Source organism: Rhizobium sp. P1_E6, assembly GCF_056405875.1.
The window spans coordinates 1-48,395 of the sequence record NZ_JBFUBG010000045.1; the positions used below are offsets into that span (position 1 = coordinate 1).

At 60.8% G+C, this 48,395-nt stretch carries 45 protein-coding genes and 4 pseudogenes; 30 read left to right on the forward strand and 19 right to left on the reverse strand.

Annotated elements, in window-relative coordinates; translation table 11 throughout:
• The 4 genes from pbpC to cueR form a co-directional block, all read left to right on the forward strand.
• A partial coding sequence (pbpC, locus tag AC1D35_RS20495) for a penicillin-binding protein 1C (RefSeq protein WP_477939794.1) occupies positions 1–1,931 on the forward strand: 1,931 nt, incomplete at its 5' end.
• Between the two features lie 59 nt (positions 1,932–1,990).
• Positions 1,991–4,603, forward strand: a complete 2,613-nt coding sequence (treY, locus tag AC1D35_RS20500; protein ID WP_477939796.1) for a malto-oligosyltrehalose synthase — start codon at positions 1,991–1,993, stop codon at positions 4,601–4,603.
• A 109-nt stretch (positions 4,604–4,712) separates the two neighbouring features.
• The gene (locus tag AC1D35_RS20505; protein WP_477939798.1) at positions 4,713–7,280 is read left to right on the forward strand and encodes a heavy metal translocating P-type ATPase; all 2,568 of its coding nucleotides are present in this window, start codon (positions 4,713–4,715) and stop codon (positions 7,278–7,280) included.
• Positions 7,277–7,669: a Cu(I)-responsive transcriptional regulator gene (gene cueR, locus AC1D35_RS20510; RefSeq protein WP_477939800.1), complete on the forward strand. Its 393-nt coding sequence runs from the start codon at positions 7,277–7,279 to the stop codon at positions 7,667–7,669. The genes AC1D35_RS20505 and cueR overlap by 4 nt, the downstream gene beginning before the upstream one ends.
• 64 nt (positions 7,670–7,733) lie before the next feature.
• Here cueR and AC1D35_RS20515 read toward each other — a convergent pair whose 3' ends face one another.
• Positions 7,734–8,042, reverse strand: coding sequence for a hypothetical protein (locus tag AC1D35_RS20515; RefSeq protein WP_477939801.1), 309 nt, complete (start codon positions 8,040–8,042; stop codon positions 7,734–7,736).
• A 201-nt stretch (positions 8,043–8,243) separates the two neighbouring features.
• Positions 8,244–8,714, reverse strand: coding sequence for a DUF992 domain-containing protein (locus AC1D35_RS20520; RefSeq protein ID WP_477939804.1), 471 nt, complete (start codon positions 8,712–8,714; stop codon positions 8,244–8,246).
• Between the two features lie 529 nt (positions 8,715–9,243).
• Between AC1D35_RS20520 and AC1D35_RS20525 the strand changes: the two genes are divergently transcribed.
• Genes AC1D35_RS20525 through AC1D35_RS20535 form a run of 3 tightly spaced genes read left to right on the forward strand, consistent with a single transcriptional unit; the run spans position 9,244 to position 12,850 of the window.
• On the forward strand, positions 9,244–10,077 hold the full coding sequence (locus tag AC1D35_RS20525) for a formate/nitrite transporter family protein (protein ID WP_477939806.1): 834 nt from the start codon (positions 9,244–9,246) through the stop codon (positions 10,075–10,077).
• An 8-nt stretch (positions 10,078–10,085) separates the two neighbouring features.
• Positions 10,086–11,237 (forward strand): HlyD family secretion protein, encoded by a 1,152-nt coding sequence (locus tag AC1D35_RS20530; RefSeq protein ID WP_477939807.1) that lies wholly within the window; start codon positions 10,086–10,088, stop codon positions 11,235–11,237.
• Positions 11,234–12,850 carry an MFS transporter gene (locus tag AC1D35_RS20535; protein WP_477939809.1) on the forward strand — a complete coding sequence of 539 codons (1,617 nt, stop codon included), beginning with the start codon at positions 11,234–11,236 and terminating at the stop codon, positions 12,848–12,850. Before AC1D35_RS20530 ends, AC1D35_RS20535 begins: the two co-directional genes overlap by 4 nt.
• A 181-nt stretch (positions 12,851–13,031) precedes the next feature.
• Here AC1D35_RS20535 and AC1D35_RS20540 read toward each other — a convergent pair whose 3' ends face one another.
• The 3 genes from AC1D35_RS20540 to AC1D35_RS20550 form a co-directional block, all read right to left on the reverse strand.
• On the reverse strand, positions 13,032–13,379 hold the full coding sequence (locus AC1D35_RS20540) for a DUF4160 domain-containing protein (RefSeq protein ID WP_477939811.1): 348 nt from the start codon (positions 13,377–13,379) through the stop codon (positions 13,032–13,034).
• 48 nt (positions 13,380–13,427) lie between these two features.
• The gene (locus tag AC1D35_RS20545) at positions 13,428–13,796 is read right to left on the reverse strand and encodes a hypothetical protein (RefSeq protein ID WP_477939813.1); all 369 of its coding nucleotides are present in this window, start codon (positions 13,794–13,796) and stop codon (positions 13,428–13,430) included.
• Positions 13,797–13,863: 67 nt separating this feature from the next.
• Positions 13,864–14,352 carry a hypothetical protein gene (locus tag AC1D35_RS20550; RefSeq protein WP_477939815.1) on the reverse strand — a complete coding sequence of 163 codons (489 nt, stop codon included), beginning with the start codon at positions 14,350–14,352 and terminating at the stop codon, positions 13,864–13,866.
• Positions 14,353–14,536: 184 nt separating this feature from the next.
• Between AC1D35_RS20550 and AC1D35_RS20555 the strand changes: the two genes are divergently transcribed.
• A complete protein-coding gene (locus tag AC1D35_RS20555) occupies positions 14,537–15,391 on the forward strand; it encodes a type IV toxin-antitoxin system AbiEi family antitoxin domain-containing protein (protein WP_477939817.1) in 855 nt (284 codons plus the stop codon).
• 161 nt (positions 15,392–15,552) lie between these two features.
• The gene (locus AC1D35_RS20560; protein WP_477939819.1) at positions 15,553–16,293 is read left to right on the forward strand and encodes a nucleotidyl transferase AbiEii/AbiGii toxin family protein; all 741 of its coding nucleotides are present in this window, start codon (positions 15,553–15,555) and stop codon (positions 16,291–16,293) included.
• A 309-nt stretch (positions 16,294–16,602) separates the two neighbouring features.
• Here the strand turns inward: AC1D35_RS20560 and AC1D35_RS20565 are convergent, their stop codons facing one another.
• Genes AC1D35_RS20565 through AC1D35_RS20575 form a run of 3 tightly spaced genes read right to left on the reverse strand, consistent with a single transcriptional unit; the run spans position 16,603 to position 17,268 of the window.
• Positions 16,603–16,803, reverse strand: a complete 201-nt coding sequence (locus AC1D35_RS20565; protein WP_477939821.1) for a hypothetical protein — start codon at positions 16,801–16,803, stop codon at positions 16,603–16,605.
• Position 16,804: 1 nt separating this feature from the next.
• A complete protein-coding gene (locus AC1D35_RS20570) occupies positions 16,805–17,059 on the reverse strand; it encodes a phospholipase D-like domain-containing protein (protein ID WP_477939823.1) in 255 nt (84 codons plus the stop codon).
• Entirely contained in the window at positions 17,056–17,268 is a 213-nt protein-coding gene (locus AC1D35_RS20575; RefSeq protein WP_477939825.1) for a phospholipase D-like domain-containing protein, read from the reverse strand. Before AC1D35_RS20575 ends, AC1D35_RS20570 begins: the two co-directional genes overlap by 4 nt.
• Before the next feature lie 155 nt (positions 17,269–17,423).
• Here AC1D35_RS20575 and AC1D35_RS20580 point away from each other — a divergent pair, with 155 nt between their 5' ends.
• Positions 17,424–17,789 carry a hypothetical protein gene (locus AC1D35_RS20580; protein ID WP_477939827.1) on the forward strand — a complete coding sequence of 122 codons (366 nt, stop codon included), beginning with the start codon at positions 17,424–17,426 and terminating at the stop codon, positions 17,787–17,789.
• A 494-nt stretch (positions 17,790–18,283) separates the two neighbouring features.
• Here the strand turns inward: AC1D35_RS20580 and AC1D35_RS20585 are convergent, their stop codons facing one another.
• Together AC1D35_RS20585 and AC1D35_RS20590 are read right to left on the reverse strand one after the other, a co-directional pair.
• Complete coding sequence (locus tag AC1D35_RS20585; RefSeq protein WP_477939828.1) at positions 18,284–18,919, reverse strand: HAD hydrolase-like protein; 636 nt, start codon at positions 18,917–18,919, stop codon at positions 18,284–18,286.
• Between the two features lie 140 nt (positions 18,920–19,059).
• A pseudogene (locus AC1D35_RS20590) lies at positions 19,060–19,259 on the reverse strand (ATP dependent DNA ligase); the annotation flags it as partial.
• A gap of 316 nt (positions 19,260–19,575) precedes the next feature.
• Between AC1D35_RS20590 and AC1D35_RS20595 the strand changes: the two are divergent.
• From AC1D35_RS20595 to AC1D35_RS20620, 6 genes are all read left to right on the forward strand, one after another.
• On the forward strand, positions 19,576–20,763 hold the full coding sequence (locus AC1D35_RS20595) for an efflux RND transporter periplasmic adaptor subunit (protein WP_477939830.1): 1,188 nt from the start codon (positions 19,576–19,578) through the stop codon (positions 20,761–20,763).
• A 3-nt stretch (positions 20,764–20,766) separates the two neighbouring features.
• Complete coding sequence (locus AC1D35_RS20600) at positions 20,767–23,883, forward strand: efflux RND transporter permease subunit (RefSeq protein ID WP_477939833.1); 3,117 nt, start codon at positions 20,767–20,769, stop codon at positions 23,881–23,883.
• 31 nt (positions 23,884–23,914) lie between these two features.
• Entirely contained in the window at positions 23,915–25,165 is a 1,251-nt protein-coding gene (locus AC1D35_RS20605; RefSeq protein WP_477939835.1) for an oxalate decarboxylase family bicupin, read from the forward strand.
• 179 nt (positions 25,166–25,344) lie between these two features.
• The gene (locus tag AC1D35_RS20610) at positions 25,345–25,884 is read left to right on the forward strand and encodes a sigma-70 family RNA polymerase sigma factor (RefSeq protein WP_477939836.1); all 540 of its coding nucleotides are present in this window, start codon (positions 25,345–25,347) and stop codon (positions 25,882–25,884) included.
• Entirely contained in the window at positions 25,871–26,638 is a 768-nt protein-coding gene (locus AC1D35_RS20615; protein WP_477939838.1) for an anti-sigma factor family protein, read from the forward strand. The genes AC1D35_RS20610 and AC1D35_RS20615 overlap by 14 nt, the downstream gene beginning before the upstream one ends.
• Positions 26,639–26,658: 20 nt before the next feature.
• Positions 26,659–27,375: a Bax inhibitor-1/YccA family protein gene (locus tag AC1D35_RS20620; RefSeq protein WP_113300593.1), complete on the forward strand. Its 717-nt coding sequence runs from the start codon at positions 26,659–26,661 to the stop codon at positions 27,373–27,375.
• Between the two features lie 339 nt (positions 27,376–27,714).
• Here the strand turns inward: AC1D35_RS20620 and AC1D35_RS20625 are convergent.
• Positions 27,715–27,891: pseudogene (locus AC1D35_RS20625) on the reverse strand (IS6 family transposase); the annotation flags it as partial.
• On the opposite strand from AC1D35_RS20625, the pseudogene AC1D35_RS20630 reads away from it, so the two are divergent.
• The 4 genes and pseudogenes from AC1D35_RS20630 to AC1D35_RS20645 all read left to right on the forward strand — a co-directional run bounded on the left by AC1D35_RS20630 (position 27,872) and on the right by AC1D35_RS20645 (position 30,118).
• Positions 27,872–28,371, forward strand: a pseudogene (locus AC1D35_RS20630) (GNAT family N-acetyltransferase). The pseudogenes AC1D35_RS20625 and AC1D35_RS20630 sit on opposite strands and share 20 nt — an antisense overlap.
• A 322-nt stretch (positions 28,372–28,693) precedes the next feature.
• Positions 28,694–29,002 carry a type II toxin-antitoxin system TacA family antitoxin gene (locus tag AC1D35_RS20635; RefSeq protein ID WP_477939841.1) on the forward strand — a complete coding sequence of 103 codons (309 nt, stop codon included), beginning with the start codon at positions 28,694–28,696 and terminating at the stop codon, positions 29,000–29,002.
• Complete coding sequence (locus AC1D35_RS20640; RefSeq protein ID WP_477939843.1) at positions 29,002–29,544, forward strand: GNAT family N-acetyltransferase; 543 nt, start codon at positions 29,002–29,004, stop codon at positions 29,542–29,544. Before AC1D35_RS20635 ends, AC1D35_RS20640 begins: the two co-directional genes overlap by 1 nt.
• A gap of 430 nt (positions 29,545–29,974) precedes the next feature.
• Positions 29,975–30,118, forward strand: coding sequence for a hypothetical protein (locus AC1D35_RS20645; protein ID WP_477939877.1), 144 nt, complete (start codon positions 29,975–29,977; stop codon positions 30,116–30,118).
• Between the two features lie 360 nt (positions 30,119–30,478).
• On the opposite strand, the gene AC1D35_RS20650 is transcribed toward AC1D35_RS20645, so the two are convergent.
• From AC1D35_RS20650 to repA, 5 genes and pseudogenes are all read right to left on the reverse strand, one after another.
• Positions 30,479–31,513: a DUF7146 domain-containing protein gene (locus tag AC1D35_RS20650; RefSeq protein ID WP_477939845.1), complete on the reverse strand. Its 1,035-nt coding sequence runs from the start codon at positions 31,511–31,513 to the stop codon at positions 30,479–30,481.
• Between the two features lie 474 nt (positions 31,514–31,987).
• Positions 31,988–32,449: pseudogene (locus tag AC1D35_RS20655) on the reverse strand (ParB/RepB/Spo0J family partition protein); the annotation flags it as partial.
• A 591-nt stretch (positions 32,450–33,040) separates the two neighbouring features.
• Entirely contained in the window at positions 33,041–34,171 is a 1,131-nt protein-coding gene (locus AC1D35_RS20660) for an RHE_PE00001 family protein (RefSeq protein WP_477939847.1), read from the reverse strand.
• 260 nt (positions 34,172–34,431) lie between these two features.
• Complete coding sequence (gene repB, locus AC1D35_RS20665; protein ID WP_477939849.1) at positions 34,432–35,430, reverse strand: plasmid partitioning protein RepB; 999 nt, start codon at positions 35,428–35,430, stop codon at positions 34,432–34,434.
• Positions 35,427–36,623, reverse strand: coding sequence for a plasmid partitioning protein RepA (gene repA, locus AC1D35_RS20670; protein ID WP_477855042.1), 1,197 nt, complete (start codon positions 36,621–36,623; stop codon positions 35,427–35,429). Before repA ends, repB begins: the two co-directional genes overlap by 4 nt.
• Positions 36,624–36,824: 201 nt before the next feature.
• Between repA and cobF the strand changes: the two genes are divergently transcribed.
• From cobF to AC1D35_RS20695, 5 genes are all read left to right on the forward strand, one after another.
• A complete protein-coding gene (gene cobF / locus AC1D35_RS20675; RefSeq protein ID WP_477939851.1) occupies positions 36,825–37,589 on the forward strand; it encodes a precorrin-6A synthase (deacetylating) in 765 nt (254 codons plus the stop codon).
• Positions 37,590–37,668: 79 nt separating this feature from the next.
• A complete protein-coding gene (cobG, locus tag AC1D35_RS20680; protein WP_477939852.1) occupies positions 37,669–39,030 on the forward strand; it encodes a precorrin-3B synthase in 1,362 nt (453 codons plus the stop codon).
• A gap of 2 nt (positions 39,031–39,032) precedes the next feature.
• Positions 39,033–39,665, forward strand: a complete 633-nt coding sequence (locus tag AC1D35_RS20685; RefSeq protein ID WP_477939854.1) for a precorrin-8X methylmutase — start codon at positions 39,033–39,035, stop codon at positions 39,663–39,665.
• The gene (locus tag AC1D35_RS20690) at positions 39,662–40,387 is read left to right on the forward strand and encodes a precorrin-2 C(20)-methyltransferase (protein WP_477939856.1); all 726 of its coding nucleotides are present in this window, start codon (positions 39,662–39,664) and stop codon (positions 40,385–40,387) included. The genes AC1D35_RS20685 and AC1D35_RS20690 overlap by 4 nt, the downstream gene beginning before the upstream one ends.
• Complete coding sequence (locus AC1D35_RS20695; protein ID WP_477939858.1) at positions 40,384–41,148, forward strand: precorrin-3B C(17)-methyltransferase; 765 nt, start codon at positions 40,384–40,386, stop codon at positions 41,146–41,148. The genes AC1D35_RS20690 and AC1D35_RS20695 overlap by 4 nt, the downstream gene beginning before the upstream one ends.
• On the opposite strand, the gene AC1D35_RS20700 is transcribed toward AC1D35_RS20695, so the two are convergent.
• Positions 41,112–41,882, reverse strand: coding sequence for a cobalt-precorrin-6A reductase (locus AC1D35_RS20700; protein ID WP_477939860.1), 771 nt, complete (start codon positions 41,880–41,882; stop codon positions 41,112–41,114). The two genes, AC1D35_RS20695 and AC1D35_RS20700, sit on opposite strands and share 37 nt — an antisense overlap.
• Here AC1D35_RS20700 and cbiE point away from each other — a divergent pair.
• Together cbiE and cobM are read left to right on the forward strand one after the other, a co-directional pair.
• Positions 41,881–43,110, forward strand: a complete 1,230-nt coding sequence (gene cbiE / locus AC1D35_RS20705) for a precorrin-6y C5,15-methyltransferase (decarboxylating) subunit CbiE (protein ID WP_477939862.1) — start codon at positions 41,881–41,883, stop codon at positions 43,108–43,110. The two genes, AC1D35_RS20700 and cbiE, sit on opposite strands and share 2 nt — an antisense overlap.
• Positions 43,111–43,114: 4 nt before the next feature.
• Complete coding sequence (cobM, locus tag AC1D35_RS20710; protein WP_477939865.1) at positions 43,115–43,873, forward strand: precorrin-4 C(11)-methyltransferase; 759 nt, start codon at positions 43,115–43,117, stop codon at positions 43,871–43,873.
• A gap of 5 nt (positions 43,874–43,878) precedes the next feature.
• On the opposite strand, the gene AC1D35_RS20715 is transcribed toward cobM, so the two are convergent.
• Together AC1D35_RS20715 and AC1D35_RS20720 are read right to left on the reverse strand one after the other, a co-directional pair.
• Positions 43,879–44,691: a TIM barrel protein gene (locus tag AC1D35_RS20715; RefSeq protein WP_477939867.1), complete on the reverse strand. Its 813-nt coding sequence runs from the start codon at positions 44,689–44,691 to the stop codon at positions 43,879–43,881.
• 214 nt (positions 44,692–44,905) lie between these two features.
• On the reverse strand, positions 44,906–45,934 hold the full coding sequence (locus AC1D35_RS20720) for a LacI family DNA-binding transcriptional regulator (RefSeq protein ID WP_477939869.1): 1,029 nt from the start codon (positions 45,932–45,934) through the stop codon (positions 44,906–44,908).
• 134 nt (positions 45,935–46,068) lie between these two features.
• Here AC1D35_RS20720 and AC1D35_RS20725 point away from each other — a divergent pair, with 134 nt between their 5' ends.
• From AC1D35_RS20725 to AC1D35_RS20735, 3 genes are all read left to right on the forward strand, one after another.
• The gene (locus tag AC1D35_RS20725; protein ID WP_477939871.1) at positions 46,069–47,157 is read left to right on the forward strand and encodes a fatty acid desaturase family protein; all 1,089 of its coding nucleotides are present in this window, start codon (positions 46,069–46,071) and stop codon (positions 47,155–47,157) included.
• 22 nt (positions 47,158–47,179) lie between these two features.
• Complete coding sequence (locus tag AC1D35_RS20730) at positions 47,180–47,494, forward strand: MocE family 2Fe-2S type ferredoxin (protein ID WP_477939873.1); 315 nt, start codon at positions 47,180–47,182, stop codon at positions 47,492–47,494.
• An 8-nt stretch (positions 47,495–47,502) separates the two neighbouring features.
• A partial coding sequence (locus AC1D35_RS20735) for an NAD(P)/FAD-dependent oxidoreductase (RefSeq protein ID WP_477939875.1) occupies positions 47,503–48,395 on the forward strand: 893 nt, incomplete at its 3' end.

Consider the following 48,395-nt stretch of genomic DNA (forward strand, 5'->3'; position numbering starts at 1 on the left):
GGCAAGTGTTGCGTGCCTTTGCAACGCCAGAGGTGAGCTGGCGGCTGAATACCGACGTCGCCGACGTCGATCCGCAATTCATCCGCATGCTGGTCGCCTATGAAGATCAGCGTTTCTACGAGCATTCGGGAATCGATGTCTGGGCGCTCGGGCGCGCCGCCCTGCAATTCGTCAGCAACGGCCGCATCGTGTCCGGCGCCTCGACGCTCTCCATGCAGGTGGCAAGGCTGATCGAGCCGCGTGAAAGCCGGTCGTTTTCGGCAAAACTCCTGCAGATCATGCGCGCGGTGCAGATCGAGCGGCGGCTATCGAAGGGTGAGATCCTCGATCTCTATCTCACCCATGCGCCCTATGGCGGCAACCTGGAAGGCGTGCGCGCCGCAAGCCTTGCCTATTTCGGCAAGGAGCCGAAAAGGCTGACTGTGGCTGAAGCCGCCCTACTGGTCGCCCTGCCGCAACTGCCCGAAAAGCGCCGGCCGGACCGGAACCCGAAGGCGGCGGAAGCGGCGCGCAAACGTGTACTCGACCGTATCGCCGTGGCCGAGGTTGTCGGCGACGGCGAGGCCGAGCGCGCCGAGGGTGTCGCCATTCCCGCCCGCAGGCTGCAGCTTCCAGCCCTTGCCGCCCATGTCGCGGAAGCTGCATTGCGTAAGGATCCGAAAGCGATCCAGCACCAGACGACGCTGAACAAGCAGGTCCAGACGGGTCTCGAATCCGTCGCACGTGCCGAGACGATGAAGCTCGGACCAAAGCTGTCGCTCGCCTTGGTGATGGCGGACGCTCAGACCGGCGACATCGTCGGCGAGGTGGGATCAGCCGATTATTTCGATGCCAGCCGCTCCGGCTGGATCGATATGACGCGTATCAACCGATCACCCGGCTCGACACTCAAACCCTTCATCTATGGCCTTGCGTTCGAGCAGGGACTGGTCAGCCAGGAGACCATCATCGAGGACCGGCCGGCCGATTTCTTCGGGTACCGGCCGCGCAATTTCGACATGAGCTACCAGGGCGACGTGACCGTGCGCGAGGCCCTGCAGCTCTCCCTCAACGTGCCGGCCGTCAAGCTGCTCGATGCGGTCGGCCCGTCTCGCCTTTTGGTGCGCTTTCGCCGCGCCGAAGTGCGCCCGACCTTGCCGGTGAACGAGAGGCCGGGGCTGGCAATCGGCCTTGGTGGCGTCGGCATCACGCTGAAGGATCTCGTGCAGCTCTATACAGCGCTTGCCAATCGCGGCCAGCCGGTCAGGATCGGCGACGGTGTGACGGGCGCGCCCGGCAAGATCGACGGCGAGCCCTTGCTGGAGCCGGTCGCGGTCTGGAATATCGCCGATATTCTCTCGGGCGTCGTTCCGCCGGCCGGTGCGCCGCAGCGCGGCATCGCCTACAAGACCGGCACGAGCTACGGCTATCGCGATGCCTGGTCGGTCGGCTATGACGGACGTTACGTGCTTGGTGTGTGGGTCGGACGGCCTGACAATAGCGCCGTACCCGGTTTGACGGGGTATGGCACGGCCGCACCCATCCTTTTCGAGGCCTTGGCAAAATCCGGCATCGCCACGACACCGCTGCCGCGTGCGCCTTCCGGGGCGGTGCGCATCGCCCAGACCGACCTGCCGATCAGCCAGCGGCGTTTTGCGGTTAATGCAAACGGGCTGCTTGCCACTTCCGGCCGCGAGGCAGCACCCCAGATCGTCTATCCGCCGGAGGGTGCACATGTCGATCTCGGCGCCAGGCAGGGCGATCTCTCGCCGCTGATGCTCAAGCTGCAGGGCGGCAGGGCGCCCTTTCGCTGGCTTGCCAACGGCAAGCCACTGCCCGATCTCTCCCGCCGGCGCACGCAAAGCTGGATGCCTGACGGCGGCGGTTATTCCAAGCTGACGGTAATCGATTCCATGGGCCGGGCGGCCAGCGTCGGCGTCTTCGTCGACTGACGGGAACAAAAGCGTGTCGCAACCGTTTGAAGGTTTCCCTCCACACGGCAAAAGACCCGATGACATTACCCTCCGCGACCTACCGGGTCCAGTTCCGCAACGGCATGACGTTCGATCGCGCCCGCGGGCTCGTGCCCTACCTGCAATTGCTCGGCATCAGCCACCTCTATGCCTCACCGATCTTCACGGCCACCAGGGGATCGACGCATGGTTACGACGTGACCGACGCCAACGAGATCGACCCGGAACTTGGCGGAAGGGCGGGCTTCGATCTCCTGACGGATGCACTGTCAGAAGCAGGCATGGGCCTGATCCTCGACATCGTCCCGAACCACATGGCCGCTTCACTGGRGAATGGCTGGTGGCGAAGCGTCCTGGAATTCGGCAAGCACAGCCCTTTTAAAGACTATTTCGATATCGACTGGAGCGAGCGGCTGACCTTGCCGCAGCTCGGCAAAAGCTTCGATGAGAGCCTTGCTGCCGGCGAATTGACGATTGCCATCGACGAGGCGCATGGCAATTTCGCGCTCGGCTATTACGACACTCTCTTCCCGCTCAGCACGGAGAGCTATCGCMTGATCTCGGCGGAACTGGACGATCCGCTTCTCGCCGGGATGGCCGAACTGGCAGGCTCCGTCGGTGGTGATGACCTGCATCGCAGCTTGCGCGACATGATCTTTGAGGCCGGCGACCTCAAAAGCCTGAGCGGAAAGCTTGCAGAGCTTTCAAAAGACCATGCCCTTATGAGGCGGCTGCATGCGGCGCAGCACTGGCAGCTTCACCGCTGGCAGGAGGCTTCAAAACATCTGAGCTATCGGCGGTTTTTCGAAGTGACCGGGCTGGTCGGCCTGCGGGTCGAGGATATCAGGGTCTTCGAGGAGAGCCACCGTCTGGTTCTCGATCTCGTGCGCCAAGGCCAGGTTCAGGGCCTGCGCATCGACCATATCGATGGGCTGGCCGAACCGGGGGCCTATCTCGATCGCCTGCGCGCAGCGGTCGGCGCAGATACCTATATCGTCATTGAGAAAATCCTTGGACCCGGCGAGGGCCTGCCGGCCGATTGGCCGGTGCAGGGAACGACCGGCTACGAGTTCATTGCCGCCTTGAGCGGGCTTTTCGTGGAGGACAACGGTTTACAGACGCTCGATGAAGCCTATCGCCGACTGGCAGATGGCAATAGCGATTTCGAAGCAGGGCGGCGAACAGCCAAGCGGCTTATGGTCGAGCAGAATTTCGCCGGCGAGACGGCCCGCCTTGCACGCATTGCAGCCGGCCTCTTCCCCGAACTGTCTAGGGAGGAAATTACCGATGCGATCCGTGAGCTTCTGATCGCCTTTTGCGTCTACCGCACCTATGGCGCCGATGGCCCGCTCGATTCGCGGGACACGGGTCTGCTGAAAAAAGCCGAGATGGCGGCGGCCGGACATCTGGACTATGTGCAGGCGCTGCAAAGCATCGCGGCCATCCTTGAGGTCAGGAACGACAACGAGGCCGCCCGCGAATTCCGTATCCGTTTCCAGCAGCTCTCCGGCCCTGTCATGGCGAAAGCGATGGAAGATACGCTCTTCTACCGCTACAATCGGCTGTTGGCGGTCAACGAGGTCGGCGGCGAGCCGGATCATATGCCCGGCGGCATCGAAGCGTTTCACCTGATCATGCAGGACCGTGCGCGATCCCAGCCAGCAGGTCTTTCGGCGACATCGACGCATGATACCAAACGCGGCGAGGATACACGCAGCCGGCTTTATGCTGTGAGTGAAGGCGCCGGCGTCTTTGCCAACGCCATCGAACATTGGCGCAGAATGAACGAAAGCCACCGCACCGAGCTTTCGGATGGCATAGCACCCGAGCCCAATCTGGAATGGATGCTCTATCAGGCGCTTGCCGGCGCCTGGCCTGAAGAATTCGACCGCCGCCACGGGGATGCGCTACAACAGCGTTTCACCGCGTACGTGGAAAAGGCCATTCGGGAAGCGAAACTGCGCACTGACTGGACGGCGCCGAACACTGGTTATGAAGAGGCAGTGCTCACCTATGCGGCAGCGCTCCTCTCGCCCGACAACGACGCCTTCAGCGAGGATTTCGCCCGCGTTCTGCAGCCCTTCATCGAGGCCGGCTACGTCAACAGCCTGTCGCAGACGCTGATCAAGCTGACGGCGCCGGGCATTCCCGACATCTATCAGGGGTCGGAAGGCTTCGACTTCAGTTTTGTCGATCCCGATAACAGACGCCTGCCGGATTTCGAAATACTGAGCGGCTGGCTTGCCGAAGGCGGTGCGCTCGCACGGCTGCAGGCGGCGGCGTTAAAGCAGCGCATCATCCAGATCGGCCTCGGGCTCAGGCTGGAGCACCGCGGACTTTTCGCCAACGGCGACTATCTGCCGCTTTCGGTCACCGGTAGCAGGCGTGACCACGTCGTTGCCTTTGCCCGTCTGCATGATGATGGAAATTTCGCCATCACCGTCGTCCCAAGGCTGATGTTCGGCTGGCTCGACCCCGGCGTGCTTTTTGCCGGACCGGAATTCTGGGAGGATACAGCAATATCAGCGCCATCGCCGCTGCACGGTCTCAAGGCCGATCTCCTGACCGGCAAGGTGCTGGAGCCAGGAAGCAAGATCTCGCTAGCCGCCCTTCTCGGCGACCAGCCGGCGGCTCTGATCGTGCCGGCCTGACGATAATCTCAAAAATATCTGCGCCAGTGAAAAAACCTGTTGACCTTCCAGTTGCTGGAAGGTCCATAACGCTGTCCGGATGCCAGAAAGGCATGAAAGGCGCAGCTTTATGGATACCAAGCACAATCATCACCACGACCATGATCATCATGGGCATGATTGCGACGATCACCATCATGCCAACGGCGCGCAATGCGGTTGCGGCCACGGCGAAAAGGTTGAAGACGTGGTGGTGCGCGATGCCGTCTGCGGCATGACGGTCGATCCGAACGCCGGAAAACCTTCGCTCGATTATGAAGGTCATGTCTATCACTTCTGCAGCGATGGCTGTCGCAAGAAATTCGAGGCGGCACCGCACGATTATCTGACCGCCAAGGACCCGGTCTGCGGCATGACAGTAAACCGCTCGAACGCCAAACATTTCCTCAAGCATGAGGGCGAAAAATTCTATTTCTGCTCGGCGGGCTGCAAGGCGAAGTTCGAGGCCGATCCCGAAACCTATCGCCATGGCAAGAAGCCAGTGGCAGCTGTCATGCCGAAGGGCACGCTCTATACCTGCCCGATGCATCCCGAAATCGTCCGCGACCATCCCGGCGACTGCCCGAAATGCGGCATGGCGCTGGAGCCGGTGGGCATTCCCCCTGAAGACGAAGGCCCCAACCCGGAACTCTTGGATTTTATCCGGCGGCTGTGGGTCAGTGCTGTTCTTTCCATTCCGCTCCTGATCCTGACCATGGGCCCGATGCTTGGGCTGTCGTGGCCGCGTGAGACGCTCGGCGAGCCCTTGGCGAGCTATGTCGAACTGTTGCTGGCAACACCCGTCGTGCTCTGGGCAGCCCTTCCCTTCTTCCGCAGGGCATGGGCATCGCTCGTCAACCGTAGCCCCAACATGTGGACGCTGATCGGCCTCGGCGTCGGCACGGCCTATGTCTACAGCGTCGTGGCGACTTTGGCGCCGAACCTCTTCCCGCACAGTTTCCGCGGCCACGGCGGCTCCGTCCCCGTTTATTTCGAGGCGGCTGCCGTCATCGTGACGCTCGTCTTCGTCGGGCAGGTGCTGGAATTGAAGGCCCGCGAACGCACCGGCTCGGCGATCCGCGCCCTGCTTGATCTTGCGCCGAAAACCGCGCGCCGCGTTAACGCCGACGGCAGCGAAAGCGATGTGCCCGTCGACGAGGTCCAGGCCGGCGACCGCTTGCGCGTGCGCCCCGGCGAACGCGTGCCCGTCGACGGTTCCGTGACCGAGGGCCAGTCGACCATCGACGAATCGATGATCACCGGCGAACCGCTACCGGTCGAAAAAGCCAAGGGCGACACGCTGACCGGCGGCACCATGAACAGGAATGGCGCGCTGATCATGACCGCCGAGAAAGTCGGCACTGAGACGACACTCTCGCGCATCGTCGAGATGGTGGCGAAGGCGCAGCGTTCGCGCGCGCCGATCCAGGGCGCCGTCGACCGTGTTTCGGCGATCTTCGTGCCGGCCGTCGTCGCCGCCGCCCTTGCCGCCTTCCTCGTCTGGTCCTTCGTCGGGCCGGAGCCGCGGCTGGCCAATGCGCTGCTGGCCGCCGTCGCCGTGCTGATCATCGCCTGCCCCTGTGCACTTGGCTTGGCAACACCGATGTCGATCATGATCGCCACCGGGCGCGGCGCGCAGGAAGGTGTGCTGATTAAGGACGCGCAGGCTCTGGAGCGCTTTTCGAAGGTCGACACGCTCATCGTCGACAAGACCGGCACACTGACCGAGGGCAAGCCAAAGCTGACAGACCTTGTGGCTTTAGGCAGCACGGATGAAACCCGTCTTCTGGCACTTGCCGCAAGCCTGGAGCGAGGATCCGAGCATCCGCTCGCCGAAGCCATCGTCTCCGGTGCGCAAGAACGCGGTATTGCCTTTAACGACGTCACCGGCTTTCAGGCAAGGACAGGCAAGGGTGTCGAAGGCACGGTCGGCGGGGTGTCCGTCACGCTCGGCAACGCCGCCATGCTTGCCGATCTCGGCATCGATCCATCAGCACTGTCGGGCAAAACCGAAACGTTGCGCGATGAAGGTAAGACGGTGATGTTCGTGGTCCTTGACGGCGCACTCGCCGGCCTCGTCGCCGTCGCCGATCGGATCAAGCCGACGACGGCTGCCGCGATCAAGGCGCTGCATGACAGCGGCCTGAAGATCATCATGGCAACCGGCGACAATGAGCGCACGGCGCGCGCGGTGGCTAAAAGCCTTGGCATTGACGCGGTGCATGCGGATGTTCTGCCCGAGGATAAAAAGGTTCTGGTCGATGACCTCAGGGCCCAAGGCGCGGTCATCGCGATGGCGGGTGACGGCGTCAATGACGCCCCTGCCCTTGCGGCTGCCGATGTCGGCATCGCGATGGGCACAGGAGCCGACGTTGCGATGGAAAGTGCGGGCATTACATTGGTGAAGGGTGACCTCAACGGCATCGTGCGCGCCCGACGGCTGGCTGAGGCGACGATGCGCAACATCCGCCAGAACCTCGCCTTTGCCTTTGGCTACAACGCGCTCGGCATACCGCTGGCGGCCGGCGTTCTCTACCCGATCTTCGGCCTGTTGCTCTCGCCGATGATTGCAGCTGCCGCCATGAGCCTCTCGTCGGTCTCGGTCATCGCCAATGCGCTGAGGCTAAGGGTCGAGACATTGTCAGGAGACAAGCGATGAATATCGGCGAAGCCTCGGAACGCTCCGGTCTACCCTCGAAGACCATCCGCTACTATGAGGATATCGGACTGATCCGCCCCGACCGGGGCGGAAACGGCTACCGGGATTATGCAGCCGCCGACGTGCACAAGCTTCGCTTCCTGCAACGCTCGCGCGGCCTCGGTTTCTCGGTAGAGGAATGCCGCCAGCTCTTGGCGCTCTACGAGGACAAGAGCCGGGCGAGCGCCGACGTCAAAGGGATCGCCGAGACGAAGCTTTCGGAAATCGACCGCAAGATCCGCGAGCTGACGGAGTTGCGCCACACGCTGGAACATCTCGTCCATGCCTGCCACGGCAACGACCGGCCCGACTGTCCGATCCTCGAAGGACTTTCCGACAGCGCTCCCTGACGGCGCCAATGCTCTCCAAAAGTTGAGGGCGCACGTCTCGTTCCAATATCAGGAAAGCCCAAGATCAGGAGAGCGGAGGCCGGTCTTGGCCGGCCGCATCGGTGGGCTTGCCCTGGTCTTCGGCTTCCTCGTCCTGCTCATCCTCGGCAGCGGTGTCGTCCAGCCGGTGCTTGATCGCCAGAGCATAGATGACATCGAGGATATTGCGGTCCTTCAGGTGGGGATCGGTAAGTGCCAGCAGCGAGGCGCGAACGATCTTCTTGCTGGAGGCCTTCGGACAGCGCTTGCGGACAAAATCATAAAGTGCATCGCCCACCAGACCGTCCATCGCGCCGTCCACGAGAGCCTCGTAGACCCGCTTCTTCTCTTTCATACTCTATGGTCCCCTTACAATTCTGCGGGGCATAGTCTGTCATAGAACCGTCATAAACAACCGCCGAACGCGATCTGTCGACGATTGACCAGCTGTGCAATCGTGGAAAAGCGATGATTTTTCGCCTCGCTTTTCCGGGCGTCGGGAGGATCTCGGGGCCGGCTGAGCGGAAATTGCTCTGCCAAGCCGGCCCCGGCAGACTCAATCCGCAAGCTGCAGCTTCAGCGCGGTGACACCGACAGCCAGATTGACGCCGACCTCGCCATCGAGCGAAACCGGCTGCAGCGAGACGGTCTTGCTCGTTCCGCCGACCAGCACATTGGCGCCGCCGCCGACGCCGACGCTCGCATCAGCCGTGACACCGGCATAATTGCCCCCGAGGCCGGCAACCGGTTCGCGCGTGGCGTTGAAGACCAGCCACACCATCCGGCCCTTTTCGACTGTGCCGACATCGAGGCCGAAATTGGTGATCGTGCCGACATAGCGCTGTCTGGCATCGCCTGGAGCGCTCGGCGTGTAGGTGCAGTCGACGTCCTGCTTGGAACCGACGATGACACCGATGCCCTTGGAAACGTCGCAATCCAGCGTGCCGACATCGGCCTGGGCGGCGTTTGCAACGACAGGGGCGGCCAGCATGCCGGCTGCCAGGAGAGAAAGAAGAGTGGTTTTCATGATAAATCCTGTTCGGAGTTGGAGATCGCATCGTGGCACAGCGCGTCAGGAGGACGGGTGTCGTCCGATTTCGTCGGCGGGGCTCGCCGATCGACGAAAAGAATAGGTGAGCAGTTCGACGCGATAAAATCACCTGCTGGTTTAGACGGGCCAATACGTAAGTTTAGTTCCGCCGTGCCAGGGATGGGCGTATCTTCTTCTCCATCGCCTGACGCCTCCTCCTGACAGGCGATAAAGATCTCGGTTAAGGCTTCCCGGTGTCCCTCCCCTCCGCCCGAAGTCACGGATTGCCCGAGGATCCGCAAATGGCCGCCTTCCGCATATCGGAGGCGGCCTCTTTTTTTGGCTGTGTGGCTATCGACCGCAAGCGAGGCCGCGGCCGCCTCGGATGCCGGCAATGCAAGGCGTACCTGAACCTACCGGCAGGCGGCCTAGACGTAGGTATGATTCAGCAATGCAGCATGCGCGACTAACCTTCACGCCACCGGGAAGAAGCCCGGCTTGATCACCACAAAGACGAGGTGCCGTCATGTATCAGGATTCGATTGATCACTTCGCCCAGTCCGGCGAAGAGAAAGCAGCGGCAGTCCGAAGCCACTTTCCTGCCTTTCTGATCGGCGCGGCGATGGCCGGGGCCTATATCGGTTTCGGCGATATCATCATGTTCACCGTCGGCGCTCATGCCGATCCGGCTTGGGCGCATCTCGTCATGGGCATCGTCTTCTCGTCCGCCCTGACAATCGTCGTCTTTGCCGGCAGCGAACTCTTCACGGGAACGGCGATGTATATGCCGCTTGCGGTGCTGACCAGGCGCATCCGGATGTCCGATATGCTGCTTGTCTGGGTCACGGCCTGGATCGGCAACCTGATCGGCGCCATGGCGCTTGCCGGCCTCTTCCGCCTGGCGGGCGGTGGCGTGCTTTTGGGCGATGGAAGTCAGGCGTTCTTTTCCATCGTTTCGGCCAAGATGTCGGCAGGATCGCTGGAACTTTTCGCGCGCGGCATTCTCTGCAACTGGCTCGTCTGCCTCGCCATCTGGATGGCGGGACGTACGGAAAACGCCGCTGCCAAGATCATGCTGATCTTCTGGCCGATCACCATTTTCGTGGCCGCCGGCTACGAACACAGCGTCGCCAACATGTTCACCTTCTCGATGGCGCTGATGGGCGAGCATCCCGCAAACATCACGGTTTCTGCAGCCGTACATAATCTCATCTGGGTCACGCTCGGCAACCTTATCGGCGGCGCTGTCTTCATGGCCCWTGGTTACTGGCTGCAGGTCGACGGCAGCGGCCATGTCTCCTTCACACCGGCGCCGGTCCGCATCCGTGCAAGGATATCCACCGACCGAAGCAAGAAGTGAAGTGTGCCATGGCCGAGCCGACCACCATCACCAGCCTCAGTCCGTCCGAGCCTGCTCGCCCGTCGCAGCCGTCGGAGGCCCCTACCGCGCCCGCGGCTGCCTCCCCAGCGGCCATGGCATCACTGAGACGCTTTGCCATTCCCCTCATCGCCATTGCCCTTGTCAGCAGCGGTGTGGCGATCGTAACCGTCGATTGGAACCGTTGGGTGGCTGGCGCGTCGCGCCAATCGACCGACGATGCGGTTGTCAGCGCTGATGTGTCGACGCTCAGCGCCCAGATCAGCGGCATCGTCCAGACCACCCCGGTCACCGACTATCAGACCGTGGCCAAGGGCCAGTTGCTCGCCGAAATCGACCCGCGTGAATATGATGCGGCAGTCGCCGTTTCGAAGGCCAATCTTGCAGCCGCGACCGCGTCGCTTGCCAATCTGGCAAACCAGATCGAATTGCAGAAGGCCGTCGTACAGGTAGCTGAAGCGCAGAACGCATCGGCCCAGGCACAGCAGACCCAGACCGAACAGGAGTTCCACCGCCAGACCAGCCTTGGCGGGGCGACCTCGCAACAGCTTCTGCAGCAGGCGCAAGCCGCCTATCTGCAGGCGCAGGCCTCGGTCAAATCGACGGCAGCTTCGATCGAGCAGCAAAAGGCCCAGCTTAACGTTCTGAACGGACAATCCCCACTGCTGCAGGCTCAGGTGAATGCCGCTGAGGCCTCGCTGGATACGGCGTTGATCCGCCAGGGCTATGCCCGCATCTACGCCCCGTTCGACGGCGTCATCGGTCGCAGGCTCGTCCATGAAGGCGATTTCGTCACGGCAGGCACAAGCCTCGTGTCGGAGGTCCCACTTCCGAGCGTCTACATCACCGCCAATTTCAAGGAGACGCAGCTCTCCCGGATAACGCCGGGCCGGACTGCCGATATCACTGTCGACACCTTCCCCGGCCAAAGGCTGCACGGCAAGGTCGTCGGCCTGTCGCCGGCAAGCGGTTCGATCTTCGCGCTGCTGCCGCCTGACAATGCGACCGGAAACTACACCAAGGTCGTCCAGCGCATTCCAGTCAAGATCGTCTTCGATCCCGGCCAGCCGCTGGTGGATCGGCTCAAGCCCGGCATGTCGGCCGTCGTGACGATCGATACGAAGCCGGACCTCAGCCAATGAGCTCGGCACCGCGCGCCTTTGGTCCGCTGACCAGCGGCACGACGACGAGCCACCCTATTCTAATCGTCACGGCGCTGCTGCTTGCCTCCTTCGTGGTCGGCTTCGACACGCGCGTTTTCGCCGTCGGCCTGCCGGATATCCGTGGCGCCTATTCGCTGGGCTTCGACGAGGCGTCCTGGCTCAGCACCGTCGCCAATGCGCCGCAGATCCTCATCTCATCGGCAGTGGCCTGGCTTGTGACGGTCTTTGGCGTACGCCGCGTGATGATCCCGACGACATTGGTCTATGCCGGTATTTCGCTCGCCATTCCCATGGTCCATGACGGCACCGCACTCTTTGTGCTGCATGCAGCAAGAGCCCTTTTGCTCGGCGTCTTCATTCCGGCCACCATCATGGTGATCTTTCGGAATCTGGATATGAAATACTGGCTGATCGGCCTCTCGATCTACGCACTTCGCGTGCCGCTGTCGCAAAATCTCGGCTTTGTGCTGGTCGGCATCTACGATGATTATCTCGGCTGGCAGTGGGTCTATTGGCAGGACGTGATCGTCACGCCGATCATAGCGCTGCTCCTCATCATTGGCGCCCCGAAGGAAGAGATCAATATCGGTCTGCTCGAAGGCGCCGACTGGGGCGGCATGATGCTGCTTGGATGTTCAATGACCATGGTTTATGTTGGTCTCGATCAGGGCAACCGGCTGGACTGGTTCAACTCCGGCATCGTTACTTCGCTGCTCGCGGGCGGTGCTCTCCTCTTCATCGGCTTCCTCATAAACGAGAGCGTCGTTGCCAATCCCTGGGCGCATGCGAGCGTGATCCTGTCGCGCAATATCGGCATCGGCTATGCGATCATCATCGCTTTCACCTTTGCAAGTTCCGGCGCCTCGCTTTCCATTCCAGGCTTCCTGCAGACGGTCGTGGGATTGCGGCCGATCGCCATCTCCGAACTCTATATCTTCGGTGCCGTTATCCCGGTCTTCCTGTTCATTGTCCTTGCGATCTTCCTGCTGCGAAGGATCGACGCGCGGCTCTGCATCATGATGGGCCTAACTGCTATGGCGCTCGGCTCTCTCTGGGGATCAAACCTCACCATTACATGGGCGCCCCTTAACTTCCTGCCGGTCGTGCTGCTGCATACGGCCGGGCAATCCTTTGCCTTCTTTGCGACAGTCGTCTACCTGATTGCCAATTCCGATCCTAAACGCTCGACAGCGGTCTCGGCCTATATCCAGGTGATCCGGCTCGGCAGCGTCGAGCTGACGCTCAGCCTGTTAAACACCTGGCTTCGCCAACGCGAGCAATACCATTCCAATATATTGACCGGGCCGATTTCCTCATCCTCGGGCAGCCTTCACGACGCTTTGGCGAACCTGGAGACGCTGTTCGGCACCGCGCATCACGGGAGCCTCAAGGCCCTCACAACGGTCGCAACAGCAGTCCGCGCGCAGGCGAGCGTGCTTGCCTATGCCGATGTCTTCATCCTCTCCTTCTGTTTTGCGATTGCAGGCATTGCCCTTGTCGCCTGCATGGGCGCCATGCCCTTCGGGCCCCTGCATCCCGATTTCCGCAAGAACCCACCGGCCGCCGACGCGCGTCCGGCCTCAGCCGGCTGACCGGGCGTCGCTCGATATTTTTCGAATAAGGCTTGGTGCGCCGGACGAGATGAAACTGGGCATCCTATATGATTGCTTTCCCGTTGTAATTTCAGAAGCAGTGGCGTTAGCGATATTCGGCACGCCGTCCGCCCTTCTTGGATTTCGCCCCCGATGACGGTGTCGCCTCGTTGACTGGTTTCTATATAGGCCCAACGGGACAATCGGACGGGCGCGAGTTGTTCCAGCTGTCGATGAGTAGTGTTTTGTGATCCTTCCACCATTCCCTTATTTTGGACTCATAGCGTTCAAGGCCTCTGTTTCCACGAAGCCGGGCACAGGAATCGATACTGAAACTGGCTGTCTCGCCATCGTACTTCACGGCGAAATGGGGCGGCGGGTGTTCGTCGAAGAACATCATGATACGCAGGCCACTATAGATATCGACAATGAACTCGATGGAATGCTCGTCAGCGGGTCGTATTCTTGAAAGCAGGTCAAAGATCGGGCCCCCATCAAGATAGTGTACTTTAGTCTGCGAGTTATCCATTTCTGTCCGCCTGGTGGAGGTGACGTATCTTCTCCTGAAGGGCAGCCGTCACGAAGATACCGTTCCTATACCCCAGCTTCGCAGCGGCCAGAAGTTCTCGGCTCGCTCCTCCACGGTGAAATGAAACTCCTTGAACCGTCGCGCCGCGATGCGCTGCAGCATGTCCGAAAACTGCGCTCTGGTTACTTCCAGCGAGAGGCTCAGAGACGGCAGGCCTTCAGTCTGGAAGAATACGCCCGCATCAGGAAACTCCGTCTTCATGGGCGTAGGCGTCATAATCATAACGACGCCCGGCCACCGGAACGCTGCATTCGGCATTATGAGCGCGGCGGTAAGGACAATGTAGGTAAACTCGACCAACTGACGGGGTGGACCCGGCTGGACCACCTGGCCGAAATTGATGCCGGGCGCGCCCACGATTTCTCCACGCCAATCGGTCGCCACGATCGGCGGCAACCGAAGACCGCTGGACTTTTATGGGCTGTCATTTCGCGGCTGCAAAGCCGGGAAGCGTGGCAACATTGGTGCCTGCTGCCTCTAGCCGACGCCTAGCCGCCGCGACAACCTCCGCGCCGAACTGGCGCGCGTGCCGCAGGACGATGGCCTCACCGGTCAGCTCCGGCATATTCCGCTCCAGCAGCATCGAGAAGCCGTCGGTGCTGCTGGCGCTCATGGCCCAGTCCTGAAGGGTCTGCGTCTCTCCCACCCTCGCGACTTTCTGCCTTGTGCGCGCGAGCCGGGTGGTCTTTCCCCGCTCTTCAGACAGGACATGCTCGAATGCGTGTATCGTCTGCCAGAAGTCATGCTCCACGGTCCCGGGCTTCTCTTTCGGCAGGATCGAAACCAACCTGGGGAATGCGGCGTCAGCAACCCGCGRCTCGCCCTTGTCCCGGGCGTTCTTGATCCATGATCTCAGCCTTTCTGGATCGTCGCAGTTTCCGATCAACTCCAAAATCTTCGTCACATCGCTCATGCTGCCCTCCCTTAAGCCCCCTGACTCATTGAGTCTTTTATATCAGCAAGCCATTGATTGTTCTATATTCGTTTTTAGCCCTGATAGGGCTATAGTAGGATACAAAACAATCAAAAGCCTTGACGTCACCTTGGACAATAGATTATTCTGTATATGGATTTAGCCTCAGGAGGGCTAAAATTGCATGAAAAACAATCTGCGCACACTGGGAAAGGCCGAGAGCAAGGTCGTGCTAACCCTCCGCGAGGAGGGCCGCTCATTGGTGCAGACTGCGGATATTCTGGACATCCTCGGTCCGGACATACCCGAATCCTCTGCGCGCAAGGTCATCCGCAACCTTGTGCGCAAGGGATGGCTGTCGCGTATCGTTGGCGGGAAGTATATGCTGCTCCCGCCTGAGCACGGTCCTGAAAATCTTGGCGAGAACAATGTACTCGCACTCGCGGCGGCTGCGATCCAACCCTCTTATATCGGCTGGTGGTCCGCCGCCTCCTGGCACGGCTTCACCACTCAAAAGCCGATGACCGTGTTCGTCGCTGTCACGCGCCAGACACCGGCGAAAGTGATCGAGGGCAGCGCCGTGCGCTTCGTCAAAGTCACTGCCCGCAAGTTCTTCGGCTATGAATCCTACAACATCTACGGCCGCATGGTCGCCCTTTCCACGCCGGTAAAAACGCTGCTCGATTGCCTCGACCGCCCGGATCTCGCCGGCGGTCCTGCCGAACTGGCGCGCATCACCCATAGCGCTCTTCCCGAAGCCCTTCCGCGTGACGTGCTGGCGACCGCCACGGCGATGAAATCCAGAGCCGTTCTCCAGCGCCTCGGTTTCCTCTCCGACCTCGTCGGCAGGCCCTTGCCGGAGCAGGTCAGATCAAGAATTCGTGACTTGATACCGGGCAGCTACCGATCCTATTTCGGTCGCGCCGGACAGCGCGAGGGCGATATCGGCTATGTCGCCGCGTGGGGCTTGTTCGTGCATGCGCGCAAAGAGGACCTGCTGGCTGAAGTGCCGCGTATCCGCGGACGGGAGGAAGGCTGATGCTGTCCGCTAACGACCTGCGCAAAGTCGCGGCCCGCTCAGGCGCCCGCGATATCGGTAACGTCGAAATCGACGTGATCCTCACCTACCTGCTCCAGCTTTTCACGGAAAAGGGCATTACCGAACACGTCGCCTTCAAGGGCGGAACGATGCTGCGAAAGATGGTCTTCGGGCCGCGCGGACGCCTTTCGACAGACCTCGATTTCACGCGCCGCACCGACATTCCGGTCGATGACTTGATGTTGATGATGCTGGAGGCGCTGGACCAGCCCTACCACGGCCTGTCCTTCCGGTTTGACAAGGACAAGGACGGGTATCTGACCGACGAAGGCTGCGCCGCAAATCCGTTTTGTTTTCATGCCGACAATGAGAAAGGCGTGAAGATCAAGTTGCAGGTCAGCACGCGCGAGATGCCGGTTCTGCCGGTGGCAGCAGCAGCGCAGATCGAACAGGATTATTTCAGGCTTCTGCCGTTCAAGCCCGACGCGATCCCGTCGATCGCCTTTGAGGAAGCCGTTGCCGAGAAAATTCGCGCCGCCAGCCAGCGCTCGAAAATTCGCGACCTGCACGACCTGGCCGAGATCGCGCGCCGCGCATTCGACCGCGAGCTTGTCCGGTCGCTCGCTGTCCTAAAGCTTTGGAATAGCGGCGGCGCGGGCCTTGATTACGACCGCTTCGCCGCGCGGGTCAAAGGGGGTGGTGATTACGATATCGGCGACCTGACGGCGCTTCTCCGCAAGGATGAAAAACCCGACCTTGAGGGCATGATCGGCCGTGTCGTCGAAGGGTTTCGGTTTCTCGCGGAGCTCACCGACGCGGAAAAATTTTTGGTTATTGATGGCGCGCAAAAGAACCGCAAGGAAGCGGCTGCGCTCATCGAAGCGCTACAGAGCGCCCATTAACGAACCGGTCGCGCCGACATCCTATCGGAGAACTTCAAAGGCCAACTCCTCCCATTTCGCTCAAACGGCTGGAAGCTCCCCAACAGGTGCGCTGGATTCCAGCCATCCCTTGACCGTGAAGCTGATCTCTTCAGCCGTCATAGCATACTTACCTCGGAGAGCGCATTCCCACGCTATCAAGACCCGCCAATCAGCTCCTCTCAACAGCGCGACGTTTCGATCGTCTCTCAAACGGTTCGCCTGGAACTTTTGAATCCAAAATTCTCGCCTGCTTTTCGGCACGGTGGACCGATAACAGTCATGCGAATGCTAGTAGCATCCGTGAACGAACAGAACCGCTTTGAAACGTGGGAAAACGAAATCGGGGCTTCCAGGAAGAGACCGGTCGTGAAGCCTGTATCGCAATCCCGCTCGATGCAATACGCGCCTCAAAAGCATTTCGGCGCCCGTGTTTTTCTGGCCTACGCGCGCCATAATCTTGGACCGGGTCTGTGTGTCGACGGTATCCACTTCAGACCTTCGTCACGACGTGGGTCGTCACTAGTGCCTCCAAGTGGCGATGAAGATCGCGCGGCGTCGCCCCACCTCTCACCAAGACACCGGCTTCCATGTTTTTTTCCATCGCATGGCCGGTAAGATTTGCGCTCGAAACAAAGCAAAATCGCTCGTCTGCAACAGCTACCTTGGCGTGAACTCTGCCACCGGCAAAGTTTCCGTCTTTCTCGGACCACGACAGAATCCGGGCCATGGGCAGAGACGTTTTCATTTTTCCGATGGCGCATTCGAGACCGTTCCTCCATGCTTTTCGCTCGCTTCGAGCAGCATCGATACGGCCACCCTTTTTTCAATTGCACGGACGAGGGCGGCCATGACGGACGGAACTTCGTAGGCGACGAAGCTCGTCATGAACAGGCGGTGCGTGGCGGCTTCTATGACCTGAAGCAGCGCCTGTTCGGTCTTGCGCGTCGCAACCAATTTGCTCGACGGGCCTGTCTAAACGAGTTCGATTTCTTGTTCTCCCCGCACATGGTTGTACGCAGCACCCGCGCCGGCCGCATCTCTTGGCGCCAATGTCATCATTGAAAACGATGGACAAGACCACGACATAACTGTGAGGCTTGGAGGTTCTGATGCTTTATCCAGTTCTTGCAGTTTGCGTTCTGACTGTCACATTTTTCGTTGCTCGCTACTTGGCCGCTAAAACGCGCCTGGTCGAAAAAGCGATCGACGACGCAATTAGCCGAAAGCTCGCGTCCTCCCCCGTTAAGAACGACCTCACACGGCTGAGCGAAGAAAACTCCGTGATGCGCAATCTCTTGATTGATATGGTAGAAAATGAGGGATCTGTCGCGATCGCGATGGCGCCCGACGACGCTGCTCGTGCCTTCAACCTTCGCACACAGAGGCGTCGAGAAATCTTCGGCGAGGCGGTATTTGTCCTTCAACAGACCGCGAAACCGCGATCTCAAACGTCAAACGCGAAAATTCACGGCTGAGCATTTTTGCCAGCGCGCGAGGCCGCGTAACAGATGCAATGCTACCCACATTCCGAAAGGCCGATGCGGCACCGCACAAGCCCAATTTTGCCGTTGGTCACTCGTGAAAGGGTTGGCCGCTTGAAACGCCCTAACGCCTCTAAGTACGAATTCGAGGACACCAGTACGCGGCAAGAAATCTGGGGAAGCCGGTTCCCGTTCTTCGATGAATTCCCAGCTTTTTTCAAACGACAGTTTCTTGCCGTTCTCCCATGTCACTTGTTGGGCGTTTCCGCGCTCGAATACCAGCAGCAGCCTGTCAAAAGAGAGGACACCGAAAAAGCCAACGGTATCCGTCGATCTCGCCTGACGTGAACGTGGTGGGTAAGCCGCCATACCAGATGGTATCGCAGCCAAACGATCCCACCTGTTCAAGCCGGAGTTTGAGTTTGTCGTCAATACCACAGCGGCGCGCAGACTGACGGGCGTCTCGCGCTCCTAAGATCGTCGCTAACCTATTGCTTGCAACTCCGTCGTGGGATTTTCGGCAAATAATGTCCCCACTTCGGTTGGCCTGCCGGGCGTTCGGCGATCTGAGATTGCGACTTAGCCTTTGGCCTTGCGAGGCGGACAAGATCATCTGCCGTCTCAACCAGATGCGTCGGAGAAGCGGCTTCGAGGGCCTCGCGCCGGGCGTATCCCCAGGTCATCGCCGCTGAAGCTACGCCCTGGCTGGCCGCTGCTTCGACGTCTCTCACCTCGTCGCCAACGACGATGGCCTCGGCTGGCGGTCGGCCGGTCGCTCGCAACACGCGTCTGATCCGTTTGCCCTTGCCGAAGAGAGAGGCACCACATTCGAAATGCGAGAACAGGCCGGCCGACGGACCCAGGGCGCGCTCAATGTTGACGCGGCTGTTCGAGCTGACGATCGCAAGCGAGACACCCAGCGCGGCGAGTTCCGAAAGGAGTTTCTCCGTGCTCGGGAAGAGCTCGACAGTTGCCGTGCCCGCGAGTCTGCGCATGTCCCGCGCGATGAAGGGTAGCCGCCAACCTTGGATCTCCAGCCACTTGAGGATTTCGCGATTGGAAAGACCGCGAAGATAATCGATCTCGGAATCGGTCGGCTTTCTGAAACGATGACGATCGGCCATCTGCCGGAGCGCCGACCATCCAGGCGCCGCTGTCGGCCAGCGTGCCGTCAAAGTCAAAAAGAAAAAGCTGGTAGGTCGACGCGATCATGATTGGCTGAGTAACAGGTCCGAGCCTGTGGATCCAGGGGGCCCATCTCGACTCATTGTTGCAGTAGCCCGTCGGACAGATCGAAGACAGTGGCATTGTCCTGTACCTCGCCCAGTCCCTTGTAGGACCATGACGCAGGCTCCGGTCATGCGTGCAGCCTCGAAACTCGATCTCGGCAATCAACTTCGGCTTGGCGAAGACCAGGTTCTTTCCCTTAAACGGGAACGCCGGCGTTTTCGTCTTCAATGTGTCGAACAGGTGCAGTGAGCCGGTGCGAATGCTCTTAGCGCCGGTCCTTCTGCGTGCCGCCGGCTGCCCGGATGCGGGAGCGTATACCTATGGGGAACGGCGACTAGACCTGCGTATAGATGCGCCGATGCCCGCCCGGACGTAGCCTTCTCGCGTGGAATTGATTGGCAGGACACAGAAGCGCCGGTCGGCTGCCGATAATCAGCAGCCTGACCCCTGGCCTCGGCACCACCGTCAATTCAGGAGACAGATACGGAGGCCGCCGCCCAATGCCGGTGGCCGTTGCAGCATATTCAACCTTTAGTCTATGGAGCCGGCAGTGACATCCATCCGCATCATGACTGAACCCCGTCGTCGCCCGAAACCGGCGATCCTTGCTGCGATTGCCATTCTCGCCGTTGCGGGCGGATTGGCCACAGCCTTCTGGTTTGCGGGGACGGAGCCGACCATTGCCGCCCCGGAGCCCAAGTCGCCGGCCGTGCCGGTCGAGGTCGCCACGCCTGCCGTTACCGACGTGCCTGTCTATCTCGATGGTCTCGGGACGGTGCAGGCAAATTATACGGTCAATATCACGACGCGTGTCGACGGAGAGCTCCAGAGCGTGATGTTTAACGAGGGGCAGGCCGTCAAGAAGGGCGATGTGCTAGCCATCATCGACCCTCGCCCTTTCCAGGCAGCCGACGATCAGGCTGCCGCAAAGATCAAGCAGGACCAGGCCGACCTCGCCAACGCCCAATATCTGCTCGGCAAGGACCAGAAACTGGGCCAGCAGCAGATCGTCACGCAGGAAACCGTTGAACAGCAGCAAAGCATGGTGGCAAGTGCACAGGCACAGCTCGTGCAGGATCAGGCGGCCAAGGAGGCCGCTGACATCTCGCTCTCCTACACGCAAATCCGCTCGCCGATCGACGGCCGCACGGGTATCCGTCGGATCGACGCCGGCAACGAGGTCCACACGACCGATACGACCTCGATCGTCACGATCACCCAGACACAGCCAATCACGGTTGTCTCCACACTGCGTGAGGACGATCTCGATGCTGTGCGCGACGCGCTGAAGGCCGGCCCGGTCGAGGTGACGGCGATGTCGATGGACCAGTCGCGGCAGCTTGCGTCAGGCACGCTCTCGCTCATCGACAACGAAATCGATCAGGCAAGCGGCACGATCCGCATCAAATCGATTTTTGAGAACAAGGATGATGCGCTCTGGCCTGGTCAATTCGTGACGCTGAGGGTCAAGCAGCAGACGCTCCAGAAGGCCGTGACCATTCCTTCCGCAGCACTTGAGCGGGGAGAGGACGGCTTCTTCGTCTACGTTATCGATGCCTCCGGCACGGCTGCAGTGCGCAAGGTCACCCCCGGGCCGATCGAGAGCGGCCACGCGGTCGTCGAAAAGGGCCTTTCCGGCAACGAACAGGTCGTCACGTCGGGCCAGTATCGGCTGGATGTCGGCACTCATGTCAGCATTCAACAGGCGGCCGGTACGCAAGCTGCCAGCAAGGAGTAGGCCATGTCGATCTCCTCCTGGTTCATCGAGCGGCCGATCGCCGCCTCGCTAATGATGGCAGGTCTCTTCGGCCTCGGTATCGTCGCCTACCCTCTGCTGCCGGTTGCACCCCTGCCGCAAGTCGATTTTCCGACAATCCAGGTCTCGACACAGCTCCCCGGCGCCGATCCGAAGACGATGGCATCGGCGGTAACCCAGCCGCTGGAGCGGCAGTTCGGCCAGATCCCCGGCGTCACCCAGATGACGTCGACGAGCACGCTCGGCTCGAGCGCGATCACTCTGCAATTCGATCTGTCGCGCGACGTCGATAGCGCCGCCCAGGACGTGCAGACCGCAATCAACGCAGCCGGAGGGCAATTGCCGACGGACCTGCCTTCGCCGCCAACCTATCGCAAGGTCAATCCCGCCGATCCGCCGGTCATGGTTCTTGCGCTCACTTCGGATACACTGCCGCTGACGCAAGTCGACGATTTTGCCGAAAGCGTGCTCGCCCAGCATGTCAGCCAGATCGACGGCGTTTCGCAGGTTCTGATCTTCGGACAGCAGAAGCCGGCCGTGCGCCTGCAGATCGATCCCGGCAAGATCGCCGAGATGGGACTTTCGCTTGAGGATATCCGCAGCGCCGTGACCAGCATCACCAGCAACGCACCGAAAGGCAGTGTGCAGGGTGGAGAGCACACCTACACGATCTATGACAATGACCAGCTCCTGAAGGCCGCCCCCTGGAACGATTCGATCGTCGCTTATCGCGACGGCGCTCCGGTGCGCATCAGCGATATCGGCCAGGCGATCGACGGACCGGAGAACGATCAGCTGGCAGCCTGGGCCGATGGCAAGCGGGCGATCCTCCTGCCGATCTTCAAACTGCCGGGCGCCAATATCATCGACACTGTCGGCTCGATCCGCGCCGCGCTGCCGCAGCTTCAGTCGATCGCCCCGGCGGCCCTCCACCTCTCCATCCTCAGCGACCGGACAACCACGATCCGCGCCTCGGTGGCGGATGTCGAAACGACGCTTGTTATTACCATCGCCCTTGTGGTCATGGTGATCTTCGTCTTCCTGCGCAATGTCTGGGTGACGGTGATCCCGAGCGTCACCGTGCCGCTGGCGCTCCTGGCCACATTGGCGCTAATGTATGTCGCTGGCTTCAGCCTCGATAATCTCTCGCTGATGGGCTTGAGTATCGCCGTCGGTTTCGTCGTCGACGATGCGATCGTCATGGTCGAGAACATCCATCGCCATATGGAGATGGACAAAACGCCGAAACAGGCGGCAATCGACGGCGCGCGCGAAATCGGCTTCACCATCATTTCGATCAGTATCTCGCTCGTCGCCGTCTTCATTCCCCTGCTCCTGATGGGCGGAATTGTCGGCCGGCTGTTCCGCGAGTTCGCAATCACAGTGACGATGACGATCGTCGTCTCGGCAATCGTCTCGCTGACCATCACACCGATGATGAGTTCGCGTTTCCTTAAGCCGGAAAAAGACACCAACCATGGCAAGCTTTATGCAATGAGCGAGAAGGCGTTCGACGGGCTTCTTGCCGCTTACCGCTACACGCTCGATATCGCGCTGCGCCATCACCGGCTGACCATGACAGTCTTCATCGCTTCGCTAGCGGCAACCGGCTTCCTGTTCGTCAATATTCCCAAAGGCTTCTTCCCGATCCAGGACACCGGCCTGATAACCGGTACACTTGAAGCCGCGCAGGATATTTCCTTCGCCGAAATGTCGCGCCACCAGCTCGAGGCAGGTAGTATCGTTGCCAGCGATCCCGGGGTTGCGACCGTCGGCATGGCCGTCGGCAGCGGGGCGGGCCAGACCGTCAATAACGGCCGCATGTTCATCACGCTGAAGCCTGAAGACCAGCGCGATGCCTCGGCAACCGAAATCATCAACCGGCTTCGTCCGAAGCTCGCGCAGATGCAGGGTGCAGAACTCTTCCTGCAGCCGGCGCAGGATATCAATGTCGGCGGACGCGCCTCGGCCACGCAGTTCCAATATACGCTGCAGGACGGTGATGCCGGCGAGCTCGACGACTGGGCAGCCAAGCTGCTCGCCACATTCAAGACGCTGCCGGAGCTGACCGATGTCGCCACCGACCAGCAGAATAGCGGCGCTACCGTCACGCTTGCGATCGACCGTGACCAGGCATCGCGCTTCGGAATTGCGCCGCAAATGATCGACGATACGCTTAACGATGCTTTCGGCCAGCGCCAGGTCACCCAGTATTTCACCGACCTGAACAGCTACCATGTGGTTCTCGAGCTTGCCCCCCAGTTCCAGAAATCGCCGCTGGCGATCAATGGCCTCTACATCAAATCGCCGCTGACCGGCGAGCAGGTTCCCTTGAGCGAGYTCGTCAAGCAGACGACGGAGCGGGCGGCCGTGCTTGCCGTCAACCACCAGAGCCAATTTCCGGCCGTCACACTCTCCTTCAACCTTGCAAAAGGGACCGCACTCAGCCAGGCGGTTGCCGCGATCAACAAGGCTGAGACCGATCTCGGCAAGCCGGCAACCGTCATCGGCACGTTCCAGGGCAATGCGCAGGCCTATCAGAGTTCGCTCTCAAGCGAACCGCTGCTGGTGCTTGCTGCGATTGCTGTGATCTATCTGATCCTCGGCGTGCTCTACGAGAGCTATTTCCATCCGCTGACGATCCTGTCGACGCTTCCCTCCGCCGGTCTTGGTGCTCTCGCCATGCTCTGGGCCTTCGGCTTCGACTTTACCGTCATCGCGCTGATCGGCGTGATCCTCTTGATCGGCATCGTCAAGAAGAACGGCATCATGATCGTCGACTTCGCCATTGCCGCCCAGCGCGAGCAGGGACTGTCGCCGGAAGATGCGATCCGTCAGGCCTGTCTCCTGCGCTTCCGTCCGATCATCATGACGACAGCGGCGGCACTTCTTGCCGGCCTGCCGCTGATGCTCGGCCACGGCACCGGCTCGGAACTGCGCCAGCCGCTCGGCTATGCCATGGTCGGCGGCCTGCTCATCAGCCAGGTGATGACGCTCTACACCACCCCGGTCGTCTACCTCTACCTGGAAAAGCTGAGCGAATTCGTCAGCCGCAGACCGCACGCCACCACCGGCGCCTCAACTCAAGCTCCGGCGGAATAACCCTCCCAATCGACACGAAAGGATTAAAACCATGGAACCTCTTTCTAGACGTACGGTTCTAGCGCTTGGAGCGATGGGCGGAACGGCACTGGCGGCGGGTGCTGCGCGCGCGGCGAGCTTCGGCAATCCCGATCAGCCTGCAGAAGGCGCCATTAATGCCAATCCTGCCGGGCTCTCCGATCCCGGCCCGAAGAACCCTGCGATCAACGATCAGTTTCCTTCGTTCGGCAATCCGCCGGCTACCGATGTCGGCGATATGCAGCTCTTCTGGGGATCATTCAACAATGCACCGAAGCGCATCCAGAACGGCGGCTGGGCACGGCAGGTGACGCAGGCCGATTTTGCAATTTCCGAAGCGGTTTCCGGCGTCAACATGCGCCTCGGCCCCGGCGGCATCCGCGAGATGCATTGGCACCGGGCTTCCGAATGGGCGATCATGACCAATGGCCGCTGCCGGGTGACTGTGCTTGATCCGCAGGGCCGTGCCTATGTGCAGGACGTCGAGGCTGGCGATCTCTGGTATTTTCCAGCCGGCTTCCCGCATTCGCTGCAGGGCCTTGGGCCCGAAGGCGCCGAATTCGTCCTCGTCTTCGACGAGGGCGACCAGTCCGAATACGGCACGTTGCTCCTGACCGACTGGCTGGCTCATACATCGCCTGAGCTGCTTGCCAAGAACTTCGGGGTGCCGCAGGACACGTTCAAGAACATCCCGTTGCAGGATCTCTGGATCTTTCAGGGCAAGGAGCCGGGTCCGCTTTCGGCCGACCAGGAGGCCGTGGCTTCCGCAGGCCTGCCGCCCTACCCCTTCACCTACCGGCTGACGGCTTCGGCACCGCTGAAGCAGAATGCGTCGGGCACGATCCAGCTTGCCGACAGCAACATCTTCAAGGTGTCGAAGACGATCGCTGCGGCGATCGAGACGATCAAGCCGGGTGGCGTGCGCGAAATGCACTGGCATCCGAATGCCGACGAATGGCAGTACTGGATCAAGGGCGAAGGCCGCATGACGGTGTTCGATGCCGGCCCGCGCAGCCAGACCGCCGACTTCCGACCCGGCGATATTGGCTATGTCAAACGCAGCCAGGGCCATATCATCGAAAATACCGGCAAGACGGACCTTCAGTTCGTCGCCGTCTTTAAAGTGGCTGAATATCAGGAAGTCGGCCTTTCCTCGTGGCTGACCCATACACCGGCAGCCCTCGTTGCCCAGCATCTCAATATCAGTGTCCAGGACATTGCGAAATTCCCTGCCGACCAGCCGGGGATCATGCCGAAGGCCTGACCCCGAATATTATGCCGGAGAGTTGATCCCTTGCATTAAGCCTGCAAAACAATACCTCCGCCCTGGCAAATGGCGGAGGTTTTTGGCATTGCCCAAAAATCGGCATTCATTTTCTGGCAGATTTGAAAAAATCTGCGTTTAGCCGGAATAAAATCGGCGATGCTTTCGTATACTCAATCATGGAACGGAAAGAACGCCCCTTCGATGTCATCGGTCAGCTTGCAGCGCTTCGACGCTACGCACGCTCGCTGGTGCGCAATTCGGATGAGGCGGAGGATCTGGTGCATGATGCGCTGGTCCGGGCCTTCGAGAAGCGCAAGAGCTTCCGCAGCGGCGGAAACCTGCGCACTTGGCTGCTTTCCATCCTGCACAATGCGCATATCGACCGTGTTCGGCGGAACCGCTCCCTGACACGCCGCCATGACGAGGCGGCCGTCGAGGCGGAACAGTCGCTACCGGCCGGACAGGAACATGCGGTGCGCCTGAAGCAGGTGCGCAACGCCTTTTTCGATTTGCCGGAAGAACAGCGTGAGGCGCTGCACCTCGTGGCGATCGAGGACCTTTCGTACCAGGAAGCAGCTAATGCGCTCGGCATTCCTGTCGGTACGCTGATGTCGCGTATTTCCCGAGCCCGCGCCCAGCTGCGCGAGATCGAGGAGAAGGCGCCGCGTACTGCGCATCTGAGATTGATTGGGGGGAACGGCAATGAAGGCGATTGATCCAATCATTGATGCCGATCTGGACGCCTATGTGGACGGCGAGCTCGATGTCGCACGGCGCATCCAGGTGGAATCCTATCTCTCCGAGAACCCGGCGATTGCCGCCAAGGTCATGGCTGATCTCAGCATGAGAGGCGAATTGCGTTTGGCACTTGCCGGCGAAAGCGCCTTCGGCCGCGCTGAAACGCGCGATGTCGCCCGCCGGCTGGAGCGTGGCCTTTCTTATGGCCGCATCCTGCATTCCATGCAGCGCATCGCTGCCGTCGGTGTTCTCTTGGCGGCCGGCTGGGTGGCGCATAATTCCTTCGGCGCCTTTACGGCAACGGAGGTCGCAGCGTCTGTTCCGGCACCGGCCTATGTCGAGGATGCGGTGCGTGCCTATCGCACCGTTGCCGTGCGCGAAACCATTCGATCGCAAGCGGCCCCGGCCTATAGTGCCGAGGAAATCCGCGCTGCGACAGCAATCGTCATGCCCGAACTGCCAAAGGACTGGAAGGTCGCCGATGTGCAGATCTTCCCGTCGGATTTCGGCCCGAGCGTCGAAATGGCAATCGAGGAAGCCGACGGCAAGCGCCTGTCGCTCTTTGCCGTCCGGCCGGGTGCCTTCGAGGTGAAGCCGGTCAGCCATATCGCCCTTGAAAAAATAGAAGCCGCCTACTGGCAGATCGGCGAGGTCGCTTACGCGCTGATCGCCGAAAACAAAGGCACCAATCTCGATCAGGCGGCCGAACGGCTCGCCCGATCGCTCTACTAGTTTAACCGAGGAGATCAGTCATGAACCCGATCAATCCCCGCTATGGTACCGGCTCGGCCGCCAATACGCAGGTCCTTTTCGATGAAGGCCTGCGCCAGCACATGCTGCGCGTCTACAATTACATGGCGCTTGGCCTCGTCATCACCGGCATCGTCGCCTTCGTCGTCGGCTCGACACCGGCGCTCTACGTGCCGATCTTCCAGTCGCCGCTCAAGTGGGTGGTGATGCTGGCGCCGCTCGCCTTCGTCTTCTTCTTCTCGTTCCGCATCCAGTCGATGTCATCGAGCACCGCTCAAATGACCTTCTGGGCCTTCTGCGCCGTAATGGGCCTGTCGCTTGCCTCCGTCTTTCTCGTCTTCACCAAGACGAGCATCGCACAGACCTTCTTCATCACCGCTGCCATGTTCGGCACGATCAGCCTCTACGGCTATACGACCAAGCGCGACCTCTCGAAGATGGGCTCGTTCCTAATGATGGGCCTGTTCGGCATCATCATCGCCTCGGTCGTCAATATCTTCCTGGGCTCGTCCGCCCTGCAGTTCGCGATCTCGGTGATCGGCATCGTCGTCTTCGTCGGCCTCACCGCCTACGACACGCAGAATATCAAGGAACAGTATTCGGAAAACTACGATCAGGAATCGAACCAGAAGCTTGCTGTCTTCGGCGCGCTCTCGCTCTACCTGAACTTCGTCAACATTTTCCAGCTTCTGCTCAACTTCACGGGCGAACGGGAATAAAGACCGCGCTTCTGGGGGCAATGGAAGCGCAAGAGCGCCCGGTCTGTGATCTGTGACAGGATGGCAGGCCGGGCGTTCACCCTAAAGGAAACGGCCGGGTTTGACGCCGGGCCGTTTTCGTTTGTCTCACGACTTCGGTGCGCGGATCGGGACTTTTTCGGACGCGGTCGTTGCTGCTATCGCCTGGTATCGCGGCGCATCGAGGACGAAGGCTAGAGCAGATCCTGCTTAATCCGGATCGTATCCGGCGGCCCGGAAATAGTTCGCGCCTTCGTCAGGGGGCATCGTAAACTTAAAAGTCGTGAGGCAATAGCAGGCCGCCGTGGCTGTCGCTGTTTGCGCCCGAGCGATCTGCGTCCACAGGCTCATCGCCGCAGCACGTAGTTCGCGATAGTGGATTGAGATGACGTCGTGGCGCGGGATGTAGAGCAGGTTGGCAATCGGATCATGGATGAAGACGAAGCGTTGCCAATGTCGCTTCGTCTTGAAGCATTTCATGATCCGTTCTCGCCGCCTGCGCCAGTCGTTCGACTGCGGCGATCCGGCGATGAACGACTTTTCCGACGCTACGCGCGTCAAAACCACGAACAGAATGCCTCAAAGACTTTCTGTGCGATCGACGTTTCTATGCCCAACCGCGTACTGGGCTTCTACACCATCGCCCCCTCTGCAGTCACGCACGAGGGCGTGCCGGCGTTGATGACGAAGGGTTTAGCCCAGCACGAGGTTTCTGGCTTCAAGCTGGCTCGGATCGCAACCAGTCTCTCCGTGGCGGGACATGGTTTGGGCGGCCAGCTTCTGGCAGCTGCAGCGCTTCGTTGTCTGCGGATAGCGTCGCAGGCAGGTGGCATGTTGCTAATTATCGACGGCAAGAGCGAGCGTGCGGCCCGATGGTATGTCAGCTATGGGGCCGAGCCGCTGGAGAACCAGCCACTCACGCTTGTCATGCCGCTCGCCACCTTCGCCGGCGACCTCAAGGCCAAGGGCCTTCTCTGACGGAAATCGTCACCGACTATCCTTCGACATCGCGCCTCGCCTTTCGGCAATTACGCAATGGCTCGGCACCGCATAAGATGCCGCATGGGGTGGCGCTATTCCTCTTGCACGAAGCTGCGATAGATCGGAGCATTGAGAGAGGTGCTAGGATCGCATCCGATCCCGTTGCCCGCGGACTCGAGCGACCATACGCCTTTCCACATGCACGGTGCGCCGGAACTATGTACGCACACTCGACGTACAATGATCCCGATCTAACTTGACGTGTACGTCATTTTGACGTACACATAGCCACATCGTTACACTCGAATAGGAGGCGACTATGTTTGCTTTCAAAGACATGACTGCCGAAATCGATGAACCAAACGACGCACGTATGGGCTTTCGTACGAAGGCGCGCATCAAGACGGCAATCCAACGCGCTGCTGCGTTGTCGGGTGTAGACGACTCCGCTTTTACGATCAACGCTGCTTACCAATCCGCCATGACGACGATTGCCGCTCATGAACGGACTCTTTTGCAGCCAGCCGATCATGCTGCGTTTTTTGCTGCACTGGACAATCCRCCAGAGCCGACAGATAGACTTAAGGCTGCTTTCAAGCGTCACAGCGAGACTGTCGTCTCAAAATAATGCCGCAAAACGATACGCCCAAACCAATCATCGAGCCGCTCGATCCCTCAAAACATGATCGGGCGGCTTTTTCGTGCGGCATTGAGCAGGTCGACAACTTCTTTCAGAAGACCGCAAACAAGCTTCAGAAGAGCGACAATCTTCGTGTTTTCGTGATGACGAAAGACGGAGGCCCGGTTATTGGCTTCTACGCCATCAAYGGCCACGCTGTTGATTATACGGAGCTTGCGAAAAGGTTCGCTCGCGACCGACCCGGACATGGGTCAATTCCCGCGGCCTACATCTCAATGATCGGTCGCGACTTGAAATTCGCTGGCAGCGGATACGGCGGCGACCTGCTGATCGACTGCTTGACGCGAATCGCGCGTATCTCGGATGAAATAGGTACGGCAATCGTCATGCTCGACGTCCTGGATTGCGGTGATGCGGAACGAACCGATAGACGAGTAAAGCTTTACAAAGAATACGGCTTCCAGCCTCTGCCGACAAACGCGCTGCGGATGTTCATCCCAATCGCAACGATCAAAAAAATGTTCGACTGAATCTTGCCGCTCACAGAGTGAAGTGCTACCGATTTTGGGCCTGCCAGAGCTGGAATTTTCCGGGGTTAAGGCTCAGTTCGGCGGGGGTGCCGATGAGCCGTTCATGAGCGAAATCGGCACCTTGTTGCCGATCGCGCTGTGTGGCCGTAACTCGTTATAGATCCTATGCAAGCTCGTCGCGGAGCTTGATAATTCGCCTCCGCTTTTCCATGGAGGATGATCATGAGAGCTGCAGATTTCAACGATTGCTATATCGCCCTTTAACTCAGCCAGCGAACTTGGCTGATCGGCTACTTCCTGCCTGGCTCAGACAAGGTGCAGACGACCTCAGTTGCCGACGGCAACGCCGAGGCTCTCCTGTTAGTCCAAGAATTCGTCCGTACCTCCCTAACCAAACGAAGAACTGCCTCCTCGGAACGAGGAGTGATGGATGACGATCGAGATTTCAGCGCAATCTACCTTGTCGCGGACGATGCAGGGCGGGGATGTGCTTCAGGCTGATGAGGTATTGGCGATGTTGCGGCTGCACGAACTTGGCTGGGGCGCCAAGCGGAGGGCGTGCATCGATAAATGATGAAAACCGGGTATGAACCGGGGATCCGGAAAACCCGATGGCGTGACAGCATCCTGTACGCTTCTTGATAGGGACCATGACCCGCGGACTTCATCAGGGCCTCGCAGTGTTCATGCTGCGAATTTCAAGGCCGGACACATGGGAGCACTCTACCGGAGTTCATTTCTATCAAACCATGCCTTGGCCGAAGGAGTGTCCACACATGTCTCGCGGGGAGGAAACCCGACTGACCCGCTGAAGGCCACCAGGCGCGCGTGGTAACGGTCGCCTCTCAGCAGGCCCGGCGGGCGCGCCCGCGCGGAAGGCCCACCCTTCACCAACGCAGCCGCCGGCGATGCCCTCCCTTTCCGACCAGCCTCATCAGGGCAGGAAGGTGATCGTATCTTCCGGTTCCATTTGAGCCCGCAGGCTTGCGGTCAGCCGGTTCGGGCCTAGCCAGCGCAGATCGTCGTTAAAGTCGCCGAGGTTGGGTGACAGCACCAGTGGCAGGATTCCATATTCCTGCGCTCGTCGACTCAATCCCTCCATGCCATGCCGGCCGGCGGCATCCGCGTCGGCGGCGATGTAGATGCGCAGACATCCGGGCGGGAACCGGAAGGCGGCAAGATGATTGGCCGTCAGCGCCGCGACCATCGGCATGCCGGGTATGATGGCGACAAGCGAAAGCACGGTTTCGAGGCCCTCGCCCACTGCTACGACAGGAACGGGTTCGCTCACAGGAAAGCGGAAGCGGACACCATTGCCGAGCAGCTTGCCGAGCGCGCGGCGGGGATCGTCCACCTTGGCCTTGCCGCCGCCGTCCGGGTCAAGCCAGGTCCGGTGAACTCCGGTGATCTTCCCTTCCCGATCGGTGACGGCCGCGATCAGAGCCGGATAGCTTGTCGTCCGACCGGTCAGGAGATCGCGATAGTAACAGGACGAGTGGAAGCGCAGCGCCGCATGCGTCGATGCTCGCAGGATGCCGCGCTCGCGCAGATAGACGTCAGCAAGCGTGCCTGCGAGCGGCTGTGTCATCCCAAACAGTCGCCGTGCCCGATCAGTCGTCGGCCACTCGACCGACGCAGAATCACCGGCGTTGCCCTCTCTGAACGAGTGTAGATCGGGCTGGGGCAGGCTGAGGAAATGACGCACCTCATCGGCCACGTCGCGGAAGTCGACGAGACCGCAGCTCTCGCGGACGAGGTCCAACAGATCGCCGAACTGGCCGGTCGCAGCATCCGTCCACCTGCCAGCGCGCGGGCCGATCAGATGCACGTAGAGCGACCGACCCTTGCTGTTGGCAACGTCGCCGACGAGCCAATAATTGCCAGCCCGGCGGCCGGCGGAGAGGTAGTGGTGGCAGACGGCCTCGGCATCTTGCGCGAGATGGTCTGCCAGCTCCGAAGCGGACAACATGACAAACCTCCGTCACGATTGGCGCGCGATATCGATGAGGCGATGGCGCTGTTTCAATCGCTCGAGGATGACCGGACCTTCCTCAGCCGTGGTTACGAAGAACCGCACCTTCCAGGCGATCATCTCGGAGAAGAGGCTGGTTGAACTCGGCCAGTCACGCATGCCGTGGGTGAAGCCGACGAGCTCGACGCGGCACTTGTCCATGACTGGCATTCGCCGCAGGGTCCTCTCACCGGCAAGGCCGATGATCGAGGATCCGTCATGGGCGTGATAGGCGCGGGATTTGACCCAGTCGTAAAGTTCGCCGAGGGAAAGATAGCGCTCATCGTCGGGCCGCCAAAACCACTCCGACGACACACGGCCGATGCGCTCGCCGCGCGAGATGTCGACCTTGAAACCGGTGGACACCGAGCGGGAATGTTGGCCAAGATTGTTCAAGGTGCAGTCTCCAGAAACGAAAGAGCCCGGCGGCAGCATCGTCGCGACGGAGACGAAGAAGCGCGCGGCAATTTCGTCTTCATCCTGCCTCTGCTCGTGCAGTGTCTGAAACGCCCTGAACTGATCGAGGGGATGGAGGTCGACGCGATGAACGTTCGCGGCAAGAGAATCCTCGACTTCAGGTGCCTCTCCCCTGCTGACGACGCATGGACCGAAGTCGGTCTGCGGAAGTCGCTTCTGGGACACGAGCAGTTCACGGGCGTGATAGCGCCGGCCGCCGGCGGGGACGCGATAAGTGCCGGTCTCGTTGCAGTCGCCGTCGAGTTTAGGGCAAACATTGAGGCTGCTCAACAGTCCTCTACGGGCAATGTCCTCCCCAAGATCCTCGATTGAGACATCCGCTTTGGTCTTCCGGACGGTCTGCTGGCTCAAGAGCAGCTTGTTGAAGGAAATATCGCACCCTGCGCTGCGCGTGATTTTCTGAATGGCCTGTGCCATGTCATTTCTCCGTGACGAGCCGGCCGTAGCCTCTCTGCAGCCTCCAAGCCCGTCGCGGAATCTCCTTCCCTCCTCTTCCTCTGCACCGCCGGCCCCTGCAACTTCGCATCGCGGAGGCCCCCTAGCCTTCTTGTTGATTGGTCGCGGCTTACCCCCACCGGTGATAAAATCCGGCTTGGTTTTCCTGATTGCGTTACGCAACGCCGTTACCACGGCGATGCCGAGCGGATCGTCGACGCAACCCTCGACGAGATGGTGGAAATGCTGGCGCAGGCCCGGCGCGTCGAGCTTTGCGGCTTAGGAAAAGCGGTGTCGTTTATAACGACGAGGTCGTGAGATCAGCCGACGGGAACCTGGTTATGCCAGCAGCTACCTCCGCAACCGTCAAGGCGCGCTTCCCTTGCGAGCATTCTGTCTGCAGGGAAGAGGGACCAATATGCAATGAAAAGGCCACGGCGTAACCGCGGACCGATGCCTGCGAAGGGACGCGGTCAATTCTATTTTGTCCAGGTCAAATATTCTCAAGCTAAAAATACCTGAATGTGCAACCAACTACGCCTCAGCGTCCGCCAACAACCTGACAACGCCGGATCAGATGATACCCCAAGCCCGGTAGCGGCCGCGACCGGTGATTTCGCGAATGCCAATCTCGTTGATGAGGTTCAGTGCGCCGCGCTGTGTGACGCAGAGTTGGCGAGCGACCATGGCGGCCGACACCATCGGCCGCGACAGGACGAAATCTGCCAATTGCGGCAGGCTGCTGTTCGAGCGGCGGCCGCGAAAGCGCAGCTCCATCTGCGTGCGCGCGAGCGACAGGCGATCAATCTCCTTGAGCCCAGTGACCGCACTCTCCCGCATTGCATCGAGAAAGGCCTGCAGGCGCGTCAGCCGGTCACGCGAGCGCCGGCGCTCGTGGCGGATCTGCTTCAGCCCGGGGTAAAAAGAAAAGAGATGCGAGGCGACCTTGCCTCTGACACGCAGACTACTCGCAATCAGCAGGCCGCCGAGCCAATGCTGGCGGCGCAATGGCTCGATCCGCTCCCAGGCGTCGAAAAGAAGCGCAGCCGCCAGACTGGGCGGTAGCTCCTCGACGAGCGGGATCAGACCACGCCATTGCTGGAGCCGTTCTTCCTCGTTCCATTCATCGTCGCCGAACAGGCCGAGCGGATCGTCATCGCGCTGCGAGGACGCGGCCTCCGCTGGCTCTTGCGCACCGGGCTTTCCGGCATGATGATCGAGAAGCCTTTGCGACCGTGCGAGCAGGGCATCGAGTTCGGCGATTTCGGCGGCGAGCGGCGCTTCGTCGTCCTCATCGTCAGCCTCGCGCCCGGGGGGTGTAAGATCTGCGGCCTCCGGCGCCCTATCCTCCCCTTCCAGCGTACTGGCGCTCAGCGCGCCGAGGCCTGTCGGGCTGAGCGCCCAGCCAGGATCAGCCGTCTCGATCCGCCGTCGTGTGCGCAGCACCGAATGGGCGATCGTCAGCTCGTGGCTCGGCGCACGGCTGTCCATATGGGCGTCGTGCAAGACCAGATCTTCAACATGAACAAGTTCACCCGCCACCCACAACGCACCGGCGGCATCGAAAAAATGGCTGCGCTCGGCAAAGCCCTGCCCCACCGGCGAACGGGCTGCCCTTTCATCGAGCCGTGCCAGAGCATCCTCGGCCCCGGCGATAGCCGGAAGCAGCGTCTGGAGCATTGCAGCATCGATATCGTAGCGCATTGTTAGGCTTAATGGATTCTCACAAAGGGAAGCGAAAGGCGCATTTTCTTCCGTCAGTTGTTTCATGGCGGAAACTTGCGGACAACATCATGGCGGGCGAGCACAGGGTTTTCACCCGGTTTTTCGGATGCGATGATTTGCCTCCATCGAAAAACAGCTCGGTCGTGACCGGAGCGAACGCTGCGCCAGTCAGATGAAATCGCCCTATCGACCATGGCGCTTCATCGCAACCCTGCTCCAATTCGCCGCTAAGCACTAGCCTACTTTCCGGCGTTCGGCTTCCCCGCCTTGTAGGCTTCATAGAGTTCATCGAGGCGGCTTGAGAGGTATGCGCCGAAATCCGGCGCATCGCCGGTCTTGAGCGCAATCGTGAAGGACGTGCCGGAACCCTTGATGCGGCCGGCGATCTTGCCGCCGCTCGCAGGCTTCCAGTCATATTCGAGACCCTCGGGCTTCACCTCTTCCTTCTTGGAAAGCTCGGCAATGATCAGCTCGAAACGGCGATCGCTTTCCACAGCATTGAAGGTGGAAGATACAATTAGCTTCGTCAGACGCGCGGCAGCAGCATCGGTCCAATCCTGGGCAAGCGTCATCCATCGCCTGCGACCGATGCCGGGAGCTGCACCGACGGCCTGGATGACGTCGGCTGGAATGGCCTTCGCCACGGAGATAAGCTTCGACAATTCCGTCTTGTCGGTAGAGAGCGCCTTCATGATGATGGGACGATCGAACTTCTTCAGCTCGAGATTGAGCGCGAAGACGGCGCGCTCGATGTAGGAGAGGTTCAGTCGCGCCGAGTTTTCAATGCCCTGGGCGATGACGAGATCGGTGTCGTCGAGCTTGCGGATGACCGCCTGCACCTTGCGGCCGAGCAGCCTGACGGCCTGGAGGCGGCGATGACCATAGGCAACCTGGTAACGCCCGTCATGATGCGGATTGCGGCGCACGAGGATCGGCACTTCCTGGCCGTTCTCGGCGATCGATTGCACGAGCTCGTCTTCCATATCGAGCGGCTCGTCGGCGAGGCGATCGCGAATGAAGGAAGTGTCGATCAGTTCCGGATCGAGTTCGACGATATGCTCGCCTGATGACAGGGCCTCCTCCATCGCCCTGCTCTCTTCCTCCATGCGGCCAAGTGTCAGGGCCATGGTGCGCACCGGACCGGCTGCACCGCGCGCTGCAGTTTCCTCGAAGTTGGCCGCGGCCAACTCCTGCGCCGTATCGGTGAACAATCCCTTCAGTCGATCTCGTCTGCTCATGTGCGACCCCATGCTTTATGGATGCTGGCAATAATCTCGCCATTGGCGGCGTTAACCGATTCCAGTGCCCGGTCATAGGTGGAGCGGCGAACCTGGCCCTTTTCGATCTCGTAAAGGGTCTGCTTGGTCAGGCCGGCATCGGCGATCGCCGTCGATTTCAGGATGGTCGCCGTCAACACATCATCACCGAAGAGACTTCGCAGGAGCGCAACGATCTGCGACTGCGGCGCATCGAAAGGCTCATGACGCGTAACGACATATTTGATGAAATCGTGCTGCAGGTCGCCGCCAGCCTTGCGCACGACGGAGAGAAGATCCGAGGTCATCAGAAGAAACTGCGACATGGAGGCGACATCGACCATCTGTGGATGGACGGTAATAAGCAGCGACGTGGCGGCGCAGACCGCACCAAGCGTGAGGTAGCCAAGCTGCGGCGGGCAGTCGATGACGACGATATCATACTCCGCCTCGACCTCAGCAATAGCGTTGCCGACGCGACGGAAGAACAGCTCTTCCGGCCTCTGGCGATCATTCAGAGCACGCGGCGTTTCATGCTCGAACTCCATCAGTTCGAGATTGCCGGGCACCAGATCCAGACCATCGAAATAGGTCTTGCGGATGACATCCTTCAGCGGGCGTCGCTGCGCGTCATAGCGGATTGCGCCATAGAGCGTATCGCCATCCCCGAGATCGAATTCCGGCTGGACACCGAGCAGTGAGGAAAGCGAGGCCTGTGGATCGAGATCGATCGCCAGGACCCGGTAGCCTTCCAGCGCGAGATGCTGTGCCAGATAAAGCGTGGTCGTTGTCTTGGCCGAACCGCCCTTGAAATTGGTGATCGCGATCGTCTGCAGCTTCTCGCCGTCGCGGCGCAAAGGCAGGTAGGAGAGCGCATCCTTCGGCTTGATCTTGGCCATATGCTGGCGGAGCTCGTTGATCTGGCCGAGCGTATAGGACCGGCGGCCGTTCTGGGAAACGTCCGGCTGCGGCCCTTTGCCGTCAAGCGAAAGCTGGCGAAGATAGCCATCGGAGACACCGACCATCTGTGCTGCCTCGCCCGAGGTAAAGGTGCGCAGCGTCTTCTGCGAAAGTGGCGGGAAGAGCTTCTCGCGCAGCAGTTTCAGCTGGCGAGAGAGTTGGGTGGCATGCCGTTCGATGCGAACGTCTGTAGTTGATACGTTAATATTGTCCAAAACACTTGCCCCTTCTCAAAGCGCTTTTCCGTCAACATAGCCTCAAAAAGCGTATCGAAGATGACATGATTCGGGATTCGCGACAATAAACGGTTCGCTAACCACACAGATAGAAAGTTGGCCGCGGCCAACTTTTGGTCTGCCCTTGCGAAAGACCCACTTTAGCGGCACAAACCACTGGAAATCGCGAGGGCAGAAAACGTGCGGCATATTCACATCATCGGTATTGGCACCGGCAATCCCGAGCATCTGACCATGCAGGCGATCAACGCGATGAATGCGGCAGACGTCGTGTTCATTCCGACCAAGGGCGCGATAAAGGCAGATCTCGCCGAGCTTCGCCGGGAAATCTGTGAGCGGTATCTGACCCGACAAGGCGTCCGCATCGTCGAATTCGAGGTACCGAAGCGGCTAACCCAGGACCTGAGCTACGCCCAGAGCGTAGATGACTGGCATGCGGCGATCGCCGGTATTTATGAAGGCCTGATCGGCGACCTGCCAGCAACCGGCGCCGGCGCCTTCCTCGTCTGGGGCGATCCGAGCCTCTATGACAGCACGATCCGGATCATCGAACGGGTGCGGAATGCCGGCGCCTCCACCTTCGACTACAGCATCGTTCCGGGTATCACCAGCATCCAGGCCCTGGCGGCAAGCCATCGCATCCCCGTCAATCTCGTCGGCAAGCCGATCGAGATCACCACCGGCAGACGGCTGATCGAAACCGGGCTGACGCATGAAAGTACTGTCGTCATGCTCGACGGCCAGCAGGCATTCTCGCAGATCGACGATCCCGATGCCGAGATCTTCTGGGGTGCTTATCTCGGCACGGACAACGAAGTGATCCGCTCGGGCCGGCTTGGCGATATTGCCGACGACATCGTCCGGCTCCGTGCCGAGGAGCGGGCGCGCCATGGCTGGATCATGGATATCTACCTTCTCCGCAAGGGGCGGGATTTCGAAGAGTAACCGTCCCGGTTCGCAGCCCGATCTCGCTTTGCTGCATCCTGCGCAATCATGTAAGAGACGGGTCCAGAGGATAGACGGAATGCACAGCCCCGCCGGCAAAACCTTAAAAGCAGAAAGCCCTGATATAGTGGGGATGCAACGTGGTGCCTGCCCGGCGCTCGCAGCCCCCATGCAGACCGGCGATGGCCTGCTCGTCCGGCTGCGGCCGGCCGCCGGTGCGCTTACTCTTTCCCCGTTCCGACAGCTGGCGTTGAGCGCGGCACAGCATGGAAATGGTATCCTGGAAATTACTGCCCGCGGCAATCTGCAGATCCGCGGCCTTCGCGCTGAAACCGTGGGGCCGCTGGCGGCGGATATCGAGACTGCCGGCATCACGGTGCCCAATGGCGTGGCAATCGAGATATCGCCGCTGCACGGTATCGATGCCAACGAGATTGCCGATGCCGGGGATATGGAGGCGGCGCTGCGCAGCAGGCTCGGCGGTCTTCTCACCTCGCACCATCTGGCGCCGAAACTCTCCTTCCTGATCGACGGCGGCGGGCAGTTTTCCCTGTCCTGCCTCACTGCCGATATCCGCCTCGTCGCGCAGCAACCCGGGCAATGGCTGCTCTCCATAGCCGGCGATGCAGAAACCGCGACGCCACTGGCTCTCGACAATGTCGATGCCGTGATAACAGCCGTGGGCGAGCTCCTTAAGATGCTGACTGCCAGCGGGAGGCAGATGCGCGCTCGAAATCTCGAGACAGCGGCATTGCATGCGCGTTTTCCGCAGATGGATAGCATCCCATTTACTCAATCGGCACCGAAGAAAGCCTCCTTCGTCGGCACCACGAGATTGGCCGACGGCAAAATCGTACTCGGTGTGAGGCTCCAATTCGGGCAAGTGAAAGCCACTGATCTGGTCTCTTTCCTTGACGCTGCCGAAAGCGCCGGCGCGCAGCAAATCCGGCTGGCGCCCGATCGCGGCTTCTTGCTAATCGGCCTGACCGAGACAGCGCTGCGGACTATGCAACGCTCTGCGATCGATCATGGTTTCAGCGTGACGGCCAATGAACCGGCCGAGCAGATCGCCGCCTGTGCAGGGGCAGGCGCCTGCGCCTCGGCCTTCTACGATACAAGGGCTCTGGCCGGACAGCTGACAGCGCTGATACCCGCGCTCTTCGACGGCTCGGTGAAACTTCACCTTTCCGGCTGTGGGAAAGGCTGCGCGCACCGGCGCGCCGATCTGGCGATTGTCGGTTCAGCCGAGGGCTATGGCCTCGTCCTCGACGGGCTTGCCGCGGACAGGCCGGCTGCAAGGATTGCTGGCGAACGGATCGATTTCGCTATAGAGAGGCTCGCCCGGCTGATCGAAGACAAAAGAAGCGCCGGCGAGTCGAGTGCCGACTGCCTGAAAAGGCTTGGTCCCACCGGTCTCGCCAAAGCGCTGCAACAGGAATAGCAATGCCAGACTATGATTATATCCGCAGCGGAGACGCGATCTACGAGCGCTCCTTCGCAATCATCCGCAGCGAAGCCGATCTCTCGCGTTTTTCGCCCGAGGAGGCGGATATTGCTGTCCGCATGATTCATGCTTGCGGGTTGGTCGAAGCCGCACAGAATTTTGTCTTCTCGCCGGATTTTGTCCATGCGGCGCGCATCGCACTGCAGGATGGGGCGCCGATCTTCTGCGATGCAGAGATGGTCGCGCACGGCGTGACCCGCGCCCGCCTGCCGGCTCAAAACGAGGTGATCTGCACCCTGCATGATGTCCGCACCCACGAACTTGCCCGTGAAACCGGCAATACCCGCTCGGCCGCCGCCATGCACCTCTGGCTCGATCGGCTGGGCGGCAGCGTGGTTGCGATCGGCAACGCGCCGACGGCCCTCTTCCATCTTCTGGAACTGCTGCGTGACGGCGCGCCGAAACCGGCTGTCATCATCGGCATGCCGGTCGGCTTTGTCGGTGCTGCCGAATCCAAGGATGCGCTTGCGGAAAATTCCTATGGCGTTCCCTATGCCATCGTCCGTGGCCGGCTCGGTGGCAGCGCGATGACGGCGGCCGCCATCAATGCACTTTCGAGGCCCGGCCTATGAGCGGCCGCCTGATCGGCGTCGGCACCGGACCCGGCGATCCTGAGCTTCTAACGATCAAGGCCGTCCGCGCCATCGAGAGCGCCGACGTGATTGCCTATTTCGCCAAGGAGGGCAGGGGCGGCAATGGCAAGGCGATCGTCGAGCATCTGCTGAAACCCAGCGTCGAGCTGCTGCCACTTTATTATCCGGTCACGACCGAACTCGACAAAAACGATCCGCTTTATCAGAGCCGCATCATCGGTTTCTATAATGCATCGGCCGATGCCATCGCCCATCATCTCGCTGCGGGCCGCACGGTTGCGGTACTGAGCGAAGGCGATCCGCTATTCTACGGCTCCTACATGCATCTGCACGTGCGGCTGGCGCAGCGCTACCCGACCGAAGTCATCCCCGGCATCAGCGCGATGTCCGGCTGCTGGTCGCTTGCAGGTATGCCGATCGTCCAGGGCGACGATGTACTCTCCGTGCTGCCGGGCACGATGGCCGAGCAGGAGCTCACCCGCCGTCTCGCCGATACCCAAGCTGCCGTCATCATGAAAGTCGGCCGCAACCTGCCGAAGATTCGCCGCGCGCTACAGGCCGCCGGCCGTCTTGGCGAGGCCGTCTATGTCGAGCGCGGCACCATGGCGAATGCCGCGATGGTGAAGCTTGCCGAGAAGGACGAGAGCGAAGCACCCTACTTCTCGCTGGTGCTGGTTCCCGGCTGGGAGGCCAATCGATGAGCGGCCGGCTGTTCGTGATCGGTACCGGTCCCGGCAATCCGGAGCAGATGACGCCGGAAGCATCGGCTGCCGTGGCGGCCTCCACCCAGTTTTTCGGTTATGGACCCTATCTCGATCGCCTGACGCTGCGCGCCGACCAGACCCGGCATGCCTCCGACAATCGCGAGGAACTGGACCGGGCAGGGGCCGCGCTAGCGCTCGCAGCCAGGGGCGCCGATGTCTGCGTCGTCTCCGGCGGCGATCCCGGCGTCTTTGCGATGGCAGCCGCCGTCTGCGAGGCGATCGACAAGGGATCGGCGGAATGGCGCGACGTCGACCTCGTCATCCTTCCGGGTATCACCGCCATGTTGGCGGTTGCCGCCCGTGTCGGTGCACCGCTCGGACATGATTTCTGCACGATATCGCTGTCGGACAATCTGAAACCCTGGACCGTCATCGAAAAACGCCTGGAACTTGCAGCACAAGCAGGCTTCGTCATTACGCTTTACAATCCGATCAGCAAGGCGCGGCCCTGGCAGCTCGGCAAGGCATTCGAGCTGCTGCGCCGGTACCTGCCTGAGACAACACCGGTTATCTTCGGCCGAGCGGCCGGACGGCCTGACGAACGGATCGCGGTGCAGCCGCTCGCAGAGGCCAATGCCGATATGGCCGATATGGCGACTTGTGTGATCATCGGATCGCCGGAGACGCGGATCGTTGCCCGCGAAGGGCGGCCGGATCTGATCTATACGCCACGCTTCATGGCCTCGGAGACGAGATGATCAATCGCTTCGAGCGCCGCCTCCACCGTTTCCACCGTCATCATGGCGGCAGCTGGCGCGCGGGCGATCACGACAACCTTGATACCGAGCACACGTGCGGCTTCGATCTTCGCATAAGCAGCCGAGCCGCCGCTATTCTTGGTGATGATGGCCTCGATGCTGTGTTTCCGCAGGAGATTAAGCTCGCCTTCGAGCGCGAAGGGACCGCGGTCGAGGATATATTCGACGTCGGCAAGGGCAAGCGGCGGATCGACAGGATCGACGCTGCGCACCAGATAGGAATGCTGCGGAGCGACCTCGGCATGAGGGGCGCCCTGGCGGCCGGTCGCCAGAAAGACACGGCGCGGTGTCGGGCCAAGCGAGGCGATAGCCGATGGAATATCAGGAACGATGTGCCAATGATCGCCCGGCACTGGCACCCATTCGGGACGGACAAGTGCGATGGTGGTTATGCCGCTGCGTTCGGCTGCGGCGGCGGCATTGGCCGAAATGCGTTCGGCGAAAGGATGGGTAGCATCAATCAGCAGGTCGTAGCGTCCGGCTATCAGGAAATCGGCGAGGCCTTGCGCACCGCCGAAGCCGCCGATGCGGACGGGAACCGGCTGTTCTGCAGGAACTTCCGTGCGGCCCGCCAGCGACAGCAGGATATCGAGGTTTTCTCGCGCGGCAAGTTCGGTGGCGAGTCTGCGCGCTTCGCTCGTGCCGCCGAGGATCAGAATGCGGGTCCTGTCCATGTCTGATATCTCCCCCACCGGCCCGCGCTGGCTTACTCTTATCGGTATCGGCGAGGATGGTCCAGAAGGCCTTGGCGAGGAGGCAAAGCGCTTGATCGCTACCGCCCCCGCCGTCTTTGGCGGCGCACGCCACCATGCGCTTGCCGGTCCGCTGATTTCGGGCGAGCGCATTGCCTGGCAGAGCCCTTTCGAACAATCCGTCGAGGCGATCCTGACACGACGCGGCACACCTGTCGTGGTACTGGCCTCGGGTGATCCCTTTCTCTATGGCGTCGGAGCGACGTTGTCGCGCTATGTCACGGCGGCCGAAATGCGCACCATTCCTGCACCATCCGCATTCAGTATCGCCGCCGCGCGTCTCGGCTGGCCGCTGCAGGAGACGGCCTGCGTGTCGCTGCATGGACGCCCGCTCGATTTCATCCGCCCGCATCTTCATTCCGGCCGGCGCATTCTGGCGCTAACCTCCGATGAGAAAGGGCCGCAGGCACTTGCCGAACTGCTTGCTGCCGATGGGTTTTCCGGGACACGGCTGACGGTTCTCGAAGCGCTCGACGGCAAACGGGAGCGTATCAGGAGCACGACAGCATCAGCCTTCAATCTCACCGATATCGACCCGTTGAATGTCTGCGCCCTCGAAGTAGCAGCGGGGGCAGGGGCGCGCATCCTGTCCTATGCTTGCGGCCTCGATGACGCGCTCTTCGACCATGACGGGCAGATCACCAAGCGGGAGATCCGCGCCATCACGCTCTCAGCGCTTTCACCGCGCCATGGTGAAGTCCTCTGGGATATCGGCGCCGGCTCGGGTTCGATCGGCATCGAATGGATGCTTGCCGATCCATCGCTCAGGGCGATCGCCATCGAGCAGGCACCGGCGCGGGCCGCCCGTATCGCCCGCAATGCCGCCGCCTTCGGCGTGCCGCAGCTTGCGCTTGTCGAAGGAACAGCACCTGCAGCACTTGCCGGCTTGCCGGTACCGGACGCGATTTTCATCGGCGGAGGCGGCAGTGAAGCCGGTGTGATCGATGCGGCGATTGCGGCCCTGAAGCGGGGAGGGCGGCTCGTCGCCAACGCCGTGACGCTGGAAATGGAAGCGATGCTCTTGGCAGAATATGCCGCACGCGGCGGCTTCCTGACGAAGATCGAAATTGCGCGCGTCGCATCCGTCGGCGGCATGAGCGGTTGGCGGCCGGCCATGCCAGTCACGCAGTGGCTCTGGATCAAGGAATAAACGAATGACGGTTCATTTCATCGGCGCCGGACCGGGCGCAGCAGATCTCATCACGGTTCGCGGACGCGACCTGATCGGCAAATGCCCTGTCTGCCTTTATGCCGGTTCCATCGTTTCGCCGGACCTCCTGCAATATTGCCCGCCGGGGGCGCGCATCATCGATACCGCGCCTCTTTCGCTCGACGAGATCGAGGCCGAATATCTCCGCGCAGCGGAGGCTGGTGAGGATGTGGCACGGCTGCATTCCGGCGATCTCTCGGTCTGGAGTGCCGTTGCCGAGCAGGTCCGCCGGCTGGAAAAGCACGCCATCGCCTATACGATGACGCCGGGCGTACCGGCCTTCGCTGCCGCCGCCGCCGCACTCGGCCGAGAACTGACGATCCCCGCCGTGGCCCAAAGCCTCGTGCTGACGCGTATTTCCGGCCGCGCCTCGCCGATGCCGAACGAGGAGACGCTCGCAAAATTCGGGGCGACGGGGGCAACGCTTGCCATCCACCTCGCCATCCATGCGCTGGCTGAGGTCGTTGCGGACCTGACCCCGCTTTATGGCGCCGATTGCCCTGTCGCAATCGTCGTGAAAGCCACCTGGCCTGACGAGCGCATCCTGCGCGGCACGCTCGCCGATATCGAGGAGAAGGTGGCGGCCGAGCCGATCGAACGCACGGCGATCATCTTCGTCGGCCGCTCGCTTGCATCAGAGGATTTTCGCGAAAGCTCGCTCTACGACCCTGCCTATCAGCGCCGCTTCCGCGGTCGGGAATAGGCGTCTCAGACCTTCGCTGCGAGATAATCCATGCTCGCTTTCAATGCGGCGGCGGGATCCTTCAGCGCATGGACTTCGGATGCGAAAGGCTCGAAGGAGAAAAGCCCCTTGTAGCTTGCCTGCAGCAGCGCGCGGATCTGGGCGGCATTGCCCACCCGGTCATCGGCGTCGACGAGAACCCGGTGCGGATCGCGCATGTCGGCGATGGAAACGGCTGGATTAATGACGCCGGAAATATGCACCAGCCCCGTCAGATGTGGGAAGAATGGCGTTTCACCCGCCAGGTGATGATGGAAGGTGTCGTGCACCAGCCGGAAAGTCGGCAGCGCGCCGAGCGTCTCGATTGCGTCGGCGGCTTCCGCCTTGGAGCGTAACGAGCAGATCTCGAAGCCCAGCGGCTCCACGAGACCGACAATTCCGGCGGCATCGAGCATCGGGCGGAGTTCTTCGAGCGAGCGGCGCAGATTGGCCTGCCGTTCGCCATCGGCGCGTCCCGTGCCGTCATTCTTCGGAACCAGCACTAGCGCTTGCGAGCCGACGGCCTTGGCATAATCGATCAGCTCGCGGGCCTCGCGCTCGCGCGTCGCATTCCATTCGTTGAAGCGCTGCAGCGCATTGATGGAGATGATCGCAACGCCGTGGCGAGCCGCCGCAGCCTTGATGACATCGGGCCTGGTGCCATCAAGGATGGCGTTGCCCGAGAGATCGTTGCGGATTTCCACTGCATCGATACCGAGCGAAACGGCAAGCGCGAAAAAATCCTCGATCGAAAGCAAGGGCGCTGCCATATGGTTCAGCGCAAAACGAATGGATGCCATGCGAAGTCTCCTCCTTGCCTCTCAGGTAAGAAGCAATGTGAATGTCTAATCGAATTTCTACTGGAATTTGCCAGCCAATCCACCTGCTGCGCACCATCAAACCCTGTCATCGCTGATAGATTTTCCATGAGAATGATGGGCTTCCATCATTTCAACAGCCGTCTGTTCCGCAAACGCGGGCTTGAAACCGCTGCACCCTTTAGCGGGGACTGCTCTAGATATTCTCCGGCAGAAAAATCTCGAAGGGCAGGAAGGACTGGCCTGGAACGGCGATTTCGCCGTGTTCCAGCGCGCCGGTCATCAGCGCCACCGCTTCCTTGCAGAGTGCGGTCAGCGGCGTTGCGATCGCCATGGTGACGATGCCGTCGGCAAGCCCGGCCTTGCTGTCGCCGGTCAGCTCATTGACAACAAGCACGATGCGGCCGGCGATGCCCTCTTCCCGAAATGCCGAGATCGCCCCCTCCATGCCGCCGCCGCAGACATAGAGGCCGACGAGATCGGGATGTTTCTGCAGGAGCGTCAACGTCGCCTCATGGGTGATTTCGGGCGTTTCCAGATTGATCAGCGTTTCGACGACCTCGAAATCCGCGGCCTCTTCACGGAAATAGGAGCGGAAGCCCATTTCGCGCAGCTCATGACCATGAAAACGATGGCTGCCGACGAAACAGGCAACCTTGCCGGGCCGGCGGGCAGCTTTGGCAATCATCCAGGCGGCAGTGCGGCCGACCTTTCGATTGTTGACGCCGACGTAGGCGTCCCGCACGCCGGTCGCAAGATCGGAGAGGAGCGAGAAGACCGGAATGCCACGTTCCTTCAGCTCCTCGACGGCTGCCGTCACCGCAGGATAATCCGGACCGACAAGAGCGACGGCCTGGTTCCGGGCGCCGAGCAGCTTGATCTTTTCAATGATCGCGGCGGGCGTCGTCGCGGCAGGATATTCCACCTGAGTTTGGATCCGCGCACTTGTGACATTGCGGGCGGCCATCTCGATCTCGCGGGCGAAGGCCTGATAGAAAGGCTGCGCCGGCTTCTGCAGCAGGAAGGCCAGACGGTATTGCGGCAGATCCTCGAAGACGCGCTGGCGGATCAGACCCACGGCATGATAGCCGATCGACTGGGCCGCATCATAGACACGGCGCGCCGTTTCCTCGCGCACCCGGTGGCGGCCGTTCAGGACACGATCGATCGTCGCGACGCTGACGCCGGAAGCCTGGGCGAGATCGGAGATGGTCGGACGGCGCATGGTTGTTCCTGATAGTTTTCAATCATCAATGAAAGCTGTTTTTGATGGCTTTTGATAGAATGTATCAAGCCTGCATTGAGCGCCTTTCGAAGTCAACCTATTCTCCTGATCCAGAGCTTAGCAGGGAGGAAAGCATGGCTGGCGGGGCAGGCAAGCGCGATTACAGCCTCTTGGGAGAGAACGGCAGGACGGCGGTGGAAACCGGTCTTGCGGCTGCGCAATGGTATCACACCGACGTTTCGCGTAAGGAGATGAAGGCGCTGATGCAGCGCTCCGATGCACCGGCCATTCGCGACACGGGGCTGTGGCTTGGTAGTATGGTCGTCTTTGCAGCACTTGGCATTTATTTCTGGGGCGCCTGGATCGCCGCGCCCTTCTTCCTGGCTTACGGTGTGCTCTACGGCTCGGCCTCCGACAGCCGCTGGCATGAATGCGGCCACGGCACGGCCTTCAAGACGCGCTGGATGAACGACGTCGTCTATCAGATCGCCTGCTTCATGATCATGCGCAATCCGGTGACCTGGCGCTGGAGCCATACGCGCCACCACACCGACACCGTCATCGTCGGCCGCGACCCCGAGATCGCCGTCATGCGGCCGCCGGATCTCTTCCGGCTGATCCTGAATTTCTTCGGCATTCTCGATGCCTGGCATGCTGTCATCGACATGATCAGAAATGCGGCCGGCATCGTCAGCGCCGAAGAAAAGACATTCATCCCCGAGATGGAGCAGCCGAAGACGATCCGCATCGCCCGCATCTGGCTGGCGATCTACGTCGTCACCATCGCGCTTGCCATCACCATGGGCTCGATCCTGCCTCTAATGTTGATCGGCCTGCCGCGCCTTTATGGCGCCTGGCATCACGTCCTGACCGGCCTGCTGCAGCATGGCGGGCTTGCCGACGACGTCATCGACCACCGCCTGAACAGCCGCACGGTCTGCATGAACCCGATCAGCCGCTTCATTTACTGGAACATGAACTACCACGTCGAGCATCACATGTTCCCGATGGTGCCCTATCACGCGCTGCCGAAGCTGCATGCAATGATCAAGCACGATCTGCCGGCGCCCAATCCATCGATCTGGTCCGGCTACCGCGAGATGATCCCGGCCTTCCTGCGCCAGCTTCGTAACGAAGATTATTTCCTGAAGCGGGAACTGCCGGCCACGGCGCGGCCCTATCGCGAGGAATTCCACGTCGAACTGGCACCCGCAGCCCAATAACAGGATCAAGGGAGGAACAGAGATGAGCGGAAACTGGATCGAGGTTTGCGGCAAGGGCGAGATCGACGAGGAAGACGTCATGCGTTTCGATCATGGCGGGCGTACCTTCGCGGTCTATCGCAGCCCGGACGACGAATTCTTCGCCACCGACGGGCTCTGCACTCATGAGCAGATCCATCTCGCCGATGGGCTCGTCATGGACGAGATCATCGAATGTCCCAAGCACAATGGCCGCTTCAATTACAAGACGGGCGAGGCCAAGGGAGCTCCGGTCTGCGTCAATCTGAAGACCTATCCCGTCAAGATCGAAGACGGTGCTGTCTTCATCGCGATCTGAGGTGCGCCATGGCCCATTGCGTCATTGTCGGAGCAGGCGAGTGTGGGGCACGCGCCGCCTTCGCGCTCAGGGAAAAGGGATTTGGCGGAGAGGTCACGCTGGTTGGTTCCGAGCCGCACGCGCCCTATGAACGGCCGCCGCTTTCCAAGGCCGGTCTTGCCGGCGGTGTCGATCCAAAATTCATCGCGTCACACGAAACCTATCCCGCTGGCAATATCCGCCTGGTGACGGGCGTAACCACAATCAGCGTCGATGCTGTGGCGCACACCATTGCCCTGTCGGATGGCAGCAAGCTTGCTTACGATCGGCTGCTGCTTGCGACAGGCGCCAGCGCCCGCAACTTTCCGAATGCACCCGAAAGCAGCCATATCCGCTCGCTGCGTACCCACTACGATGCCGTGACGTTGCGCGCCATACTGCAGCCCGGCAGGCGGCTTGCTGTCATCGGCGGTGGCTTCATTGGGCTGGAGGTCGCCGCAACCGCCCGACAGCTCGGCGCCGATGTCGTTCTCATCGAAGGGCTGGAGCGGGTGCTGAAGCGCGGCGTTCCGGAGGAAATTGCCCATGTGGTTGCCGAACGCCATCGCGCCGAGGGCGTCGACCTGCGTTGCGGTGTTTCCATCGAAAGCCTGACGGAGCGGAACGGCAAGGCCGCCATCGTGCTTTCGACCGGCGAGATGATCGAGGCCGATCTGGCACTTATCGGCATCGGCGCCCGGCCGAATGTCGAGCTTGCGGAGGCCACCGGAATTGTTATCGACAACGGCATTGCCGTCGACGACCGGCTGCGCACCTCCATCCCCGATATCTTTGCCGCCGGCGACTGCTGCTCCTTTCCCTTGGCGATCTATGGCGGCCGGCGGGTGCGGCTCGAATCCTGGCGCAATGCACAGCAGCAGGG

Coding starts and splice junctions, on each gene's coding strand:
- AC1D35_RS20505 (WP_477939798.1), top strand. CDS start 4,713: ATGGATACCAAGCACAATCATCACCACGACCATGATCATCATGGGCAT.
- cueR (WP_477939800.1), top strand. CDS start 7,277: ATGAATATCGGCGAAGCCTCGGAACGCTCCGGTCTACCCTCGAAGACC.
- AC1D35_RS20515 (WP_477939801.1), bottom strand. CDS start 8,042: ATGAAAGAGAAGAAGCGGGTCTACGAGGCTCTCGTGGACGGCGCGATG.
- AC1D35_RS20520 (WP_477939804.1), bottom strand. CDS start 8,714: ATGAAAACCACTCTTCTTTCTCTCCTGGCAGCCGGCATGCTGGCCGCC.
- AC1D35_RS20530 (WP_477939807.1), top strand. CDS start 10,086: ATGGCCGAGCCGACCACCATCACCAGCCTCAGTCCGTCCGAGCCTGCT.
- AC1D35_RS20535 (WP_477939809.1), top strand. CDS start 11,234: ATGAGCTCGGCACCGCGCGCCTTTGGTCCGCTGACCAGCGGCACGACG.
- AC1D35_RS20540 (WP_477939811.1), bottom strand. CDS start 13,379: ATGGATAACTCGCAGACTAAAGTACACTATCTTGATGGGGGCCCGATC.
- AC1D35_RS20555 (WP_477939817.1), top strand. CDS start 14,537: ATGAAAAACAATCTGCGCACACTGGGAAAGGCCGAGAGCAAGGTCGTG.
- AC1D35_RS20560 (WP_477939819.1), top strand. CDS start 15,553: ATGGTCTTCGGGCCGCGCGGACGCCTTTCGACAGACCTCGATTTCACG.
- AC1D35_RS20570 (WP_477939823.1), bottom strand. CDS start 17,059: ATGAAAACGTCTCTGCCCATGGCCCGGATTCTGTCGTGGTCCGAGAAA.
- AC1D35_RS20580 (WP_477939827.1), top strand. CDS start 17,424: ATGCTTTATCCAGTTCTTGCAGTTTGCGTTCTGACTGTCACATTTTTC.
- AC1D35_RS20585 (WP_477939828.1), bottom strand. CDS start 18,919: ATGGCCGATCGTCATCGTTTCAGAAAGCCGACCGATTCCGAGATCGAT.
- AC1D35_RS20605 (WP_477939835.1), top strand. CDS start 23,915: ATGGAACCTCTTTCTAGACGTACGGTTCTAGCGCTTGGAGCGATGGGC.
- AC1D35_RS20610 (WP_477939836.1), top strand. CDS start 25,345: ATGGAACGGAAAGAACGCCCCTTCGATGTCATCGGTCAGCTTGCAGCG.
- AC1D35_RS20615 (WP_477939838.1), top strand. CDS start 25,871: ATGAAGGCGATTGATCCAATCATTGATGCCGATCTGGACGCCTATGTG.
- AC1D35_RS20620 (WP_113300593.1), top strand. CDS start 26,659: ATGAACCCGATCAATCCCCGCTATGGTACCGGCTCGGCCGCCAATACG.
- AC1D35_RS20645 (WP_477939877.1), top strand. CDS start 29,975: ATGACGATCGAGATTTCAGCGCAATCTACCTTGTCGCGGACGATGCAG.
- AC1D35_RS20650 (WP_477939845.1), bottom strand. CDS start 31,513: ATGTTGTCCGCTTCGGAGCTGGCAGACCATCTCGCGCAAGATGCCGAG.
- AC1D35_RS20660 (WP_477939847.1), bottom strand. CDS start 34,171: ATGCGCTACGATATCGATGCTGCAATGCTCCAGACGCTGCTTCCGGCT.
- repB (WP_477939849.1), bottom strand. CDS start 35,430: ATGAGCAGACGAGATCGACTGAAGGGATTGTTCACCGATACGGCGCAG.
- cobG (WP_477939852.1), top strand. CDS start 37,669: ATGCACAGCCCCGCCGGCAAAACCTTAAAAGCAGAAAGCCCTGATATA.
- AC1D35_RS20685 (WP_477939854.1), top strand. CDS start 39,033: ATGCCAGACTATGATTATATCCGCAGCGGAGACGCGATCTACGAGCGC.
- AC1D35_RS20690 (WP_477939856.1), top strand. CDS start 39,662: ATGAGCGGCCGCCTGATCGGCGTCGGCACCGGACCCGGCGATCCTGAG.
- AC1D35_RS20695 (WP_477939858.1), top strand. CDS start 40,384: ATGAGCGGCCGGCTGTTCGTGATCGGTACCGGTCCCGGCAATCCGGAG.
- cbiE (WP_477939862.1), top strand. CDS start 41,881: ATGTCTGATATCTCCCCCACCGGCCCGCGCTGGCTTACTCTTATCGGT.
- AC1D35_RS20700 (WP_477939860.1), bottom strand. CDS start 41,882: ATGGACAGGACCCGCATTCTGATCCTCGGCGGCACGAGCGAAGCGCGC.
- cobM (WP_477939865.1), top strand. CDS start 43,115: ATGACGGTTCATTTCATCGGCGCCGGACCGGGCGCAGCAGATCTCATC.
- AC1D35_RS20715 (WP_477939867.1), bottom strand. CDS start 44,691: ATGGCATCCATTCGTTTTGCGCTGAACCATATGGCAGCGCCCTTGCTT.
- AC1D35_RS20720 (WP_477939869.1), bottom strand. CDS start 45,934: ATGCGCCGTCCGACCATCTCCGATCTCGCCCAGGCTTCCGGCGTCAGC.
- AC1D35_RS20725 (WP_477939871.1), top strand. CDS start 46,069: ATGGCTGGCGGGGCAGGCAAGCGCGATTACAGCCTCTTGGGAGAGAAC.
- AC1D35_RS20730 (WP_477939873.1), top strand. CDS start 47,180: ATGAGCGGAAACTGGATCGAGGTTTGCGGCAAGGGCGAGATCGACGAG.